This window comes from Rhizobium sp. BK316 (assembly GCF_014193695.1).
In the GTDB taxonomy this organism is placed as follows: domain Bacteria; phylum Pseudomonadota; class Alphaproteobacteria; order Rhizobiales; family Rhizobiaceae; genus Rhizobium.
The window spans coordinates 620262-677205 of sequence record NZ_JACHZR010000003.1 but is presented as its reverse complement, the minus strand read 5'-3'; the positions used below and the strand labels follow the sequence as shown (position 1 = coordinate 677205).

Sequence of the window (56944 nt, the reverse complement as noted above, 5' to 3'; positions counted from 1 at the left end):
GCTTCCGACGCCAAGGCCGATGGTGCATACTCGCTCGTCGAACGCAAGGATGGAAAGAAGCAGTGGGCCAAGGACGGCATGCCGCTCTATTATTGGGTGAAGGACATGAAGTCCGGCGACATCACCGGCGACGGCGTCGGCGGTGTCTGGGACCTCGCAAAGCCCTGATGAGGCAAGTGTGAAGACGCCCCCACCCGACACGTTCGAGGGCCAGATCCTGGCCCTCCTCCCCTCCCTTCGCCGCTATTCCCGCAGCCTCACCCGCTCGGATGCCGAAGGCGAGGATCTGCTTCAGGATTGCGTGGAAAAGGTTCTGGCCCGGCGCGGCCAGTGGCGCGGCATCAACCTGCGCGGCTGGGTTCTGACGACGATGACCAACCTCTATCGCAACACCCGCCGCGCAGGCCCCCGCGACCGGCTGGTCGATCTCGATGCTGCTGAGGAAATGGCCAATCCCGAAGCTCAGGCCGATCCGCTGGAGCGCCTGCGGCTGGAACAGGCCCTCGACAGCCTGTCGGAGGAATACCGCGCCGTGCTGATGCTCGTCGTCATCGAGGGCTACAGCTACAGCGAAGTGGCAACCATGCTGGACATCCCGATCGGCACCGTCATGTCGCGCCTGTCGCGCGCACGCCAGCGCATGGGCGAGCATATGAAAGCCGACAACGTGATTACGCTTCGGAGACCGAAATGAACGAGACCAATCCCACCGTGACCGAAGCGGACCTGCACGCTTACGCCGATGGGCAATTGCCGGAGGCAGCCCGTGCCCGCGTGGAAGCCTATCTCGCCGAAAACCCCGATGAAGCCGCCATGGTCGCCGGCTGGCGGACGCAGAATGCCGGCATCAAATCCCTGTTTGCAGGCTACGATAAGAGCCGCGACACCGATCTCCAGCTGGTGACACCGGCAGAGCCCGCCTCCCCCTGGAAGATGCGCTCCGCACTCGCGGCTGCCGCCGTCGCGCTCTTTGCGCTCGGCGCGCTCAGCGACCGCTTCATCCCGCCGCTCTTCGAACGCCCGCCGCTACAGCTTGCCGAATCCGAAACCCTGCCGAAACAGGCCGAAACCGCCTTCCTCGTCTATGCGAGCGAAGTGCGCCACCCGGTCGAAGTCTTTGCCAATGAGGAGGCGCATCTGGCGACCTGGCTCGGCAAACGGCTGGCGATCCCCGACCTCAAGGTGCCAGACCTCAAATCCCTCGGCTTCCACCTCGTCGGCGGCCGCCTGCTGCCGGTCGATGGAAGACCGGGCGCCATGTTCATGTATGAGGATCAGGGCGGCGAACGCCTGACCGTCATCGTCGGCCGCAACAAGGAAAACAGGACGACGAGCTTCCGCTTCGCCTCCGCAAAAGATGTCGAGACCTTCTACTGGATCGACGGCGAACTCGGCTATGCGGTCACCGGCGAAATCTCCCGCGACATGCTGCGCAAGGTCGCCGAGGAATGTTACCGGCAGTTTCCATCGTGAAGCGGGAACCGTAATAAAACTCAGCGCAAGGGATCGTTGGCAAGCTCGATCGGCTTGCCGTGCGGCGTCGCCTCCGCCGCGCGCTGCCAGCTCCCCTGCAGGTCGAGGATCGCGTCAGCATCCGCCACGCCACAGCTGACGAGCAGATCGGAAAGTGCCGCCACCCAGCAGTCGAAATAATCGCTGCCATCCTCGGCCCGGCCGTGCCTGTGCAATTCCCGCGACAGGGTCTCGGCCCATTCGCTCCAGGTAAACAGCCCCTTCTCATGCAGATGCACGGTCATGGCGAAGGCTTCCGCCGCCCAGGGCTCGGGAAAGGCAGGATCACCCTGCAGTGACTTCGGCAGGCCGGGCAATTGCGCCAGTTCGGACGGCATCTCACACGTGCTCAAGATAGCTCTCCCATGCATCGATCGACACCGTCAGCGACGGATCGGCACCCTCGCCCCAGATCTCGGCTCCGTCGAAGACGACGGTATAGAGCCACTGCGGATTCTCGCCTTTGCCATGGGCATTGTCATCGGGAAAGACGAAAGAGCCCTGCACCGCCTCGACGACACCCATCTTGGCGCGCGCGTAACGCGGCAGCCGCGTATGGGTCGTGGGATTGAAATTCTTCGTCTTCACTCGCTCGCCGACGACGAAGAGCGGCGCAGTCTCGACTGGCCGGTCGCAGGGAGCGCCTTTGGCGAGCACGCCAACCACCATATCCGCTTTCAGCACCCGCTTCGGCACCGTGCCGTCGTGCTGCTTGTGGCCAGACAGCAGCTCCTCGTGGCTTGCAAAGCCGTGACGCTCCAGCAGCATGTCTACGCCGCGGATCCAGATCTCGTAATAGCTCGCCGCCAGATAATCGGCCGGCGGAATGTTCTCGCGCGCATGACGACTCTCGTCGATCGTCCAGGCGCCGAAAGCGCCGCAGGAAAGCGTGATGCCGAGCGCCCGCTTCTCCCATTCGGCATGGAAATAGGGCTCGTTCACTTCAGGCGCGACAGGCCCGAAGCCCATCTGCCCGCCGAGATCGTGTGGACCGTTCATGGGGTGACCTCCGGCCTGCCAGCTATCGCCGTTCCGATCATCGCATCGCGGCTGACGAGATCGGCAAGCGCCTCCTCGTCCAGACCCTCGGTGCCTTCTGGCCGCTCGGGAATGACGAGGTAGCGCAGCTCCGCCGTCGAATCCCAGACGCGAACCTTCTTGCTCTCAGGCAGCGTCACCCCGAATTCTGCCAGCACGCCGCGCGGATCGATGACGGCACGCGAGCGATAGGCCGGTGCCTTGTACCAAACCGGCGGCAGGCCGAGCACCGACCACGGATAGCACGAGCAGAGCGTGCAGACGATGAGATTGTGCGTGTCAGCCGTATTGAAGACGGCACGCATATGCTCGCCCTGCCGGCCGGTATAACCGAGGCTGGCAATCGCCGCCGTCGCGTCTCGCTTCAGCCATTCGGCAAAGTCCGGATCGCTCCAAGCCTTCGCAACGACACGCGCGCCATTGCGCGGCCCGACCTTCGTCTCATAAGTTTCGACAATCGCATCGATTGCCGCCGGATCGATGAGCCCTTTCTCCGTCAGCAGCGTCTCCAGCGCTTTCACGCGCGCCTGCATATCCGAATAGTGGTTGTCGTGGTGATGATCATGGTGATCGTGGTCATGATCTGCGTGGTCGTCTCTGTGCCGCATGGCGCTCCCCAAGGTAGAGCGCTCGATCTTATGCGCCGATCGGAGGACCGCCAAGCGTATTTCTCGTCAAGAATTGCCGCAATAAATGCCATCGGCAGGGTTGAAGAAGAGGCTAATTAAGCAACTCCTTATTTTTCGCTGTCATCCTAACCAAACGTTAATGGCTTCATCTCACCATTGCACACATGAAAGTTCCGACATTCGGCCGCACGACCAGATCGCCCGTGCCTCCGTCCGCCCCTCCGCGTGAGGAGATGGAGAGCCTTGCGGACGGCTCGGCATCTGCCGATCCGCGCTGGCGTGAGATCGAAGATACCGTGCAGAGCCCGGGGCTGGTTGCAAGCGCACTCCTCAATCACCTGCTTCAGGAAATGGCGACGGACGGCAACGTTCATTCGATCGACCTGTTTGCAGCCCTGGGATCGGTTGGCGGTTTTTCGTGCGTCCTCACCGCCTTTGATATTGCTTCCGCCGGACAGCTCAGTGACGACGCCGATCTCATCGCCATGGAAACGGAGGATGGCTCCCGCTATTATACCGGCAATCTGCCGAACGCCTTCCTTCTGGACAGCCATGATGCCCTGCTCAACCTGACATACGGCGCGGCAAGAAGGTCCGGTGCTGTGATCCCGCAAGAAATGGCGACGGAAACGCTTCGTTACGTGGTTTCAACCATCGGACATGCGCAGTTCGGAATACCGCGATTGATGGATGAGCACCGGCCAGGCGATACGCCCCTTGCCTACGTTCGCCGCCTGTGGCCGAAGTTGGCCGATGCTCTCGATCGAAATCTCGTGCCTATCAGCAGGCGACCTTTCGCGATCGGCCTGGCGTTGGAACTTGCCTTCTTCCACGTCAGGCCGCCGCTCGACCCGTCTCTGGCGGCGCGGATCGTCACCGAATGCGCTATTCCCATGGCGAAACTCGATCCCCGCCTTATCGCGTGAGCTATCGGGCATGAAAGCAAGACCGTTTCTTGCAAGCGATACGCGGGCGTTATATGGCCGCCCCCTGCTCGATATGCCGTTTTTCGGTAGTCTCTCACTATGAACATCCTGATTCTCGGTGCCACAGGCTTCATCGGCTCGGCGATCGCAGCACGGTTGCTTGCGGACGGCTACGCAGTGACTGGGCTTGCCCGCAATCCCGACCGGGCGCGGGTTCGCCAGCCCGCTATCCGCTGGATCCTGGCCGACCTGGAGAAGATGACCAATGTGGCCGACTGGGCCTCCGTGCTGGAAGGCCAGCACGTGGTCGTCAACAGTGCCGGCGCCCTCCAGGACGGTCTTTCAGACAATCTCGCAGCCACCCAGCAACGCGCAATGATCGCGCTTCAGCAAGCGGCGAAACCGGCCGGCGTGACGCTCATCGTCCAGATCTCCGCCCGAACGGATGGCGCCGGCAGCGACCTGCCCTTCCTCGCCACCAAGCGCGCCGCCGATATGGCGCTTGCGGCATCCGGCCTGCCTTACGTCATCGTCCGTCCGTCCCTCGTGCTCGGCCGCAACGCCCATGGCGGCACCGCACTTCTGCGCGCACTCTCATCCTTCCCGCTTGCCCTGCCGCTCATCCATGCCGATAGCCCAGTCGAAACCGTCGCCGCCGAAGATGTCGCCGCCGCAGTCTCAGCCGCAATCTCCGGAACGCTGCCCTCCGGCAGCGATATCGAACTGGCCGCCGAAGAGCGGCACACGCTCGCTGATCTCGTCAGGCTGCACCGCGCTTGGCTCGGCCTGCCGGATGCTCCGGTCCTTTCCGTCCCACCGGCGCTGGCAAGGCCGGTCACATGGCTTGCCGATATCGCCGGCCATCTCGGCTGGCGCTCGCCGCTGCGCTCCACCGCCATGACCGTCATGTCCGAAGGTGTCAGCATGAACCGCCGGACGCCGTCAGGCCTTCCCGCACTCTCGGCCGCCGCAACGCTCGCCGCCAATCCCTCGGGCGTTCAGGACTTGTGGTTCGCTCGCCTCTATCTGCTGAAGGCGCCCATCATTGCCGGCCTGTCGCTCTTTTGGCTTCTCTCTGGCCTGATCCCGCTTCTGGCTCCGAGCCAGGCGAGCGCCCACTTCCTGCCCTTGATGCCCTTGAGTGCCGCGATGGCGTTGACGATGACAACCTGTCTGATCGATATGGCGCTCGGCGCCGCTGTGCTCTTCCGACCCTTTGCTCGCCGCGCCATCATCGGCATGCTCGCCGTCTCGCTCGTCTATCTCCTGGGCGGCACGGTGCTGAAGCCCGCCCTCTGGCTCGATCCGCTCGGCCCGCTCGTCAAGGTGCTGCCGTCCCTGCTGCTGGCGCTGGCAGCCCTTGCCATTCTGGATGAACGCTGATGCTCGCCGAGCTGCTGCTTCTTGCCCATGTGGTCGGCGCAACCGTGCTCTTCGGCACCGGTGCCGGCATCGCCTTCTTCATGGTGATGGCCCACCGCACCCGCGAACCCGCGCTGATCGCACACGTCGCCGGCACTGTCGTCGTCGCCGATACGATCTTTACGGCGACAGCCGCCATCCTCCAGCCGGTGACAGGCTATCTTCTCGCCCGCATCATCGGCTGGGACCTGACGGAAAGCTGGATTGTGCTGTCGCTGTTGCTCTATGTCGTGACCGGCATCTTCTGGCTGCCGGTCGTCTGGATCCAGATCCGGCTGCGCAATCTGGCGCGCACCGCCGCCGCCGCGGGCACGGCCCTGCCGCCGGCCTATTTCAGCCTCTACCGCATCTGGTTCGCCTTCGGCTTCCCGGCCTTCTTCGCGGTAACAGGCATTCTCTTGTTGATGCTGATCAAGCCGACGCTATTTTAGCATCGGCCAGAGGCTGAGCACGAGCAGCACCGCCATCGTGATATTGAACCATTTGAGCCTCGCCGGGTCGGACAGCCACTCACGCAGCGCCGAGCCGAAGCCTGCCCAGGTAGAAACGGAGGGCACGTTGACCGCCGCAAAGGCGAGGCCGACGAGCAGCACGCTGATCATATAGAGCTGCGGGTTGGTGTAGGTCGCCATGGCCGTCACCGCCATGACCCAGGCCTTCGGATTGACCCACTGGAAAGCTGTAGCGCCGAGAAAGGACATGGGCTTCACCCCGCTCTTGCCTTCGCTGAGGGAGCGCGAGGTCGCGATCTTCCAGGCGATCCAGACGAGATAGGCCCCGCCGGCAAATTTCAGCGCGATATAAACCGCCGGCACCGTATGCAGCAGCGCGCCGAGCCCCAACCCCACGCCGAGCAGCAGAGACAGGAAACCCGCCCCGATGCCCAGCATATGCGGGATCGTGCGGCGGAAGCCGAAGTTCACACCCGAGGTGAAGAGCATCATGTTGTTCGGCCCCGGCGTGATCGAGGTCGTAAAGGCAAAAAGCAGCAGTGCCAGAAACGTATCCAGCGGCATGAAACCTCCCCACACCGCGCTTGTCGATGATGCGGCGGTCTATTGGATTTAGGTCAGCATAACTGCCCTAAACCACAGCGGCCATAACATTGTTGTCATGGTGACAGGATTACCTGATAGTCTGCTGAGCACTTGTAGGACCAGAACTGCCATGGACGACCCCATCCCCACCATCACCTTCCCCGACGGCACCGAAGTCCCCGCGCTCGGCCAGGGCACCTGGGGCATGGGCGAGGATGCCGGCCATGCGAAGCAAGAGATCGCAAGCCTCCAGGCCGGCCTCGATCTCGGCATGACGATGATCGATACCGCCGAAATGTACGGCGACGGCGGCGCCGAAGAAATCGTCGGACAGGCAATCAAGGGCCGCCGTGACGAAACCTTCATCGTCAGCAAGGTCTATCCCTGGAATGCCAGTCGCACCGGCACGATCACCGCCTGCGAAGGCAGCCTCGAGCGCCTCGGCACCGACCGCATCGACCTTTATCTCCTGCACTGGCGCGGCAACTATCCGCTCACCGAGACTGTCGAAGCCTTCGAGACGCTGAAAGCCGCCGGCAAGATCCGCGCCTGGGGCGTCTCCAATTTCGATACCGACGACATGCAGGAATTGTTCTCTGTGCCCGGCGGGCAGAATGTCGCCGCCAATCAGGTTCTCTACAATCTCGCCCGCCGCGGCATCGAATACGATCTCCTGCCCTGGTGCCAGGGCCGCAACATCCCGATCATGGCCTATTCGCCGATCGAACAGGGCCGCATCCTGCACCATCCCGACCTGATCCATATCGCCAAGGCCTATCAGGCGACCCCGGCGCAACTGGCGCTCGCTTTCCTGCTGGAACGCGACGGTGTCTTCGTCATCCCCAAGACGTCGAACATCGAGCGCGCCCGCGAAAACCGCGGCTGTGTCTCCCTCGACATTACCGACGAGGACTGGGAAGCCCTCGACGAGGTCTTCCCGCCCCCGGCGAAGAAAACGCCGTTGGAGATGCTCTAGCGCCAGTGGCGGCATGAATTTCGCCATAAAGCTGAAACAAACCAGCGATCGCCCTCAACACTGATTGTGGTCGCCGCGGATGAACATCAACCGAAGTTTCCGGCTCTCCCGTCATTTCCTGGTCGGTATCGCAATGCTGATCAGTTTCGTTCCCGACGTCACCTTCGCCGAAGGCCTGACGCATGAGGCGCTTAGGGTCAGGTACATATTGCTTCCTGAAGGAGGCGCGAAAATCTCTGCGGAAACCAGATGCGAGCGATCTCGGGATTGCGTGATCTATCGCAGCGACAACGACGAAATGCAGATCAAGATACACATTGAGGAGGATGAAGGCTTTTCCAACACAGTCTCAATCGACTGTTCTCCAGCCGAATGTTTTTTTGATAACGGCAAGAGCTACATCCGGTTCGGTGCGGCACCAACATCCTTCGATATTCGCCGTGGGAAGGCGCCCAATGGACTGGAAATGCGAAGCGCATCGCGCTTCGGAAAGCTGACAATCAGCTACCGGTCGACAGCACCAGAATTGTTGAAAATCAATGATCGCAGATAGTGCGGGCGTCTGACAGATCGACGCCCGCATACACAAGAGTGATCACCTGCCCGGGCCATAATCCTTACATACCCGGGATGTCTCTTTACATGCCCTGCGCGCCGCGGTTCATCGCCGCAATGCCGGTGCGGCAGACTTCGATGAGGCCGAGCGGCTTCATGATCGCGATGAACTGGTCGATCTTCGAGGACTTGCCGGTAATCTCCAGAATGAAGTGGTCGACCGTCGCATCCACCACCTTGGCGTGGAAGGCGTCGGCAAGGCGCAGCGTTTCGGCACGCGTCTCGCCATTGCCGATCACCTTGAGCAACGCCACTTCCCGCTCGATCGGCCGGTCCTGGCCGAGTTCGCGGGCACGTACCGTCAGGTCTACTACCCGGTGCACCGGCACGATGCGCTCGAGTTGCGCCTTAATCTGCTCCAGCACCTGCGGCGTGCCGCGGGTGACGACGGTAATGCGCGACAGGTGCGCCGCATGCTCCGTCTCCGAAACCGTGAGGCTTTCGATATTGTAGCCGCGACCGGAAAACAGGCCGATGACGCGGGCGAGCACGCCCGGCTCGTTATCGACGAGCACCGAGAGCGTATGGCTCTCGACGGCTGCCGTTTCCGGCGAGATGAAGTAGGCAGAGCCGGTCGGTTGAAGGTGTGCGTTCATGATCCTGGGTTTCCTACCTGATTGTTATACGAGCTGACGGCCCTTGGCGTCGATCGCATTGGCGACCGCTTCGTCCGTGGCTTCGTCCGGCAGCAACATTTCGTTATGAGCCTTGCCCGAGGGGATCATCGGGAAGCAGTTGGCGAGATTGGCGACGCGGCAATCGAAGATGACGGGCTTCTTGACGTCGATCATCTCCTGGATGGTCGCATCGAGATCGTCAGGCTTTTCACAGCGCAGGCCGACCGCGCCATAGGCTTCGGCGAGCTTCACGAAGTCGGGCATCGCCTCCGTGTAGGAGTTGGACAGCCGGTTCCCGTGCAGGAGCTGCTGCCACTGGCGCACCATGCCCATGTACTGGTTGTTCATGATGAAGATCTTGATCGGCGCATTGTGCTGGATCGCCGCCGACATTTCCTGGATGCACATCTGGATCGAGGCATCGCCGGCAATGTCGATGACGAGGCTTTCCGGATGGGCGATCTGCACGCCGAGCGCTGCCGGCAGGCCGTAACCCATCGTGCCGAGCCCCCCCGAGGTCATCCAGCGGTTCGGCTGTTCGAAGCCGAAGAACTGGGCCGCCCACATCTGGTGCTGGCCGACTTCCGTCGTGATGTAGGTGTCGCGGTCCTTTGTCAGGGCAAAGAGACGCTCCAGCGCATATTGCGGCATGATAACGTCGCTGCTCCTAGTATAGGCGAAGGAATTGCGCGCGCGCCAGCGGGCGATATCGCCCCACCATGCATCGAGACGGTTCTTTTCCGGCTTCTTCGGCAGCGCCCGCCACAGGCGGATCATATCTTCCAGGATATGGCCGACATCGCCGCGGATGCCGAGATCGACGCGAACGTTCTTGTTGATCGAAGACGGGTCGATATCGATATGGATCTTCTTCGAGTTCGGCGAGAAGGCGTTCAGGCGGCCGGTGATCCGGTCGTCGAAGCGGGCGCCGATGCAGACCATGACGTCGCAATCATGCATCGCCATGTTGGCCTCGTAGGAGCCGTGCATGCCGAGCATCTTCAGCCAGTTCTTGCCGGATGCCGGATAGGCGCCGAGACCCATCAGCGTCGAGGTGATCGGGAAATCTGTGAGCTCGACCAGCTCGCGCAGCATGCGGGAGGCTTCCGGACCGGAATTGATGACGCCACCACCGGTATAGAAGATCGGCCGCCGGGCATTCGCCATCATTTCGATTGCTGCATGGATCTGGTTTAGGTCGCCCTGGATCTTCGGCTGGTAGCTCTTCTGGATCGCGTGATCGGCCGGCGGCGTGTAGGTGCCTGTGGCGAACTGAACATCCTTCGGGATATCGACAACGACGGGGCCAGGACGGCCCGACTGCGCAATCCGGAAGGCTTCATGGATGACGGCGGCGAGCTCGTTGACATCCTTGACCAGCCAGTTGTGCTTGGTGCAGGGGCGCGTGATGCCGACGGTATCGCATTCCTGAAAGGCGTCCGAACCGATGAGCGAGGTCGGAACCTGCCCCGTCAGGCAGACGAGCGGAATGGAATCCATCAGCGCATCCTGCAGCGGCGTAACCGCATTGGTGGCACCGGGACCAGAGGTCACCAGCATGACGCCGACCTTGCCGGTCGAGCGGGCATAACCTTCGGCCGCATGGCCGGCCCCCTGCTCATGGCGAACGAGGATGTGCTTGACCTCCTCCTGCTGGAAGATCTCGTCATAGATCGGCAGAACGGCACCGCCGGGATAGCCGAAGATGTGCTCGACGCCATTATCCTTCAGCGCACGCAGAACGATTTCCGCTCCCGTCATCCGATTGCTGTCCGCCTGATTGTCCGTGCTCGCCATGTGTCTGTTCCGTTTGATGCTGAGGATTTGAGTTTGTGGTCGGAAACCCTGATTTCGGGCATAAAAAAAGGCCCCCGAGGAGCCTTCGTCTAGCGCATGGGTGGCTATCGCCGGATGGTTACACCATCCTGCCCATGCGCTTTCCCACCACGATAAGAACGTTCGAAATTGTCATGGGCGGAAGTGATAGACAGAAAATTTCGCAGCGTCAACGCATTCCGCAATAAAAAATCGGAAGCCCGTCAACCGCCCCACCGTCCGATGGGCCGTCCAATTCTGCGGCTGAAGGATTTGTTAAAGGATCGGTTATATCCTGTCCGTTAATGCAGGGAGTAACCCTTTGCTCAACAACGACATGATGACGACAGGCAAAGCAGGCGAGCAGGATCGCCGCGACAGCCTCGCACCGGGAAATCGGTTTCTCGGGCGTGTCGTTGCATGCAGCGGATCGCGCGCCACCATCGCCGCCGTGGCAGAATCTGGCGGCACCGATCTCACGGAATTATGGTCCGTCGGCCGGCTGATTTCGATCAGCGTCGGCAGGAACCGCGTCGTCGCCCTCGTCTATTCCATGAATACCGGCAACCAGGGCTGGGGCGAAGGCCAGGACAATATCTTCCGCATCGAGACGGAACTGCTCGGCGAAGTCCGCGTCGAGGACGATGGCCGCGAGGAATTCTCGACCGGCATCTCGCGCTACCCCTATCTCGGCGCCATCGCCCACCGCATCCGCGCCGCCGACCTCATGCGCATCTATGATGCCGGCAAGGGCGCCACCGCCGTCATCGGCAATCTCACGCAGGATGAAAGCATCGACGCGGCAATCCATGTCCCCTCGATGCTGTCGAAACATTTCGCCGTCGTCGGCTCGACCGGCGTCGGCAAGTCGACCGCCGTCTCGCTGCTGTTGCACAAGGCGATCGAGGCCGATCCGAAGCTGCGCGTGCTCATCCTCGATCCGCACAACGAATTTGCCGCGGCTTTTCCCAAGCACGCCGTCACCATCGATACGGATACGCTCGATCTGCCCTTCTGGCTGATGCGGCTCGAAGAATTCGCCGAGGTCGTCTTCCGCGGTCGCCCGCCGGTGCCGGAAGAGCTCGACATGCTGCGCGACATCCTGCCGGAAGCCAAACGCGCCTTCCGCGGCAGCGACAGTTCGCTGGTGCGCCGCCAGACAGAAAAGAGTTCGATCACGGCCGATACACCGGTGCCCTACCGCATCGCCGATCTGCTCGCCCTTATCGATGAGCGCATCGGCAGGCTGGAAGGCCGCGCTGAAAAGCCGTTCCTGCGCTCGCTGAAGATGCGCATCATCGCCGCGATCAACGATCCGCGCTATCACTTCATGTTCTCCAGCAATACGATCAGCGACACGATCACGGAGACGATCGCGCAGATCTTCCGCATTCCCGGCGACAACAGGCCGATCTGCACCTTCCAGCTCGCCGGCATCCCCTCCGAAGTCGTCAACTCCGTCGCTTCGGTGCTCTGCCGCATGGCCTTCGAAATCGCGCTCTGGAGCGAAGGCGCCATTCATATGCTGGTCGTCTGTGAAGAGGCCCACCGCTATATCCCGTCGGATCCGAACCTCGGCTTCGTTCCGACCCGCCAGGCCATCGCCCGCATTGCCAAGGAAGGCCGCAAATACGGCGTCTCGCTCGGCATCATCACCCAGCGCCCCGGCGAACTCGACCAGACGATCCTGTCGCAGTGTTCGACGCTGTTTGCCATGCGCCTTGCCAACGATCGCGACCAGGAAATCATCCGCTCGGCCATTCCCAACTCCTCGATCTCGACGACGAGCTTCATCTCCTCGATCGGCAACGGAGAAGCAATCGCCTTCGGCGAAGCGATCCGGGTGCCGATGCGCATGCGCTTCCTGCGCGTCGATGAAAACCTGCTGCCGAAGGCCCACAGCGCCACCAGCAAACATGCCGAGGAAGATCCCGATACGGTCGACCTGCGCCGCATCGTTACCCGCATGCGGGCGATCACAGCAGGCCCCGATATCTCCACCTTCCAGCAGAGCTACAGTGCAGCGATGGCAGACAGTTACGAGCCGGAAGACGACTTCGCCGATGAAGCCGCCGATCAACCCTATGCCGCTCCATCGGCAGAGGCGCCGCTCGAACCCTATCGCCCCGCCCTGCTGCCGCAGAGCCGCGCGCCGCATCCTGAGCCCCCGCCGCTCTCGCCGCAGACCTCCATCGACGCGCGCCTGGAAGCACTGCGCCGCGAAATGCGCCGCGACGAGCAGCCAAAGCCGGCCTTCGGCGAACAGACGTCCCCGCCACGCCGCGAGGGCGGCATGTCGCTGCGCGATAGCATCCTGAAGAAGCCGCTGAGCAGCCTCAACAATAAGGACTGAGTGCGCCTTACGAACGCGGCTGGCGCGTCGCCGCTGCGATTTCGGAGAGATGCCGCTCGATCAGGGCCAGAAAGGCGATGGTGCCGCAGATCAGCGCCGCAACCACGATGCCGCCGATGGCGCCCAAAATTGCTCCGACGATGAACATGCCCGATCCGCCCTGCGCCGCAGCAGCGGTCGCACCCGAAAGCGTGGAAAAGGCGAGGATGACGATGGCGATCAAGGCGTTGATCGAAGAAAGCGTCTTTGCGAGAAAATTGTTCATGCCGGCCCATAGCTCCATTGGTCATGATTCGAAGATCATTCTAGCTGTTTGCGGGCGCAAAGCATGAGTCGCTTTGGCGCTAAGGCGAAAGCCGCTCCCAGCTTTCATCCATCTGATTGCGAAACCAGGTCATCTGCCGCTTGGCATATTGCCGCGTGGCCGCCGCCCCGCGCTCGATCACCTCGGCGCGGTTCATCTCGCCGCGCAGCATCGCCGCAATCTGCGACACGCCGATTGCCTTCACAACAGGCATTTCCGGGGGAAGATCAAGCGCGAGTAGCGCCCTCACCTCGTCTTCTGCCCCCTGCTCCAGCATTTTCTCGAAACGTCCGTTGATCCGCTGATGCAGCACGGCGCGATCCGGCAGCACGACGATCTTGCGTGCCGTGTGCGGATCGACGACGACAGGCCCCGCCTGCCCCTGGAATTCCGCGATCGACTGGCCCGTCGCCTCGAAAACCTCAAGCGCCCGCACGATCCTCTGCCCGTCCTGTACGTTCAGGCTCTCGGCCATGGCGGGATCAACCTTCGCAAGTTCCGCATACAGGCCCTCCGATCCCTCCTCCAGAAGCCGGGCGCGCAGCCGCTGCCTTATCTTCTCGGGAATGACGGGCATTTCCGATAACCCGCCCGTCAGCGCCTTGAAATAAAGCCCAGTGCCGCCGACGAAGACCGGCAGCTTTCCCTCTGCACGGATGCTCGGCAAGAGCGCCGCCACATCCCGCAGCCACGCGCCGGTCGAATAAGTCGCCCCCGCCGGCACATGGCCGTAAAGGTGATGCGGTACGCCTCCCATATCCTCCTCGGACGGTCGCGCCGTCAGCACCCGCAGCGTGTCATAGACCTGCATGCTGTCGGCATTGATCACCACGCCGCCATGCTGTTTGGCCAGTTCCACGGCCAGTGCGGACTTGCCGCTGGCAGTCGGCCCGGTTATCAGGATCGCGTTCACAGAGCTCAGAAGGTTTTCCATCATGGCCCTCGTTGCCACGCTTGTTGCCAATCCGTCAAACCCCGTTCTTTCGCCTGCCATAGCCGAACGTGCGGCCGAGGCCGTCAAGGCATCCGGGCTCTACTGGCTGGCCGACGGTATTGCCTGCGATATCGTGCTCGCCGACGGTGCGGACGGCGAAGCGGCCAAGGCCAATCTGCTCGCCGTCATCGCCAGCGCCCCGATCGATCTCGTCATCCAGGAACAGGAAACCCGCCGCAAGAAGCTGCTGATCGCCGATATGGATTCGACCATGATTGGCCAGGAATGCATCGACGAACTCGCCGCCGAAGTCGGCCTCAAGGAAAAGGTTGCCGCCATCACCGCCCGCGCCATGAACGGCGAGATCGCCTTCGAGCCGGCGCTGCGGGAACGCGTCGCCCTCCTGAAAGGTCTGCCGATCTCGGTCGTCGACGACGTGATCGCCAAGCGGATCACCCTGACACCCGGCGGCCCCGAACTCATCGCCACCATGAAGTCGAAAGGCTACTATACCGCCCTCGTCTCCGGCGGCTTCACGGTCTTCACGAGCCGCATCGCTGCCGTCATCGGCTTCGACGAAAACCGCGCCAATATCCTGCTTGAGGAAGGCGGCCTCCTCTCCGGTCACGTCGCTGAACCCATTCTCGGCAAGCAGGCCAAGGTCGACGCCCTCAACGACATCGCCGCCCGCCTCGGCATTTCCCCCGAAGACGCCATCGCCGTCGGCGACGGCGCCAACGACCTCGGCATGCTGCACCTCGCCGGCTCCGGCGTCGCCCTGCACGCCAAACCCGCGGTCGCTGCCGAAGCCGACATCCAGATCAACCACGGCGACCTGACGGCGCTGCTTTATGTCCAGGGCTACCGGAAGACTGATTTCGTGACGGTGTGAGCCATGAGGCACTGTTGAAACGAAAAAGGAGCGGCCACCACTCCTTTTATTTTTCTGGCCTGTGCAGGCCGACAGCCCTCACTCCATCGGCACTGCAACAAACCGCAGATCACCATTCGCCGCAGCGACCATCATCTGCGCATTGCGTCGGCCTTCCTGCTTCAGCGTCTGCACCTTGGTGGCAACTGCATCCGGCGACTTCATGAATTCCTGTGCCACCTCGACGATAACATCGCCGGGCTTCAAACCCTTCTCCGCAGCGGCCGAACCGGGTGCAACCTCGGTCACGACGACACCATCGACGCTTTCGGCAATGCCGAAGGCCTTGCGGGTTTCGGGGCTGAGCAGCGAGAGCGAAAGACCGAGCACATGCTCTGGGGTAGCCTGGCCGGGTGTTGCCTGATCCTGCCCCTTTTGATCCGGGCTCTTTTGGTCTTGCCCTTGATCCTGCTGGTGCGGATCCTGGCCGTCAGGTGCGGTCTGCCCCTGATCGCCATCCTGATCCGGTTCATCCATGTCGTTGTTCTCGCCGGGATCGGGATTGATGACACCGTCATCACTCGAATTGTCGCCGGCGGCAGCCGCTTGGTCGCTGTCTTCGAGACGGCCGAGCGTCACCTTGACGGTCTGCTCCTTGCCGTCGCGCAGCACGAGGACATCGACCTCTTTGCCGACAGGGCTTTCGGCCACCACGCGCGGCAGGTCGCGCATCTCGGCGACAGCCTTGCCGTCGAATTTCAGGATGACGTCACCGGCCTTGATCGAACCGTCATCGACAGGTCCGCCTTTGATGATGCCGGCGACCAGCGCGCCTCTGGCGCTATCGAGGCCGAGGCTGTCGGCCACTTCGTCGGTGACCGGCTGGATGCGCACACCGAGCCAGCCGCGGCGCGTCTCACCATACTCGCGAAGCTGCTCGACCACGCCCGATGCAAGCTCCGACGGCACGGAGAAACCGATACCGATCGAGCCGCCCGAGGGAGAAATGATCGCGGTGTTGATGCCAATCACTTCACCCTTCATGTTGAAGAGCGGGCCGCCGGAATTGCCCTTGTTGATCGCCGCATCCGTCTGGATGAAATTGTCGTAGGGGCCGGCATTGATGTTGCGGCCGCGGCCCGAAATGATGCCGACCGTCACCGATCCGCCGAAGCCGAACGGGTTGCCGATCGCCATGACCCAATCGCCGATACGCATCGTGCTGGAATCACCGAACTTGACGAATTTCAGCGGCTGCTTCGGCTCGACCTTGAGCACCGAAAGGTCAGTCTTGGTATCGGTGCCGATCAGCTTGGCCTTGAGCTTGGAGCCGTTGGCGAAATTGACCTCGATGTCGTCGGCCCCCTCGATCACGTGGTTGTTCGTGACGATATAGCCGGTGGGATCGATGACGAAGCCGGAACCGAGCGAGCTGACATTGTGGTTGGGGCCGCGGTTGCCCTGCTGCTTGTTGAAGAAGTCGTTGAAGAATTCCTGGAAGGGCGAGCCGTCAGGCGCACGCGGTGCGGGACCGGCACCCTCGTCACCCTTCACATTCTGCGAGGTCGAGATATTGACTACGGCATCGAGCAACCCTTCGGCGAGATCCGCGACGGAAGCCGGACCATTGCCCGGAGCCGTCATCTGCATGGGCGGAGCGGCGGGTGCGACTGCAGCCGGTGAGACGGGTGACGATGCGGGCCGAGGTGCCGCAGGTGCTGCCTGTTCAGGTGCAACGGGCGCCGGGGCGGTTTGCGCATGCGCAACACCGCCAGCACCGACATTTGCCAGAAGGGCAGTGCCGGCCAAAAGCGCGAGCGTTCGTCTGAAGGGCGAGCGATTCGTGGGGGCCATCAAGCTTCCTCGTCTGGGATAAAGGCGCACATACATCACCAGCATAAGGCGGAATGATGGAGGGCGAAATCACCTTTTCGAGAAATCCCCGTGCGAATGTGATCTAGCCTCGTAAAAGCCAGACGGAGGCTACCCCAAGTGCCACAGCCACAAGTCCAAACACCCTCAGTTGGCGCTCCGGAACGGTGGGCAGAAGCTTCGCCATCTCGATAAGAAAACGAGGGGCCAGTGCGTAGACCAGCCCCTCGATGATAAGGAAGAATGCAAGTCCGGTGAGGAAGTCCTGCATTCAGCCTGTCGTCAGTTCGCCGGCTGTGCCGGAGCGGTCGGCTGCGCGGCCGCAGGCGGCACGAGGCCACCGGTCTGGCCCGGGGCCGGATTGCCGTCCGCATTCTCGAAGTAGCGGAAGAACTGCGACGTCGGCGAAAGCACCAATGTCGTATCCTGCGAGGAAAGTGCCGCGGAATAGGCGGCCATCGAGCGGTAGAACTCGAAGAAGGCCGGATCCTTGCCGAAGGAGTCGGCAAAGATACGGTTGCGCTCCGCATCACCCTGACCGCGCAGGATTTCCGAATCGCGCTGCGCGTCGGCGGTGATTTCGACGACCTGACGATCGGCGACGGCCCGGCGACGCTGGCCCTCTTCGTTACCCTCGGCGCGGATGCGCTCGGCCTCGGCCAGACGCTCGGAGCGCATGGCGTTGTAGGTGTTCGGAGCCACTTCCGGCGAAAGATCCGTCCGGCGGATGCGGACGTCATCGATATGCAGGCCGAGATTTTCGGCATCGGTGCGAAGATCGTCGCGGATTTCGAGCATCATTGCCACGCGCTCTTCCGAAAGCGCTGCGTTGTAGTCACGCAAACCGTAGACCCGACGAAGCGAGGAATCGAGCTGCGCACGCAGCCGCGCCTCGGCAGCGTCGCGGTCGCCCGAGACCGTTTCGCGGAAGCGGCGTACATCCGAGATATTGTAGATCACGAAGGCGTCGACATCGAAGGTCTGGCCGTCCTGAACTTGAACGCGGATATTATCGAGGTCGAGCCTGAGCGCCCGCTTTTCCACGAACTGCACGCGGTCGGCATCCATGAAGCCGAACGGCAGCTTGAAATAGATGCCGGGCTCTGTCTTCACCGATTGAATCTGGCCGAAGCGGACGACGATCGCCTGCTCGCGCGCATTGACCACGAAGATCGACGAATAAAGAATGACGAGAAGGACCGCGAGCGCGATCAGGATAAAGGGAAGTCTGTTCGATACCATGGTTCAACCTCCCCGTTGTGCCGGTGCTGCCGCCGGTCGATTGATCTCGTTGAGCGGCAGGTAGGGTACGACGCCCTGCTTCTCGTCGATCACGACCTTCTTGGAGTTCTTCAGGACCTGTTCCATCGTTTCCAGGAACAGGCGCTTGCGCGTCACGTCGGGAGCCTTCGAATATTCGTCATTGATGGCTGTAAAGCGCTGGGCTTCACCTTCCGCTTCCTTGACGACGCGATCCTTGTAGGCGGCTGCGTCTTCACGGATACGGGCAGCATCGCCTCGTGCCTGACCGAGCTTCTGGTTCGTATAGCGGTTAGCGTCCTCGATTGTGCTGTCGCGGTCGCGGCCGGCACGCTGCACTTCTTCGAAGGAGTCGGCGACTTCGCGTGGCGGCGCCACGTTCTGGATTGTCACGCCGGTCACGGTAATGCCCGCACCGTACCGGTTCATCGTATCCTGAACGATGTTGAGAACCTGCGTCTCGATCGGCTGGCGGTTGCTGCGGAATGCGTCCAGTGCCGGACGCCGGCCGACGACTTCGCGCATGGCGCTGTCGGAAACCTGCTGCAGCGTTTCGGCCGGATTTTCGACACCGAAAAGATAGGCCTTGGGATCACTGATCGTATAGAAGACCGCGAACTGCACGTTGATGACACTCTTGTCGCTCGACAGCATCAGCCCGCTCGAAGAGCCTGCCGTGGTCGCGCCGATGTTCAACTGCTGCACCGTCACCTTGACCGTCTCGACGGTTTCAACCGGCCAGAAATGGAAATGCAGGCCCGGCAGGGAAATCTCCTGCTTGGGCTCGCCGAAGCGCAGCTCAACGCCGCGTTCGTCCGGCTGGACGACGTAAATGCATTGGAAAAGCCAGAAGATCGCAACGATCGCTGCGATGATCGCAACGACACCGCCGTTGAAACCACCTGGAATGAAGCCGCGCAGCCGGTCCTGCCCGCGCCGGATAATATCTTCCAGATCGGGCGGACCGCCCTTGCCGCCGCCACCGCCGCGTGGACGGTTCGGCCCCTGCCCCCATGGTCCCTGATTGTTACCGCCGCCGCCGCCCCAAGGGCCGCCGCCGCCATTCTGATTGCTCCAGGGCATCAAAACCTCATTGTTCGTTACGTCATACACATCCGACCGCCGTGGGGGCTGCCGGCGGATGCGATCCGACCGTTATAGGTATCGCCGCACCGGCTTTCAACGCGGTGTCAGGAACTTGGTCAATATAATTGGAAAATAGTTCCTTTTAGGACCGTTAGCCATGTGCAATTGCCCGGACAACTCACCAGTCGGCTTACTCAAAAAAATCCAGCTGATTGGTATCGTCTAGCTCCAGCTTGGCCTCATATCGCTCAAGCAGGACAGCAAAATCAGGCTCCCGCCCCATAAGCTCCTCTTTCACACGATATCGGTGGAAAGGCTTACGGCGAACGTAATGGGTTATCCGAAATGGATACTGGTCGAATTCTGTCTTTGGAAAATCGTCTTCCGATCTAACAATCCATTCGGTTTTTGCGCCGTCATCTCTCTCACCGAAATCAAGTTCAAACTTGGCATCACCGTTTATATTTCCACAAAATACGTCTGTAACAAATATACTGTTAATAAATTTCTCAAATACCCTGTAAATCTGATCTCCGCCAATAACAAAAAACTTCATATTGCCAGAAATTATCGACTCGATATCAGCCAAAAGCAACGCAGTCTCAGGGTCTCTCGCCCATTTTAGACTAGGAAACTCACGGAGAAACGTCGGCTCCGTGCGAGATAAGATTATATTGGTTCGCTTAGGCAGGGGTTTGCCGATAGAGTCAAAGGTTTTACGCCCCATAATCACAGCATGACCTTGGGTGCGCTGCTTAAACAGCTGCAGGTCCGTGCGCAGATGCCACGGGAGTGTATTTTCGATACCAATTATCTTGTCGGGATAACTGCGCGCAACGATAGATGCGGCGGAAGGCATCCGCACCCTCTTCTCGTTTTTTTTCATTAACTTAGACCGCACAATCTACCCGTCGACTACGAACCAAACGTCCATAGTCCCCGGACGCATGCACTGCAAGTTAAAATCAGAAGGTTTAAACGGCGATCGGCGCCTTGATATTGGCATCGGCATCGTAACCGACGAGTTCGAAATCCTCATAGACGAAATCGAAGATATCCTTCACGTCGCGCTTGATCAGCATGCGCGGCAGCGGCTTCGGCTGGCGCGCCAGCTGCAGCTTCGCCTGTTCGAAATGATTGTGGTAGAGATGCGTATCACCGAGCGTATGGACGAACTCGCCATATTTCAGCCCGGTCACCTGCGCCACCATCATCGTCAGCAGCGCATAGGAAGCGATATTGAAGGGGACGCCGAGGAAAATATCCGCCGAGCGCTGATAGAGCTGACAGGAAAGCCTGCCGTCGGCCACGTAGAACTGGAACAGGCAATGACAGGGCGGCAGCGCCATGTCATCGACTTCTGCCGGGTTCCAGGCCGAAACGATGTGGCGGCGGGAATTCGGGTTTTTGACGAGGCCCTTCACGAGATTGTCGATCTGGTCGATATGCCCGCCGTCCGGTGCCGGCCAGGAGCGCCACTGAGCGCCGTAGACCGGGCCGAGATCGCCGTTCTCGTCGGCCCATTCGTCCCAGATGCTGACGCCGTTTTCATGCAGGTAGCCGATATTGGTCTCGCCCTTGAGGAACCACAGCAGCTCATAGATGATCGAGCGCAAATGCAGCTTCTTCGTCGTCAGCACCGGAAAACCGGCATCGAGATCAAAGCGCATCTGATAGCCGAAGACCGAACGCGTGCCGGTTCCCGTGCGGTCGCCGCGGTCGGTGCCGTTTTCCATCACATGGCTCAAGAGGTCGAGATATTGCTTCATGGTCGCCACTGATTCCTTTTGCACCTAATTTAAGGGCAAAGCGGCCGCAAACCAATGCGTCTTGCTGATTATCCAAGCTAAATCGCTGGAGAGCACGACGCTTTTGTGACGTATCCCCTTCCCTTGCGATCACAAAAACACTATATCACCCATGCTGGCTTTCGGGCCGGCTATGGCGATAAACGGGCGGTGGAATAAACCTATTGGACCCGGGGGCGGTACCCGGCGCCTCCACCAAAAGCAGGCGGATATCCTTTTGGAGAATGGCCTGCTTTTGATGGGGGCGAAATAGGATCGACAAGGGTGTAAAGATCGACTTTTCGCTCGGCATGATACCGCCGTTATCGGGTCACAAGTGTAGTTGCAAACGACAACAACGCTAAGGAATACGCTCTCGCTGCCTAACGGCGGTGCGGGAATTCCGCTCTAAGCCCTTACGGTTAGCCCCGTAAGGCGGGGTCCGAAGGCACCTGGCAACAGAAGCCTTCACCTTCTCCCCTTTTTCGACGAAATCATGTATGCTTGATGAAAGTATGAATCGGCTTGCGCCTTTCCCAAAGCGCCTGTTCGTGCCATACAAGTTCGTGAAAAGACTTCGAAACCGACGAAAGACAGGAAAAGCATGGGGCAGGATCACATCCGCTACGACATTCTGGCACAGGACGCGTTGCGCGGCGTCATCCGCAAAGTCTTGACTGAAGTCGCAACGACGGGCCGGCTGCCCGGCGACCATCATTTCTTCATCACGTTTCTGACCGGCGCCCCCGGCGTGCGCATCTCGCAGCATCTGAAGTCCAAATATCCCGAGCAGATGACGATCGTCATCCAGCACCAGTTCTGGGAACTGAAAATCACCGAATCCCATTTCGAAATTGGCCTGTCGTTTTCCGACGTGCCGGAAAAGCTCGTCATCCCCTTCAACGCCATCAGAGGCTTCTACGATCCCTCGGTCAATTTCGAGCTGGAATTCGACGTGCCACTGAGTGACGGCGAGGAGTTGCCGGCAGCCGAAATTACCGCCTATCCCGTTGACGCGGCCAAGACTGAGGATGCGGCCGCAAAGCCCGCCGACGGCGAAGAAAAAAAACCAGGCTCCGTCGTTTCACTCGACTCTTTCCGCAAGAAGCAGTGATGTCAAAGGGAGGCCGAAAGCCTCCCTTTTTTCATGGAGAGAACCGAATGAGCGCCGAAATCGTCAATCTGCGCCAGTTCCGCAAGAAGCAGGCCCGTTCCGAAAAGGAAATACGGGCTGAGCAGAACCGTGTGTCCCATGGGCGCACCAAGGCCGAGAAGCAATTGACCAAGGCCCTCAACGAGAAAGCCGAAAAGGCGCTCGATCAGGGCAGGCTCGAAAAAGACAAGACTTGATCGTGCCGACATAAAAGCATGCGTGATCAAGCAGTTGCGGTTCCCAAGTGAATCGCTTTCTCAATAAGACATGGTGAGCCCGATGATCCGTAAACATTCGGCGACACTGCATGGGCATCGCACAAGCTTCTCGTTGGAAGATGAATTCTGGATGGAGCTGAAGACAATCGCAGCAAGTCGTTCCATGCCGCTTGCAGCGTTGATATCGGAAATAGACGATAACAGGCCGGCTGAGAGCAATCTCTCCTCGGCACTGCGCCTTCATGTCCTGTGCTGGTTGAAAAACGGCGCCGCAGGAGCTTGAACAGCCCTGTTAGGCCGACCTTTTTGCTGGCCGGAATTATTGTGCCTGGATGCCCGGCACCTGGTCGAAATTGAGTTGCCCGGGCTGCGGCACAGAACGGCGTGCGGCCTCGGCCTCTGCAGCAGCCCTCGCCTGTGCCTCCGCTTCCGCTTTGGCCTTCGCTTCGGCGGCAGCCTTGGCCTCGGCTTCGGCCTTGCGCTCGGCAGCCTGCTGTGCGAGCGCCCGCAGCCGCTCTTCCTCGGCCTTTCGCTGCCGCTCGATTTCAGCAGCCGCAACGCGCTGGGCATCATTGAAGCGATAGAGCGCCACTTCGCGCCGCAGTCGCTGCTTTTCCAGGACATTGGCCTGCAGCCGCTCGACACGCCGCCGCTCGCGTTCGAAGGCGCGCAGCGAGAGAAAGCTGGTGATATCGGTCACATCCATCGTCTTGCCGGGTGAAGCGAGCAGGCCGGAGAAGTTCAGCCGGATGCCCGGCTCCCCGCCCGACAGTGCCTCCGCGCCCGGATTGAGGTTGATACCAAGCGTCGCGCTGATACGCTCCTGCGGCAGCTCGATCTGCGCATCGGCTGTCAGACGCGCGAGATCGTTGGCGACGCTGACATTCTGGACCCGCAGCGTGCCGTCCGTAACGTTGAAGGGAATGCCGAGCGGCGGCAGCTTCGCCTCGCCATTATTCAGCAGCGTCTCGACGATCGGATGTATCTTGCCGGCATTGATCTGATCCTGCATCGGATCGGTGGCGGCCAAGAGCGGCGCCAGGATCGCGAGGTTCAGCCCGCGAACGCTCGTCTCGCCGAGCCGGATTTCGCCCGAGCCGTTCAGCGAGCTCGCAATTTCCGCAACCGTCTTGCCCGAAGCTTCGAGCGACAGCGACATGCCGAACTTGCCGTTGGCGACAGGCGCACCGTCGCGCGACCAGACGACACCGGCGAGATCGGAATCGGCAAGCGCCAGCCGCGTCTGCAGGAAACCCGTGCCGTTGGCATTGGTAAAGAGCATATTGCCCGAAAGCGCGCCGCCGTCCCAATTGCCGGCCATGTTGTTGAGCTGCAGTTCGTCGCCCTTGTAGGCGACATCGGAGGTGAAATCATTGACAGCCGTACTGAAAAGCCCCGGCCAGAACTGCTTGGCGGTGAGCTTCAGATTGACGTCGAGATCGCGGAAAAGCGGCTGGCCGAGTGCTGCCGTCGTTAGCTGGCCGTTGGATGGATCGTTGATCTGGCCGAATACAGCCTCGCCAAGCCAGCCGAGATCGGCCTTGGAAAGCGCAAGCGTGCCGCTCGCCGCCGTCTTTGCCGCCTTGCGGTCGAAGGTCAGAGCGCCGGCGAACTCATTGTCAGCCGCGTGCCCGTTGAGATCGGCCAGCACCACCTTGTCGGCATCGATGGTCGCATTGGTCTGAAGCTTGAAGGGCAGTCCGGTGCCGAGATCGGGCAGCGCAATACCGATCATGACGAGATACGGGTCGAGATCCGCACTTTCGAGCGAGACGGCGACATTGCCGTTCATGAAGCTGTCGGGCCGCACATCGACCTTGCCGTTCGCCGTGAACGAGGTCCGGTCTGTGGCGAAGGTCAGCGCGGCATCGGCCGGATCATTGCCCGCTGCCGTTACCTTCAGCGTCATGCGGCCGTTGGCGCCGGCATCGACCGGCAGCGGATCGAGACCCGCCTGGCCGAAGAGGATCGACGGGACGGCGTTGTCGAGCGTCGCCTCCAGCGTCGTCGTACCGTTGCCGGTCAGCGCCAGAAGGTCGGACATGCGGTAATCGAGATTGACGCGGCTGCCGTTCGAAACGCCAGCCAGCGTCACCGCCAGCGCATTGTCGTCATCGCCGCCCAGCGTCACCGCGCCACGCAGCGCCGTGTTGCCATACCAGCCGGCATTGCGCACCAGCCGATCCATCACAGGGTGATGCGGCAGGTGCTCGCGCAGCATGGCGAAGAAGGGGCCGGGATCGGCGGCCTTGAAGGTGATCTCGCCGGTGCCCTTGTAGTCAAGCAGCGATCCCTCCGCCTTGCCCGTCGCCGTCAGTTCGGCACCCGCAAGGTTCTTGATCGACAAATGGTCGACGGAAAGCGCCCCGTCGGCAAGCGTAAAGGTCGTTTCGACATTATCGGCCTGCACGCCGAAGGCCGTGAACTTGTCCGCCGTGAGCTGTGCAGCAATCTTGTGGTCGAGCACGTTGTCGCCGACATCCTGCCCGGTAAAAAGGCCGGTCAGGGCGCGCAGCGCATCGAGATCGAGCGCATCGCCATTCAGTGCGACGGAAAGCGACGGTGTCTGGCCCTCGATCGCCTGCCGCTCCAGCCGTCCCTTCAGCGTCGCAGCACCGATTGCGATCTCCAGGTTCTCGAAACGCTGCAGATCATGCGTCAGGCTGACATTGGCGGAGAAACCGGCCTGCCTGAGCTGGCGGATCGCCGGATCGACCGATCCGGACAGCCAGGAGGCAAGTCCGGTCGGCTGGTTGGAGGCGACGACCATCTGGCCGTTGAAGGACGGATCGCCAATGAGCGTCAGCTTGCCCTTGCCTTCCACCTGCGTGCGGCCGGGCAGCGTGCCGACGGCATTGTCGATCATCCAGCCATTGCCGGCGGGCCGCAGTTCCAATGCCACGTCGCGGATCGTCGTATCGCCGGCAACGATGGCAGGCAGGCGCACGGTCGCCTTGCCGGGCACCTGCGGGATCGGCACCTGGCCGATGATTTCGATCAGCGAATTCAGCCTCTGGCGCGCCGAAACCGCCGGATCGCGATTGGTCTTGCCAGCCGCCCCCTGGTTGCCGATACGGTTGACGTCGATCTGCTGGCCATCGGCGGTCAGCAGGAATTCCGGCGCCGTACCGGTGTCCAGCGTCGCTTCGCCCGTGATCACATAGGGGTCGTCGGTCGAGCCGACTTCCATGCGATATTCGGGAATGCGGATGCGGTCGTTGGTGAGCTCGAAACGGCCCTTGAGGCGCGGCGGCGGTGCCTCTCCCTTTTCAGTCTTGCCCTCGCGGTTTTCAATCGCCGCAGACAGCGTGCCCTGATAGTTCGGCCGGCTGTCGACCAGCTTCAGCTCGCCGTCGAGATCGATGGTAACCGGATGTTTGTCAGGCGCGAGCCGGGTGCGTGCGCGCAGCACGCCGTTTTCGTCCGGCTGATTGCTGGAGATCGAAAAGCTGCCATGCTCGCCGTCGAGCGCGCCGTCGCCCTCGATGCGCCATGGACCGGCGAGCGACTTCGCCGACATCTCGGCATTGAGCCCCGTCACATGCCGCGAACGGCCGGACTGGTCGTCGACGAATTCGATCTCGCCGCCGCTGACATGCACATTTTCCAGAACGACGGTCTTGGCCGGAATTTCCGGCTGGCTGCCGCGCATCCAGTCCAGCGAGCCGTCCTTCAGAAGCCGCAGCCGCACCTTGGGGTTGACGACGCGCATGTCGAAGATCAGCGCCTCGCCGGAAAGGAAAGGCGCAAGCTCGGCATCCATGGAGAATTGCTCGACCTGCACGACCGGCTTGCCGTCCTCCTCCTGGCCGACGCGCACGTCATGCAGCGTCACGGACGGAAACGGCAGAAGCCGTGCGTCGACCGTGCCGTGCACCGTCACCTTCTTGCCGATGATGCGGCTTGCCTGATCCTCGAAATTCATCCGGAAATCCGTCCAGTCGATGAACAGCGGTGCCAGCAGCGCCACGAAGAGCACTACGACGATCACTCCTCCTAGAAAGACGAGGAACCGGCCTACCAAGTCAGGGATTCTCCATTCGGGATTCTGTTGCCGACACTAGCGCTATTCATGCAGGGGGCAAGGGCCAAGATCATGAGATTGTTCCATTTTCAGCCCAGATGAAAAATCTTGCCGGGATTGAAGATATTGTCGGGATCGAGCGAGCGTTTGATCTGGCGCATCAGATCCACCGTACCGCCGAGCTCCTGCTCCAGAAATGCCATCTTCCCCTGTCCTATCCCATGTTCGCCGGTGCATGTCCCGTCCATTGCCAGCGCCCGCGCGTTCAGCCGGGCGACAAAATCCTCAGCCGTGGCGATTCCCGCGGCACTCTTGTCGTCGAACAATAGCTGCACATGGAAGTTCCCGTCGCCCGCATGACCGACGATCGGCGCCAGCAAACCATTTGCTTCGATATCCGCCTGCGTTTCGGCAACACAATCCGCAAGCCGCGATATCGGAACACAAACATCGGTCGAAAGTACGGCAAGGCCGGGTGCGAGCGCGCGCACCGACCAATAGGCATCATGGCGCGCCTTCCAGAGCTTGGTGCGCTCCTCCGGGCTTGCCGTCCACTTGAATTCGCCGCCGCCGCATTCGGCCGCGATCTCGGCGAAGGCGGCCGATTGCAGCGCCACCGTTTCATCCGTGCCATGGAATTCGAGGAAAAGCGCCGGGCTCTCCTTATAGGGAAGGCCGGCATAGGCAATGCTGGCGCGCATCTGCAGCGCATCGACGAGCTCGATGCGTGCCACCGGAATGCCCATCTGGATCGTCATGATGACGGCATCGCAGGCCGCCTTCACGCTCGGGAAAGCACACACACCTCCGGCGATCTTCTGCGGAATGCCGTGCAGGCGCAGCGTCACCGAGGTCAGGATGCCGAGCGTTCCCTCAGCGCCCACGAAAAGCCGTGTCAGATCGTAGCCGGCCGAAGATTTGCGGGCGCGGCGCGCCGTGCGGATTTCCTCGCCTGATGCGGTGACGGCAGTCACCGCAAGCACATTGTCCTTCATCGTGCCGTAACGCACGGCATTGGTGCCGGAAGCCCGCGTCGAGGTCATACCGCCGATCGAGGCATTGGCGCCGGGATCGATCGGGAAGAACAGGCCGGTATCGCGCAGATGGATGTTCAATGCCTCGCGGGTGATGCCGGGCTCGACCGTGCAGTCGAGATCGTCAGGATTGACCTCGAGCACCCGGTTCATCCGGCTGAAATCGATGGAAATGCCTCCATTCGGCGCGTTGACTTGGCCCTCAAGCGAAGAGCCGGTACCGAAGCCGATGACCGGCACTTTGTGATCGGCACAGACCCGCACAGCGGCCTTCACATCGTCAGCCGTCTCGGCAAAGAGCACCCCGTCGGGCAACTGAGCGGGAATATAGGTGGTCGTATGTGCATGCTGGGCGCGAAAAGCCTGGCCGGTCTGGAAGCGCTCTCCGAAGCGCTGTTTCAGGATACCGGTGACGGCTTCGATGCCCACCTCGTTTCGCACCCCGGCCTTTGCGTCGCGCAGCGCCATGCCCTTGATCTCCCTACATTCCACAGCCTGCTACAGCATCTGTAGCAGGCCGGGTATGAGGCAAGTCAAAGCGGCTGTCCAGCCAAGATTAGGGAAGATTTCATCCCATCTTTGTTGCAGGGACAGCAGGCGGGTTGAGCCGGGCAAAACCCTCCTGCCGATAGTAAGGAAAATAGGGATAAGGCGGCGTCACGGCACTGACCGTATCCAGCCGTCTGATCTGCTCCGCCGTCAGACTCCAGCCGACGGATCCGAGATTTTGCCTGAGCTGATCCTCGTTGCGCGCGCCGATGATGACGCTTGAGACCGTCGGCCGGCCGATCAGCCAGTTGATGGCGATCTGCGGGACGGTCTTGCCGGTCTCCTCGGCAATCTCGTCCAGCACATCGACAATATCGAAGAGCTTCTCGTCATCTACGGGCGGGCCATATTCAGCCGTCTGGTGCAGGCGGCTCCCCTCCGGCAGGGCCACGCCACGGCGGATCTTGCCTGTCAGCCGGCCCCAGGCAAGCGGGCTCCAGACCAGCGCCCCTACCTGCTGGTCGGCGGCAAGCGGCATCAGCTCCCATTCGTAATCCCGCCCGGCGAGCGAATAATAGACCTGGTGCGCGACATAACGCGGGTAGCCGTAACGCTCGGAAATACCGAGCGCTTTCATCAGTTGCCAGCCGGAGAAATTGGAAACGCCGACATAACGAACCTTGCCTGACGCAACGAGCGCGTCGAACGCCGAAAGCACTTCCTCCACCGGCGTCGAGGCATCGAAGGCGTGAAGCTGCAAGAGGTCGATATAGTCGGTGCCGAGCCGCTGCAGCGCATCCTCGGTCGCGCGGATCAGCCGTGCCCGCGAGGTGCCCCAGTCATCAGGCCCCTCGCCCATCGGCAGAGCCGTCTTGGTCGAGATCAGCACCGCATCGCGCCGGCCGGAAATCGCCTGCCCCAGCACCTCCTCTGACGCGCCAGCCGAATAAACGTCCGCCGTATCGAACAGCCTCACGCCTGCCTCCAGGCAAATATCCACCATCCGGCGCGCTTCCTCGGCATTGGTCGTACCCCAGGCGCCGAAGAGCGGCCCGCTGCCACCAAAAGTGCCGGCCCCAAAGCTCAGCACCGGCACCCTGAGCCCCGATGCGCCGAGATTTCTGTATTCCATGATCCAATCTCCTGTTTTCTGAAGAGATAGACCCGGCCAGCGCTGTGATATAGATTGCCTCAGAGCATATCATCTGTGATTTGAATTCATCATGAGCCGTCAAGACATCAATCGATCCGGCGAAATGGAAGTCTTCGTCAGCGTCGTCGAGCGCGGCGGCTTCTCTGCTGCTGCATTGGCGCGCCGCATGACGCCATCCGCCGTCAGCAAACTGGTCGCACGGCTGGAAACAAGGCTCGGCGCCCGCCTCGTCAACCGCTCGACGCGCAAGCTGCAGCTCACGCCTGAAGGCTGCGCCTTCTATGAGCGCAGTGTGGCAATCCTCGCCAACATATCGGAGGCCGAACGCTTTGCCTCGGCCGGCGAACAGGCGGCCGGCCGCATCAGCATCAACACCAGCGGCTCCTTCGGCAATCATGTTCTGGCGCCACTGGTCCCCGCTTTCATGGCCGAGCATCCGGATGTCACCCTCGATATCACCCATACCGACAGGGTGGTCGACCTTCTGGAAGAGCGTGCCGATGTCGCAATCCGCGCCGGCCCGCTGAAGACATCGAGCCTGATTGCCCGCAAGCTGGGTGCTGCCAGAAAGACCATCGTCGCCTCGCCCGACTATCTGAAACAACGCGGCGAACCACACTCAGCCACCGATCTGCACGATCATTGCCGCATTGGCTTTTCCTATGCCCGCGCGCTGGAGGGCTGGCCGATCCTCGATGGCGGTGAGACGATCTCCCTTCCGCTCACATCAGGCCTGCAGGTCGGCGATGGTGAGGCCATGCGTTATCTCGCGCTCTCGGGCGCCGGCCTTGCGCGTATGACCGAGTTCACCGTGCGCGCCGATATCGCCGCCGGCCGCCTCGTTCCTGTGCTGGAAAAGCGCAATCCCGGTGATGTCGAAGAGTTCTACGCCGTCTATATCGGCCAGGGCGGGCCACTGCCGGCACGCGTTCGTGCCCTGCTGGATTTCCTGGCAAGACACGTCAGGCTTTAAAGCCAGAAAGGCCAGATTCCGCAATTGACCCCTTGGGCGCCCCGCGCCTATACCGGGCTTGCGCTTGCCGGCCCTCGCAGCCGGCCTCTTCAGATTGCCGGGGCCTCCTCCCACCTCCGCCTTCGGGTCTGCTCCGGTCGAAAAGTTCGGGGATCACAGTTTTGGACGCAAGCAGCTTCCATCAGAAAGCGAGCCTGCCCAAATGGGCATTGCTGCTTGTTTTGTCGGCCATATCAGTCCTTTTCCTCGAACTCTTCGCCCTGCCCGCCTCGCTGCTGATTGGCCCGATGGTCGCGGCGATCGGGCTGGCGCTCACCGTCGGCAAGGGGCAGTTACGCATCCCCTACTGGCCGCTGCAGTTCGGCCAGGTGCTGGTCGGCCTCTTGATGGCGCGCAACATCACGCCCGATATCATCGGCACCATGGCGAAGGACGCGCCGCTCTTCTTCGTCTTCATCGTCTCGGTCATCGCCATCGCCGCCGGCCTCGGCTGGCTTTTGACGCGCTGGCAGGTTCTGCCCGGCACGACGGCTGTCTGGGGCTCGACGCCCGGTGGCGCCTCGGCCATGGTCATCATGTCGGAAGCCTACGGCGCCGATGCCCGCCTTGTCGCCTTCATGCAATATCTGCGCGTCGTCTTCGTCGCCGTCGGCGCCTCCGTCATCTCCCGCCTCTGGGTCGCCGCCGATGGTGAGGCGCCGCCGCCGGTGATCTTCTTCCCGCCGGTCGACTGGCCGGCCTTCGTCATGACCATCGCCTTCGCCGCCCTCTGCTGCTACGCCGTCTTCCGCTTCCGCATCCAGGGCGGCAACATCGTGGTGCCGCTGTTTGCCGGCGCGGTGCTGCAAGGCTTCGGCCTCTTGACGATCGAGCTGCCGACCTGGATCCTGGCGCTCAGCTACGCACTGATCGGCTGGAGCATCGGCCTGCGCTTCACCCGCTCGATCCTCAAACATGCCGCCCGCGCCCTGCCACGCGTTTCCGCCTCCATCATCATCCTGATGGCGCTCTGCGGCTGCATGGCGTTCGCCCTTCACACATTCGCCGGCATCGACCCGCTGACCGCCTATCTCGCAACCAGCCCGGGCGGCGCCGATTCCGTCGCCATCATCGCCGCGTCGAGCGATGTCGACGTACCCTTCGTCATGGCCATGCAGACCGGCCGCTTCCTGATCATTTTGCTGATCGGGCCGGCGCTCGCCCGCTTTATCGCCCGCCGCTCCGGCCTTACGGAGAACGCGGCTTGAGTCTGGAAACCTTCAGCCGGTGTTTTTGGTCGCAGCAACGGGCCGCAGGCGATCTGCGGCCGCGCCCCCGGTCCCCGGCCGGGCGCTTCGGGACTATGCCGCAGGCAATCGCGAATGTGCTGCTATGTGTTCGACAAGGCGAGCCGGTTCGTCTGCGACCGCCAATATGATGCCCGACTTGCGCGTGGAGGCGAAATCCAATCCGGCGAAGTAGAGACCCGGCAGGGCGGCCACGCCATCGGCGTGAACGGGCTGTCCCGCGCTGTCGAGTGCGCCGGGAAGCCTCATCCAGCTGAAATCGCCCCTGAAGCCTGCGCACCACACCACGCTTGTTATGCCGGACAGAGATAGATCGAGCGAGCCGATCGCCGGGTTCGTCTGACGCATTGCGACGGTCTCCGCCGGATCGGGCTCGGCAGCGGGTGCATCGATGCCGGCGCGGCTGATATAGTCGTCAATATAACGTTTGACGTTTTCAGAGGATTCGTCCGCGAAGCGCGCATTCGCCTCGAGGTCGCCGGCGAAAGAGAGACGGCCGTCATCCTCTACGCCGGTGAACCGCCCGAGCAGCACTACACCCAGGGCGCTGAGCGCCTGAAGGCTGATCGTCCGCAGCGACCCGAGCACGCCACGCGGCGGGATACGTCCCGCAAGCCGAATGACCTCCTCTCGCCGCACATCGAGAAACCCGCTTTCAAGCAGCCACACCATGATATCGCGGCCCCGGTAGCGCCGCGGCAACCGTCCGACGCGGCTGGTAGCGAGGAAGACCGTTCTGCCCGCCTCCGCCAGTTCTTCGGCGATCTGCGCGCCCGATTGGCCGCTCCCGACCACCAGCACAGCCCCCTCGGGCAGATCCTGAGCGTTGCGATAACCGGAAGCGTCGATCTGGCGGAGTGCGGGCGGCAACGCGGTTGCCCAAGCCGGACGCACCGGACAATTCAGGCTGCCGCTCGCGACGATCACGTTGCGCGCCCGAAACGTGCCGCGAGAGCTGGCTAGCCGATAGGCGCCGTGCTCGTGCATGAGTTCGCTGACGTCGGTGTCCGGTTCGATCGGCAGCACGTTACGCCCTACGAAATCCTCAAGGAGAGCGACAAACTCGTCGCGGGTCATGGCACCTTCGGGATCCGGGCCGTCATAGCGGTCGCCGGGCATGACGGTCTGCACATTGGGCGTATTCATCCGAAAGGTATCCCACCGCTGCGTGCGTCACGTCTCCCCTATGCGGCCGCGCTCCAACACCCTGTGGCGCAAGCCCCGTCTTGCCAGCCAGTAGCTGACGCCGAGGCCGGCCCAGCCGGCCCCGATGACGACAGCATCAAGAACATCGACACTATCATCCATCTGCTGCGGTGATTTCATGATCGCCCCTCTGCAATCCCGCCTTCCCCGCACAGCATTAAGCCTTGTCCGCTGCGATGAGTCCAGCCGGATTGGAGGGCGAACCCGCCCGATACGACACAAATCGCTGCACCGTATTCCAGGGCTTCGGCCTCCTGCGGATCGAGCTGTCGACCTGGGTCCGGCGCCGAGCCATGCCCTGATCGGCCGGAGCACAGGCTTGCGCAAAACCTGGCATGGGGCCTGCGCGAAAATGCGTCGAGCAAGCGGAGATGAAGCACCGGCGCTTCAGCGCGCCGGTGCTTCGGCTCACGCCACCAGACCCTTGGTCAGTTCGAGCGCCTGCCGCTCGAACAGCCGGCGATAGATGCCGTTGTTGAGCCGGATGAGCGCTTGATGGTCGCCCTCTTCGACGATCATCCCCCTGTCGAACACCAGCAGTCGATCCAGCGCCCGCACCGTCGAAAGGCGGTGGGCGATGACAAGCGTCGTGCGGCCGTCCATCAGGCGCTCCATGGCCTGCTGGATCTGCACTTCGCTCTCGCTGTCGAGACTCGAGGTCGCCTCGTCCAGGATCAGCACCGGCGCATCGGCGAGAAATGCGCGCGCGATGGCGACACGCTGACGCTCGCCGCCCGAGAGCTTCACGCCGCGCTCGCCCACCATCGTCTCATAGCCCTTCGGCAGGTCCATGATGAACCGATGGGCGCTCGCCTGCTTTGCCGCGTTCTCGATCTCGCGCCTGGATGCGTTCGGCCGGCCATAGGCGATGTTTTCGGCGAGCGTGCGGTGAAACAGGATAGGCTCCTGCTGCACGATGGCGATCTGGCCACGCAGGCTCGATTGCGTGACCTCGGCAATATCCTGTCCGTCAATCCGGATCGCCCCCGAGTTCACGTCATAGAGGCGCTGGATGAGCTTGACGAAAGTGGTCTTGCCCGAGCCGGAATGCCCCACCAATCCGACCCGCTCCCCCGGCTTGATGATAACAGAGAAATCCTCATAGAGCGGCGTCGGATGCGCGCCATACTGGAAGGTGACGCGATCGAACACGATCTCACCTTCGCCAATCGCGATCGCCTTCGCGTTCGGCTTGTCCTCGATGCCGAGCGGCGTCTTGTCGAGCAGGACAAGCTCCTCCATGTCATTAACGGCGCGCTGCAGGTTTCTGATATCTTGCCCGACCGAGCGCAGATAACCCTGCAGGACGAAGAACATCGCCAGCACGAAGGTGATGTCGCCTGCTGTCGCCAGCCCCTGCTGCCACATGACAAGACCGGTGCCGAGAATGCCGGCCTGCATGGTGACCATCATGAAGCCCTGGATCGTGCCGTTCAGCGTCCCTCGCCTCCACGTCCGCCGCGTGCGGTTGTCCCATTTGGCGAGCACATGGCGCAGGCGCTCCTCTTCGCGCCTTTCGGCACCGAAGGCCTTCACCACCGAGTTGCAGCTGATGGCATCCGCCAAAGCGCCACCGAGTTTGGTGTCCCAGGCATTGGCAAGCTTTGCCGCCGGCGACACGAAACCCATGGAAAGCGCGACGGTCACACCGATATAAACAAGCGACCCAAAAGCCACGATCAGGCCCATGATCGGCCAATAGGTGCCGAGCACGATACTGGCGCCGACCAGCATGACGATCGACGGCAGCAGAGCGATCAGCAGCAGGTCGTTGAGGGCGTCGAGCGCCCACATGCCGCGGGTGATCTTGCGGACGGTAGAACCGGCGAAACTATTGGCATGCCAGTCCGTCGAGAACCGCTGCACCTTGTGGAAGCCGTTATTGGCGACATCAGCCATAATGCGCAGCGTCAGCCGGATGATCCCGTCGAAGATGAACCAGCGCAATGCAACGCTGGTCAGGCCAAGGGTCACAACCACGGCGAAAGCGCGGATAGCACCGCCAGCCGCATTGCCGCTGGCAATCGTGTCGACGATCTCACCGGAAAACACCGGCACGAGGACTTCGGCCAGCGTGCTGGCAATAACCAGCAGGACAATAGTGCCCACCAATGCGGGGCGATGAGTCCATTGACGAAAAACAAAACCGAGGACGTTGCGATACGCATCGGCACGGAAATCGAGCTTTTTGCGAGCCATTTTAACCAGTCCGACGCCGTTTTCGGCGGCCGGCCCCAAAATTGAGAGTTGAAGAGCACAGTCGGAGCGGGAGACAAACTGGTCCCGGCAGATCGGTCGAGCTGTGAACGAAATTAAAGCCGCATGTCGCGTTTCCCTGGCGGGCCGCGAATTGGAATGCCCTAGTGTCGGATCATTCCGGACGGGAGGACTTCGATGAATGTTGATGCCATGCAACGCCTCCTTTGTTTGATCTGCAGCGGTGGAGTTTATGTATCGGACAAATTTGATTTTGCCAACCGGATCTTTTCTACTTTATGGAGAATGATGCGAGAATGACACAACATCACGGCGTCCAAAAGAACCACGTCCCTCACCTGCATTGCATGGGTCCGCTCCTGAAATCAGGCGTGTAACGGCATGTTTTTATTGGCCTTGGCCGCGTAAGGCCGCTGAAGGCCCCGCCAGGCTTGGCAAAAAATTCCACCTAAGTCGGACAATCATCCACATGCGCGATCACCGGAAGAGTTTCCGCCGTTCCGGCCATGCTTGGCTAGCCGCGAACTCGGTTATCCCTTACATTGATCTAATGAACGTCATTGTACTGAAAAATGGATAATACAGGGCTGTCTCTCGACAGAATGCGCACTTTTGTTCGCGTTGCCGAACGAGGCAACCTGTCTACGGTGGCAAGGGAACTCGGCGTCGGTCAATCGACCGTGACACGGCACCTCAACGAACTCGAGGGCGCAGTCGGTGTGCCTCTCCTCAGCCGAACCACGCGTCGCGTGACCCTTACCGACGAAGGCAGCCGCTATTATGCGAACTGCCTTCAGGTATTACGCCTGGTCGAGCAGGCTACCGAGGAAGCCAGAAATGCCCGTCGGGCGGCCTCGGGCGCTGTCAGGCTTTCGTGCACTGCAGCGCTTGGCGTGATGCACATCACCCGCCTCATCTTCGAGTTTCAGGACCAGCATCCAGACATCAGCGTCGATCTCAACTTGACCGACGAGCGCATCGACCTGGTTCGTGAAGGCGTTGACGTGGCACTCCGGCTTGGACCTCTCACCGACAGCTCCATGAAGCTTCATGCGCTCGGAAAAAGCCATCGGCTGCTGGTTGGCGCTCCCGCTTATTTCTCCATCCATGGGCGGCCGGAGCGCCCGGACGATCTCTCGCGACATGAAACGATCATAATGTCAAATATAGCCGGGAGCGATCAGATCGCTCTCTCCTCCCGCCATGGCGCGAATTTGACGGTTCCGGTCAACGGGAAGCTGCGTGTCGATCACGGGCTTGCGGCGCGCGAAGCTTTGGCCGCAGGACGCGGCATTGGTCCCGCCCACCTTTGGCTGGTCCACGACCTCTTGGAAAACGGTCGGCTCGAAGTCGTGCTCGAAGACCATCATCCGTCGCCGGTCCCGCTAAGCCTGCTCATCGTGCCCGAGCGTTCCGCCATTGCCCGCGTTCGCCTCCTCACCGACTTTCTTGTCGCCGAGATTTCCAAACTGCCGGGAATCCGGCCATCGTGACTTAGAGCCCGAAAGATCGCTTGTCGCCGCGCCAGCCCGTAGTCCGAAGATACTGCTCCCAGTCGAGAGTATCGGGATTCAGGCGACGGCTCCATTCCAGATCACGCTCCCTACCGAAATAACCATATTCTACAGCGTACTCGACCATCCCCAGAAGTTCTTGCACGAAAAGCTCGTTGGCGGCGAACTCCGGAAAATACTGCAGCAGGCCACCCTTGGTGAAAGCATTTCGATATTCTGCCCTGAGGCCGGTTACCTCTCGGAAAATTTCGACCATCTCGCGCGGAGAGATGATATCGCCGACGATGGGCAGCGTTTTCCCGTTGTAGCGTTCGGGATTTGAGAAAATTTCGAGAACGACCGGCCCGGTCGCCGTGAGCGGATCGACAAAGGGCGCTCGAAAATCTTCAGGAAGATAGATCGGCATCACGAGCGTGTCACCTTCCATGCGTGGCGGATAATATTCGAGAAGGTTGGTGTAGAAGAACGCCAGCATGACGAAGGAATGAGAGATCGGCAGACCGCGAATATGGTCCGCAACGCGCGCCTTGTCGGTGAAGTGCGGAGCATACTTCGTCCCGCCGGAGATGGCGTCGACATTCTCGAGCGTGCTGAAAACAATATGGCCGACGCCTGCCTCGACCGCTGCATCCGCCAGTTGGCGGCCGATCGGAGCCTCTGTTGTCTCCGGCGGCATGACGGGCGGCGTCATCAGAAATGCCCCATCCGCGCCCTCGAAGGCAGCAACGCGATCCTTCTGGAAGCCAAGCTGGAGAGGGACGGTGACAATCTCAGCTCCAAGTTTCTCCAGACTTAAAGCCTCAGGCGAATCTTTTTTACGGGTTAAGGCGCGTACGCGGAAACGTTCGCTGCGAAGCAACGTCGCTGCAACGCTGCGGCCCTGTTTACTGGTTGCGCCGACAATTGCGATAAGTGGCTTATCATTTGCTGACATAGTTGTGCCTTGAACCTTTTTCCTGTCATTGACCGCCGGCTGCGTAGCCATTCGGCCGATGCCTGAGAGCAGGTTATCCCATCAAACTTAATTGCTGTAGGCATGGGAAATGCATATGATAATGCCATTTTATGGATAAATGCCATGACGGCCGCGCCTTTACGCGCCGCTGAGCGCGGACGGAATCGAAATCCACGTAGGAAATGAGATCACGTCGGACCACGGATTGGGCTTCTGTTTAAGTCCGCTCTCTGAACGAGGACTGTGATATCCCACCATCGCTGGCCTCCACCGCATTAAATCGCTGAAGCCCCACCCAGCGACCAGGCGTCACGCCATAGGCCTTCTTGAAATGCCGGATGAAATGCGCCTGATCGGCAAAGCCCGTCGCGGCTGCCACGTCGGCAAAGCTTTCGCCCTCGCCCATCAGCGCCTTGGCCTGCTGCAGCCGCCGCATCAGCATGTAGCGGTGCGGGCTGGTGGCAAAGGCCGTGCGGAAATGCCGTGACAGGGTGAAACGATCGAGGCCGGTAATGCCCTCTAGTTCGCCCGAGCGCACCGGCCTCAGCGCATGCGCTTCCAGATAATCGCGCGCCACCCTCACCTGTTTCCAGGCAACAGCGCCCAAGGTCCGTCGGCGCACCTGCGAATGCCGTGACAGGCTACCCGCCACGCGGCTCACGAAATCATCGACGAAGAGTTCGTCCAGCTCCCGGTCGAGTTCGCCGAGTGCGGCAAGCAGCACCTGCGCTAGCGCACCATCGGCGATCACAGGCTGGTCGACGAAGGGAAGCCCGATCTTTTCCGCCTCCAGGCATTCCATCAGCAGCGCCGGCTCCATGTAGAGCATGCGGTAGTGCAGTCCGTCTGCGGTTCCCGCCCCGCCGTCGTGCTCTTCGTCCGGATGCAAGACGATCACCTGCCCCGGCAGACTGAAGCGCCGTTCGCCGCGATAGGTGAAGGTCTGCACGCCGTGCAGGGTGACACCGAGTGCATAGGTATCGTGTCGATGTGGCTCGAACATATTGCCGGAGAACTGCGCCTCGATACGCTCGATACCCGGAAAAGCCGGCGCAGTCAGGATGCCGCTACCGGAGGGCGCGGCCAGCATGCCGCTGCCCCCAGGCGCGGACAGCATGCCGCTGCCGACCTGCGGCTCGCACAAACGTTCAAGACCCTCGAAGACTTGCGGCGTTAGATCTTGGCTCAACGCGTTTGCGATACCCTGATGAAAGACACTGGAATGTTTGATACCAAAATTGCGATCGTCCTGCGAAACAATCTTGCCGGCTGGCAGAAGCTGAATGTCACAGCCTTCCTTTCGACGGGCATCGCCGGGCAATATCCCGAAATCATCGGCGAGCCCTACAAGGACCGCGCCGGCAACCTCTATAACCCGCTATCGATCCAGCCGATCATCGTCTTGTCGGCCGACGAAACGACGATATCGACCATCCACCGCCGCGCGCTGGAGCGCGAGGTGACCTCATCCGTCTTTATCGAGGAAATGTTTGCAACCGGCCACGATGCGGCCAACCGCGCCGTCTTCGCCGAATACGCCCCCGATGATGCCAAGGTCGTCGGCATTGCGCTCAGGGCTGACAAGAAGATCGTCGACAAGATCACCAAGGGTGCGACGATGCAGCATTGAGATAGGCGAACGAAAAAGAAAAGGCCGGGTGAATGACCTGGCCTCTTCTTGCTTGGAAAGCTTCCGGTCAGCCCTGGGTGATCGGTGCGATCTGGATTTCGACACGGCGGTTCTGGGCGCGGCCGGCTTCGGTCGCATTGGAAGCGACCGGCTGCGACGGACCGAAGCCGACTGCCGAAACGCGGCGGCCATCGATGCCCTGGCCCTGCAGGTAGCTCGCAACCGAGTAGGCGCGGCGCTCCGACAGATCCTGGTTATGCTGGAGGCTGCCGGTGGAATCCGTATGGCCGTTAATGTCGATGAGCGTGCGGTTGAACTTGCGCAGCACGATCGCCACCGAATTCAGCGTCGGGTAGAAGCCCGGCTTCACCGCATCCTGGTCGATATCGAAGGTGATGTTCGACGGCATGTTGAGGATGATGTTGTCGCCCTGGCGGGTGACGGAAATGCCGGTGCCTTCGAGCTGGGCACGAAGCTCGGCTTCCTGCTGGTCCATGTAGTTGCCGATTGCGCCGCCGGCGAGAGCGCCGATGCCGGCGCCGATCAGCGCGGCATTGCGCTTGCCGTGGCCACCGCCGCCGACGGCGACACCGACGAGAGCACCGCCGAGCGCGCCGAGAGCGGCACCGCCGGCGGTATTGGATACCTTCTGCTCACCAGTATAGGGATCGGTCGTCGTGCAAGCCGAGAGGTAACTCGCCGCAACGGCCAGAAGGATGAATTTCTTGATCATGGACAGGAGGTTCTCCGTTCGAAGCTGGTGCGAGCAGATATTAGGGAATGCGGCAACAAGATGAAGATATCAGTCTGATAAGCCAAATTGCCCATGGGAAACATGGCCCTGTTGCAGCCGCGCACCGATATCACCAGCTTTATTGGCAAACCGCAGAGCTTGCCTCAATCGAGCCTGCGGCGTTTGGCATAGGCCGCCCGCGCCTCGTCCATGCGTGCGGAGTTTGCGACGACCCACTCGGCAAGCCCCCGAACCGGATCCAGGAACTCGCGGCCGAGATCCGTCAGCGCATATTCGACCTGCGGCGGCGTTGTAGGCGTGACGGTCCGGGAAACGAAACCGTTCTCCTCCAGCTCCCTGAGCGTCGATGCCAGAACCTTCTGGCTGATTTCGCCGACTTCACGGCGCAGAGCGTTGAAGCGGAGCGGACCGTGACCCAGCACGCGCACCACCAGTAGGCTCCACTTGTCGCTGATGCGCGCCAGCATGCGGCTGATGTGATCGCAGGCGCGGACCTGTCCGCAGCCGTCGACGGCTTCACAGGGAGCGGTTTCCTCGTGGTTATCTGGTTTCAATAAAGTGCCTCCTTGTGCGCCGCCGCAAACCATTCGTAATCTGGTTACCGTAGGAAACCAGCATACAGGAGGTTACTTTGAATTCTAAGCCCCGTATCGCCGTTATTATCGGCTCCACCCGCCCCACCCGTTTCGCCGATGCGCCGGCACAATGGATTTTGAAACAGGCTCAGGCGCGTGACGACCTCGATGTCGAGCTGATCGATCTGCGCGACCACCCGCTCCCCTTCTTCGAGGAAATGGCGTCGAACTTCTGGATGCCAAGCCAGAATCCGGAAGCGGTCCGCTGGCAGGAAACGATCGGGCGCTTCGACGGCTACATCTTCGTCGTCGCCGAATATAACCATTCGATCACCGGCGTGCTCAAGAACGCGCTCGACCAGGCCTACAAGGAATGGATGCGCAAGCCGTTCACCGCGATCGGCTATGGCGGCACGGGCGCCACGCGCGCGGTCGAACATCTGCGTGGGATCGGCGTCGAGCTTCATATGGTCTCCACCCGCAGTGCCGTGCATATCGGCGGCGGCGACTTCATGGCGATCCATCCGGCCTTCGGCAACAAGCCGATCGAAGAGATCGAGGCGAACCTGCTGCCGACAGCAAAGGCGGCACTCGACGAACTGGTCTGGTGGGCCAAAGCGACGATGGCTGCCAAGGCCGCCTGAAACCTGCGCTTTGCCAAAAAGAAAACCGCGCGGCGAGCATGGCTTGCCGCGCGGTCATGTTCTTGAATTCAGCCTTAGAAGTTCTGGAAGAGCTGACGAATCTTGTCGTAGGAGGCGTTGGCAATATTCAGTGACTGCAGGCCGAGCTGCTGCTGGGTCTGCAATGCCCTGAGCTTGCTCGATTCCGCCTCCATATCGGCATCGACGAGGCGGCCGATGCCCGAGGTGAGGTTGTCGGACAGGTTCTTGGCGAATTCGTCCTGCAGGCTGATGCGCTTTTCCAGTGCGCCGAAGGCAGACCCGACGGTCGTCAGCTGTCCGAGCGCGGCATCGACGACGCTGATCATGTCGCTCAGGTCTTTTTTGCTCGTAGTGGCCGTCAGGCCGATTTCCACCTGGCCGGCCGTATTGCCGTTCTTGCTCTTCGTCAGCACCCAGGTCTGCGTCGTGCCGAGTTCGGTGGCGAAGTAGGCGGACGTCAGCACACCATATTCGCCGGTACCGCCTGCCCGGTCGTCGATCACATAGCGCGCATCCTTGGAGGAAGTCGCGCCGCTCGGCGGGATGTCGATATGGTAGCTCAGCATGCCGACGGATACCGTGCCATCCGAATTACGGATGAAAGAGGCCGGGATCTGGCGCGGCTGCGTCGGCGTGGTGGTGTTGTCGAGAATGATCCAGTTGTCGTTGTTGAAGCCCGCGCCTTCGGAAACGCTGCGTAGCTGCGCTTTCAACTGCTCCAGCTCTTCGCCGACCTTGGTCTTGTCGACGCCCTGCTCCGTAGCGGCGACGAGCTTTGCCTTGATCTCGGTGACGACATCGATGACGCTGTCGACGCCGGCAGATGCCGTTCCCATCGTGGCAGCCGCCATGCCGAGGGCATCCTGAACGGCAGACAGGGCCTTGTTGTCGGAACGCGCTGTCGTTGCGACCGACCAGTAAGCAGCATTGTCCTGGGCTTTTTCGACGCGCAGACCCGTCGTAATGTGGTTCTGCGTCACCGTCATATTCCGATTAATATCGCGCAGCACGTAAAGCGCCGCATCCACGGAGGTGCGCTGATAAATACTCACGGTACGAACTCCAAAACACAACAGGACGCAACTAAACAGGATGTACCGAAATCACACGGACGTTCATGTCCGCCGTCGCTGGAAAATCAGCGCAATGGCCTTCGGAAAAACTGGGGAAGACCGACCGGTTACTGATCGCAATCATTGCCGGTCATGCTTAAAAAACGGCTAAAGTTCAGAAGTAATTTATCTTATTTCACAAGCTTTCATACACCATAGAAACGCCCGCTGGAGAGGTCCGGCGGGCGCTTCCGAAAGTATTGAAAAAGGCTTGTTCGCCCTCTTACTCCGCAGCCTGAAGCTGTTCTTCCGGATCCGGCTTCGGACGCGTCGCATGCGTCATTTCCTCGTGCAGGCGCGCTTCCTCATGGGCATGCGGCTTGGCGAAGCGGGCAATCAGCAGATAGGCGACGGGCGTGATGAACAACGTCACCAGCGTTGCGAAGCCGAGGCCGCCGACGATGACCCAGCCGAGCGCCACACGCGCTTCCGCACCCGCACCGTGGGCAAAGACCAGGGGAACGCCACCAAGAATGGTCGCGATCATCGTCATCATGACTGGACGCAGGCGAAGCGCGCAGGCCTTTTCGATCGACGAGCGCACATCCTCGCCGCGATCGCGCAGCTGATTGGCAAATTCCACGATGAGAATGCCGTTCTTCGCCATCACGCCGACAAGCAGCACGAGGCCGATCTGGCTGTAGATGTTGAGGCTGGAGCCGGTGATGATGAGCGCAAAGACGGCGCAGGCAAGGCCGAGCGGCACCGTCGACATGATGATCAGCGACGACAGGACGCTCTCGAACTGGGCCGCCAGCACCAGGAAGATGATGACGATCGCAAAGCCGAAGGTCAGCGCCATGCCGCTGGAATTCTCTTCGAGCGTTGCGGCTTCTGCAAGCGGCAGCAGGCGGGCGCCGGGCGGTAAGAGCGGCGCTGCCATCTGCGTGACGTTCTTCACCGCATCGCCGAGCGACATGCCGTCCTTGAGACCGGCGGTGATCGCCACGGACGCGAGCTGCTGTTCGCGGTTGAGCTGCGGGGCGACCGAGCCTTCCTTCAGCGAAGCGATGACCGACATCGGCACGATCTTGCCGTCGCCCGTCTTCAGGAAGACGTTTTCAAGATCGGTCGGATCGTCGATCGGCCGCATCGTCGAAGTCAGAAGCACCGGATAGGATTCACCATTGACGAAGACATCGACCACCGATCGTCCCTCGAGCAGTGACTGGATGGCGGTCGAAAGCCCGGTGATATCGATACCGAGATCGGAGGCCCGTTCGCGGTCGACAGCGACGGAGACTTGCGCCTGCGACGGTTCGTTGGTCAGGCGCGGCGTATCGTACTGGCCGCTGGCGTCGAGCTGCTGCACCAGCTTGGCGGCAGCCGCCGTCAGCGCCTCGTGGTCGTTGCCGATCAGCGCCATCTGAAGACCGCTGCCGGCGCCGCGGATGCGCAGGCTGTTCGACGAGATCGCATTGCCGCGCAGCGCCGGCACCTTTGACGCAGCCTGGTTGATGTCGCGCACGATCTCGGCCTGCGTGCGGTGGCGCTCGCCCCAGGGGGCCAGCGTCAGCACCATGAAACCGCTGTTGGAAGCGCCGCCCTGGCCGGAGATCGAGAAGACGTTCCTGATATCGCCGCTGTCGACGAGCGGCTGAAGGTATTCCTCCACCAGCTGCAGCTTGTCGCGCGTATATTCGAGGCTGGAGCCCTGCGGCGTCGTCAGCCGCATCATCACCATGGCGCGGTCTTCCTCCGGCGTCAGCTCGCTCTTGACCGTGCCGAAAGCGACAACGGCTGCAGCGCCGAAAATGAGCGAGAAGACGATGACGACAACAGGCGCGCCCAGGCAGGCATGCAGCGCCCATTTATAAATGCTGGCGAAGGCCTCGCCGAAGCGGCCGAGCAGCCCGTGATCCTCGATCATCGGCTTGGTCAGCAATCGCGAGGCGAGCATCGGACACAGCGTCAGCGCCACGATCGACGACAGGCCGACCGAGAAGGCCAGCACGAAGCCGAACTCGCGGAACAGGCCGCCCACCTGCCCCGGCAGGAAGGACAGCGGAATGAAGACGGCAGCGAGCGTGGCCGTCGTCGCGATGACAGCGAAGAACACTTCGCGCGTGCCGAGCACGGCCGCCGCGCGCGGCCCCATGCCCTCGGAACGGCGGCGCACGATGTTTTCGAGCACCACGATGGCGTCGTCGACCACGAGACCGGTCGCCAGCACGATCGCAAGCAGCGTCAGGATGTTGATCGAGAAGCCGACCATATAGATCGCCGCGAGTGTCCCGATCAGCGCCACCGGCATCGAGACGGACGGGATCAGCGTCGCGCGCCAGTCGCGCAGGAAGAGATAGATGACGACGGTGACGATGACCGCCGACAAAAGCAGCGCCAGCACGACTTCGTGGATCGCACCCTCGATGAACACGGCGTCATCGCTGGTGATCGCGATCGTCGTGCCCTTCGGCAGCGTCTTGGAAAGCTGGTCGACGGCCGCGTGAATGCCGGTGGAAATATTCAGCGTATTCGACTGTGCCTGACGAATGATGCCGAGACCGATGCCCGGCTTGCCGTTGGAGCGTAGCGCCGTCTCTCCGTCGCGCGGTCCGAGTGTGACGGTCGCAACGTCGCCGAGGCGCACATTGTGTTGCAGGATGACATTCTGGAAGTCTTCGGGCGTCTGCAGGCTGGCGGTAGCGCGCACCACGATATCCTGCATCGGGCTCTTCAGCGAACCGGCCGGCACATCGAGCGCGGCATTGTCGAGCGCCTTGGTGAGATCGCCGATGGTCAGCCCGCGGCTTGCAAGCGCGCCCTGATCGACGTCGACGCGGAAGACCTTTTCCTGATCGCCGTATTCCTCGACATCGGCAACGCCATCGACAGAGGCCAGGCGATCGACCACCTCGTTCTCGACGAGCAATGTCAGATCGTCCATGTTGAGCGTATCCGACGTCACCGCAAGGCGCATGATCGCCGAGGAATCCGAGTCAGCCTTGACGATCTGCGGCGGATCCGCCTCATCGGGCAGGTTCTGGGCGATGCGTCCGATCGCGTCGCGCACGTCGTTGGCGGCAACGGCCAGATCGATGGAATCGGAAAATTCCAGCGTCACACGGCTCTGGCCGAACTGGGAACTGGAAGAGATGGATTTGAGACCGCTGACACGCGCAACCGCGCCTTCGATGACCTTGGTCAGCTCCTGGTCGATCGTCTGCGGCGAAGCGCCGTCGAAGGTCGTGCGCACGGTTACCACCGGCCGGTCGACATCGGGCAACTCGCGCACTTCGACGCCGACATAGGCCGCAAGACCGGCCACCACCATCAGCGTGTTGAAGACCAGCGCCAGGATCGGGCGGCGCACGAAGAGCGCAGTGAAGGTCGCCTTGCCGGATTCCGGTCTGTCGTGAGGGATTTCGGTCACGGTCATTGGGAGGCGACCTTGCCATTGGCGGCGATATCGGTCGCCACACGCACAGCACCGTTCTCGCGCACGCGCTGCAGGCCCTGCGTGACGATCTGGTCGCCATCATCAAGGTCAGCCTTGACCAGCACATAATCCGGATTGCGCTGCACGACCGTGACCCGTACCTTGTGCGACTTGTCGTCGGTCACCCGCCAGACGAAGGAGCCCTGAGCATCCCACTGCACGGAGAGCGGGTTGACGGCCGGGTATTTATCGCCGGCAAATTTCATGCTGACCGAAAAGGACATGCCGGCGCGCAGCTCGTCAGAGCTGTTGTCGATCCGTCCCCGCAGACGCAGCGTGCGGCTTGCCGCGTCGATGCGGTTGTCGACCGCTTCCAGCACTCCTGAAAAGATCTTGCCCGGCCGCGCCACGGACGTTGCCTCGACCGCCTGGCCGACAGAAACCGTATTGGCGAAACGCTCCGGCACCCAGTAGTCGACGAGGATTTCCGTGCGGTCGTCGAGCGTCACGATCGGCGTCGAGGTCGTGACGTTGTCGCCGATATTGACCGGCACGATGCCGACGATACCGTCGATGGGCGCGACGATGTTGCGGCGCGTGAGATTGAGCTCGGCGGCCTGCAGCTGCAGCCGCGCATTCTGCTCGGCGATCTCGGAATCGAAGACGTCCATGCGCGACACGCTGGACTTGATATTGTGGTAGAGGCTGGATTTCTCGAGCGCGCTGTTCAGCGCCACCTGCGCCTGCCCCTGGGCAATGACCTGCTCCTCGCTGTCGAGCTTGGCGAGAACCTGACCCTGCTTGACCATATCGCCCGACTTGATGAGGATTTCGCGGATCGTGCCGGTGGCCTGCGGCGTGACCGCGACGGAGCGGATCGCGTCGCCCGTGCCGATCGCGTTCAGCCGGTCGTTGACGACGCCCTGTACCACGGCCTGGGTGACGACGAGAACGGAAGCATTGCGTCCACCACCGCCTTCGCCGCCGTTACGACGACCCTGCCCTTGCCCCTGGCCGCCCTGACCTTGGCCGCCGCCGCCCTGCGCCTGCCGCACACCGGGATCGGCCGTTTCATTGGCCTTGGGGGTGATCATGGAGACGAGATTGTCGGGAATTCCGGCATTGCGCATCGTATCGCCCGCGCCGGGCACAAAGTATACCCACGCGGCAAAGCCGGCGATAATCACGACAACGCAAAGTAAAAACTGCTTCCAAAAGGGCATCCACGTCTCCGGAGGGACTCGAGGTTAGACCAGGGTCGGTCGAAAGAGGCGTTGCGGGACAACCAGTCCCGTCAGGTGCGACAATATCGCACCTTTCCCCGGCCGGCAGCAAGCGTAACCACCCGTCATTACAGAATTGTAATATCAGCAAAGATTGAAAATAACCCGCCCGCTCACTTTTACTTGAGCGGTGCCGGGAGAGCAGTTCCAGCGGAAGTGCGCAGCGATTTTGCGTCCGGAACTGCGCAAGAAAAGAGATAGTCCCCTAGATACGCCTCTCCCGCCGCCACGTGCCGGGCGACACCCCATGCAGCGCCGTGAAGACCCGTGTCAGATGGCTCTGGTCGGCAAAGCCGCAGGCGACCGCAATCTCGGCGATGGAGGCCGTGCCGAGCAGCATCTGCCGCGCCTTCTCCGCCCGGTATTCCATGAGCCAGCGATGCGGCGTGCGGCCGGTGGATTTCTTGAAGGCGCGGATGAAATAGCTGGTCGACAACCCGCATTGCGCCGCGACATCAGATATCGTCGCCTCCCGCGCCGTCAGCGAGGCGAGGAACCCCGTCGCCATGTTGAGCTGGCGTGCTGAAAGCCCGCTGCTGCGTTCGACCGGCAGATTGATCTTGCCGTAGCGCGTCACCAGATGCGCCTGCAGCGCCAGCAGGACATGATCGATGAAAAGAGCGCTTGCATGCGCCGGCTGGCTGAGCGCCGGCAGGAGTGCCATTGCGAGCCCCTGCACGACCGGATCGAGCTGCCCCTGCCCGCAATCGAGCCCGTTAAAGCCGGAACGCCCCGCCTCGTAGCTGAAATCGGAAAGCCCCTGCCGGGTTATATTGAAACGCATGTTGTCGAAGGAGGAGCGATGATGGCAGCGCCACTCCTCCCCGAGATCGGTGATCGCCAGCGCACCTGCCGGATGGCCGCCGTCATGAACGAGCTTGCCGCGGCGCCAGAGGCGATGATTGTCGAAGGGCTTCAGCTGGGCGATGACGCTGAAAGCCTCCGCCTGGGGAATCGGCCCGCTCTCATCATGATCGGAGCTGTTGCTGCGCACACGCACGATCGACACCGCACCGGCCTGAAGCAATGAAATCTGTGGCCGAGACGCCAATTCAATCACCCCGTTTTCAATTGCCTCCCGCTGTCACAATTACATCACTCCCCCTCAAAATCCACTGACAGAATTGAACGGCAGCCCCGTCTCCGAAGCTGCCGTCCACTCTGGTCACGCCGCCTCGCAGGTTCAGGCTGCTTCCTGGAACGCCTTTTCCAGTGTTGCGATATCGAGCTTGACCATCTGCAGCATCGCCTCGGTCATTTTTTTGGCATTGCCTTTGCGCGCGCCGCTCATCATCTCGGCCAGCGCCTTGGGCACAATCTGCCAGGAAAGACCCCAGCGATCCCTGAGCCAGCCGCAATGTTCGGTCGTCCCGCCATTGGCAAGAAAACCATCCCAGATGCGGTCGAGCTCCGCCTGATCTTCGCAGATAACCTGTATCGAGTAGGCATGATTGAACGGTTCGAACGGTCCGGCCCGCATGGCGACGAAGCTTTGCCCGCCGAGCGTGAACTGGATGATCTCCACGCTGCCGGGAGGGCCGCTTGGCGTTTCCGCCGGCACGATGGTGATCTCACCGATCGAGGAATTGGGAACGAGCGAGACATAGAATTCGACCGCCTCGCGGGCGCCTTCGGCAAACCAGAGATGCGAGATGACCTTGACCATGAAACATCCTCCTTTTGGTCGTCGTTCACTGCTCTAGGACGCGTGAACTCTGCCCATGCCGACAAGGCACCACAATATTTTTTGGGCTCCCTTTCCGGTCTCTCAGGGGCTTCCCGCATATCTCCGCAACCGAGAGCAATTTTCGACAAAAGAGGGTCAGAACCAACAATCTGATTTGGCTTTTGCCAAGTAGGTTCGCCGTCAATTCGCGCCCCTGCACTTGCGGGAAAGCGATGCTGGCCGATGCCCGCAAGCTCCGATAGCGGGCGCTCGGCGGTCCAATTCCTGCCTTCAAGGCCTCATGACCAGGGAGAACGATAGTGTCCAAATATCTTGAAGTCCTCACACCCCAGAACAGCCAGCTGATCTTCATCGACCAGCAGCCGCAGATGGCCTTCGGCGTGCAGTCCATCGACCGCCAGACTTTGAAGAATAATGTCGTCGGCCTCGCCAAGGCCGCCAAGACCTTCAAGGTGCCGACATCAATCACCACGGTCGAAACCGAGGCCTTCTCCGGCAACACTTATCCGGAATTGCTCGCCGTCTTCCCCGAAAACACGATTCTCGAACGCTCCTCGATGAACTCCTGGGATGACCAGAACGTCCGTGACGCCCTGGCGAAGAATGCCGCCAACGGCCGCAAGAAGGTCGTCGTCTCAGGCCTCTGGACCGAAGTCTGCAACACCACCTTCGCGCTCTCCTGCATGCACGACACCGATTACGAGATCTACATGGTCGCCGATGCCTCGGGCGGCACGTCTGCCGATGCGCACAAATACGCCATGGACCGCATGGTCCAAGCCGGCTGCGTTCCCGTCACCTGGCAGCAAGTGCTCTTGGAATGGCAGCGCGACTGGGCACGCCGCCAAACCTACGACGCCGTCACTGCTATCGTGAAGGAACATTCCGGTGCCTACGGCATGGGCGTCGATTACGCCTACACCCATGTCCACAAGGCGCCCGAGCGCGTCAAGCATGGCGAGCGCATCGGCCCGAACCCTGCCAAGTGAGCTTGATCGGCGGGAGCGGCGCGCCCGCTTCCGCCCACCACTGCATGCCGAAATGAATCGAGGACACCATGAAAATCTATCTCCTCTCCCTCGGAGCCGGCCTTCTCGTCGGCATCGTCTACAGCCTGCTCAACGTCCGCTCGCCGGCCCCGCCGGTCATAGCGCTCGTCGGCCTGCTCGGCATCCTCGTCGGCGAGCAGGTCATCCCGTTCGCCAAGACGCTGATCAACAAGGAGCCGGCGGCTGTCTCGTGGCTGAACCAGATCAAGCCGCACATGTTCGGCCACCTGCCGAAGGGCGGCCAGCTCTCAGACATCAAGGCCGCCGCCATCAAGCCTTCCGACAAGGTCTGATACCCGCTCCCGCTCGAGGACGAAGATTATGGAAAACACGACCGCCGACCTCATCCTGCACCATGGTCTGATCACCACGCTCGACCGCTCCAATCCGGCCGCGAGCGCCGTCGCCGTCAAGGACGGCAGGTTCCTCGCCGTCGGCCACGACGCCGAGATCATGGCGCTCAAGGGACCGAATACGAAGGTCGTCGATCTCAAGGGCAAGCGCGTCCTTCCCGGCCTGATCGACAACCACACCCACGTCATCAGAGGCGGTTTGAACTTCAACATGGAACTGCGCTGGGATGGCGTGCGTTCGCTCGCCGATGCCATGGACATGCTGAAGCGCCAGGTGGCGATCACCCCGCCGCCGCAATGGGTCCGCGTCGTCGGCGGCTTCACCGAACATCAGTTTGCCGAAAAGCGCCTGCCGACGATCGAAGAGATCAACGCAATTGCACCGGATACCCCTGTCTTCATCCTGCATCTCTACGATCGCGCACTGCTGAATGGCGCGGCCCTGCGCGCCGTCGGCTATACCAGGGACACGCCGAACCCGCCCGGTGGCGAGATTACCCGAGATGCAAACGGCAATCCGACCGGCCTGCTGCTCGCCAAGCCCAATGCCGGCATTCTCTATTCGACGCTATCAAAGGGTCCGAAACTGCCCTTCGATTATCAGGTCAATTCCACCCGCCACTTCATGCGCGAGTTGAACCGCCTCGGTGTAACAGGCGTCATTGATGCCGGCGGCGGCTTCCAGAACTATCCCGATGATTATGCTGTCATCCAGAAACTTGCCGATGACGGCCAGATGACCGTCCGTCTCGCCTATAATCTCTTCACCCAGAAGCCGAAGGCGGAGAAGGAAGATTTCCTGAACTGGACCGCTTCGGTGAAATACAAGCAGGGTACCGACTATTTCCGCCACAACGGCGCGGGCGAAATGCTGATCTTCTCCGCTGCCGATTTCGAGGATTTCCGACAGCCGCGCCCGGACATGCCGCCGGAAATGGAAGGCGAGCTGGAAGAGGTCGTGCGGGTGCTTGCGCAAAACCGCTGGCCCTGGCGCCTGCACGCCACCTATGACGAGACGATCAGACGCGCGCTCAATGTCTTCGAAAAGGTCAATCAGGATATCCCGCTCGAAGGCCTCAACTGGTTCTTCGATCATGCCGAGACGATTTCCGAACAGTCGATCGACCGCATTGCAGCCCTTGGCGGCGGCATCGCCGTGCAGCACCGCATGGCCTATCAGGGCGAATATTTCGTCGAGCGTTATGGCGTCGGTGCGACCGAAGCCACCCCGCCCGTGGCCCGTATGCTGGAAAAGGGTGTGAAGGTTTCCGCCGGCACCGATGCCACCCGCGTTGCCTCCTATAATCCCTGGGTCTCGCTCTCCTGGATGATCACGGGCCGCACCGTCGGCGGCATGGCGATCTATCCGCGCCGCAACTGCCTCGACCGCGAGACGGCGCTGCGCATGTGGACGGAAAACGTCACCTGGTTCTCCAACGAGGAAGGCAAGAAGGGGCGCATCGAGAAGGGCCAGTTCGCCGATCTCATCGTGCCGGACAAGGATTTCTTCGCCTGCGCCGAAGAGGAGATCTCCTTCCTCACGTCGGAGCTGACCATGGTTGGCGGCAAGATCGTCTATGGATCAGGCACTTTCGCGAGCCTCGATGAAAACCCGGTTCCACCGGCCATGCCGGACTGGTCGCCGGTGCGCAGCTTCAAAGGCTATGCCGCCTGGGGCGAACCCGAGGGTGCCGGCAAGAACTCGCTGCATCGCCGCCTGATTTCGTCCTGCGGCTGCGCCAATGATTGCAACGTCCACGGCCATGCGCACGCCAATGCCTGGGGCTCGAAGGCACCAGCCTCCGATCTGAAGAGTTTCTGGGGCGCACTCGGCTGCGCCTGCTGGGCCGTCTGAGGATCGATCCGATGCATGCCCTTGAAATCCGACTTGCATCCCTCGCCCGTCCTCTTTTCGGCGCGCCGTGGATGCGCTTCATTGCCTATCTCGGCCTCTGTGCAGCCTATCTGCAAGGCGGCCTCAACAAGCTCACAGATTTTCCGAGTGCGATCGGCGAGATGACCCATTTCGGCCTGTCGCCCGCACCGGTCTTTGCGGTGATCGTCATTGCCCTGGAGCTTGCTGCCTCGCTCATGATTCTCACCGGCTTTTTTCGATGGCTGGGCGCGCTCGCCCTCGGCTCCTTCACGCTGATGGCCACCTTCCTGGCCCTGCGTTTCTGGGAATTGCCTCAGGGAATGGAGCGCTTCATGGCAGCCAACTCCTTCTTTGAACATCTGGGCCTCGTCGGCGGCTTCCTGCTCGCCGCCTGGCTCGATCTCAGGGAAAAAGCATAGGGCAACCTGCACCAAAGCATCGCTTCCGCTGACCCCTGCAAACATGTTTTCTGACCGTGTCAGTACCACGCTGCAACCCATCCGCCTCAGGGCACAGATCCTCCCAACCCCAGCATAGGACAAATTCAATGCCGACGATCACCACCAAGGACGGAACGACGATTTATTACCAGGATTGGGGCAACGGCCAGCCGATCCTCTTCTCCCACGGTTGGCCTCTGTCGGGCGATGCCTGGGAAGTCCAGATGCTCTACTTTGCCCAGCAGGGCTACCGCGTCATCGCCCATGACCGCCGCGGACACGGCAAGTCCTCCCAACCGTGGAACGGCAACAATATGGATCGGTATGCCGATGACCTCGCCGAGCTCATCGAGAAGCTCGACCTCAAGAACCTGATCATGATCGGCCATTCCACCGGCGGCGGCGAAGTCGCCCATTATATCGGCCGCCATGGCACGAACCGCGTCGCCAAGGTCGTGCTCGTCGGCGCCGTACCCCCGCTGATGCTGAAGACGCCTGAAAATCCCGAGGGCACGCCGATCGAGGTCTTCGACGGCATCCGCAAGGGCACGGCCGGCGACCGCTCGCAATTCTACCGCGACCTCACCATCCCCTTCTACGGCTTCAACCGCGACGGCGCCAAGGTCAACGAAGGCCTGCGCGAAACCTTCTGGCTGATGGGCATGGCCGGCGGCATCAAGGGCCATTACGATTGCATCCATGAATTCTCCGAGGTCGATTACAGCGAAGACCTCAGGAAGATCGACGTTCCGGCCCTGCTCATCCACGGCGATGACGACCAGATCGTGCCGATCAAGGCCGCTGCCGAAAAGGGCATCAAGCTTCTGAAAAACGGCACGCTGAAGGTCTATCCGGGCGCCCCGCACGGCCTCGCCCAGACCGAAGCCGACAAGTTCAACGCCGACGTCCTCGCCTTCATCAAGGCCTAAGCATCCGACGCGCCAAGAGCGGCGAGAGCTGCCCGCCGCTCTTGGCGCCTCCTGCGACACCATCCAGGTCCGAGCCGCTTCAAGCAACGCGGACATTGCCATAGGGGAATTCCGCGGCAGCCATATTGCCGACATCCGCGCCGTCGCGGCGGAATGAACCGAGCGGCTTACAAAGGGAAAAAACGATGCGCCCAGCCCTGCCCGTACTCCTGAGCCTTACCGGCGGTTATGTCGATACCGCCGGTTTCCTGGCGCTCGGCGGCCTCTTCCCCGCCCATGTCACCGGCAACTTCGTGACATTGGGTGCAGCGCTGACTCACGGCACGACGGGCATCATCGCCAAGCTTCTGGCGCTGCCGGTCTTCTGCCTGACGATCCTCCTGCTGCGCTACCTCACGCACAATGTGCCGCCCGGCGACGAGAAGGGCCTGCGCATCCTGCTCGTCATAAAGCTTCTCTTTCTGATTGCCGGCGGCGCCTGCGCCATCTGGCTTTCCCCCTTCGCCAATCCCGATGGACTGCCGCTGGTCGCAACCGGCATGCTGCTCGTCATCGCCATGGCGATCCAGAACGCCGCCCACCGCATCCATCTCGGCGCCTCACCGCCGAGCACGCTGATGACCGGCACCACGACACAGATCATGATCGACCTCGCCGACCTCGCCCATGGCAGCGCCGGCGATCAGGCAAAGCCTGTAAAGGGCCGCCTGTCGCACATGGTGGTCGCCGTTTTCGCCTTCGCGCTCGGCTGCGGCCTTGCCGCCCTGCTGTATGCCACGGTCGGCACCTGGTGTTTTGCTCTGCCGCCGCTCCTTGCGCTGGTTTCGGTTTGCCTCGCCTTCGCCGGTCCGAAAACTGCCTGAAGTATCCCGCGCATAACGATGCAGCGGTTTTGCTATGACGACGTGTGTAAAACAAGGACTTGAGGATAGCTGAGCCGCTGGGAATGAAAGCAGAACAACTTTCTGGTCTTTCCCTCCCGAATCACTACATTACGCGGCATGACCAATAGTTTCGACGATATGCCCTTCTTCGATGAGGAACCGGGCGATGCGCCGCGCAAGCAGCAAGCACCTGCAGCACCTGCCCCAAGGGCGCCGGCTGCCGGCGGCGGCATTGCCGCCCGCGCCATGGCGGCTCGTGATGGCGGTCGCCCCGATTATCTCGCCGGCCTCAACCCGGAACAGCGCGAAGCGGTCGAGACGCTGGAAGGCCCCGTTCTCGTGCTTGCCGGCGCTGGCACCGGCAAGACCCGCGTTCTGACCACCCGTATCGCCCATATTCTTTCGACCGGGCGCGCCTTCCCCTCGCAGATCCTCGCCGTGACCTTCACCAACAAGGCCGCTCGCGAAATGAAGGAGCGCATCGCGCTTCTCGTCGGCGGCGCCGTCGAGGGCATGCCGTGGCTCGGCACCTTCCACTCGATCGGTGTCAAGTTACTCCGCCGCCACGCCGAACTCGTCGGCCTGCGCTCCGATTTCACCATCCTCGATACCGACGATGTGATCCGCCTCATCAAGCAACTGATCCAGGCCGAAGGCCTCGACGACAAGCGCTGGCCGGCCAAGCAGTTCGCCGGCATGATCGATACCTGGAAAAACAAGGGCCTCGGCCCTGCCGATATTCCTGAGGGAGACGCGCGCGCTTTTGCCAATGGCCGCGGCCGCGATCTCTATTTCGCGTACCAGAACCGCCTGTCGACGCTGAACGCCTGCGATTTCGGCGATCTGCTGATGCATCCGATCGCGATCTTCCGCAAGCAGCCGGATCTGCTCAAGGAATATCACCAGAAATTCCGCTATATCCTCGTCGACGAGTATCAGGATACCAACACCGCCCAGTACATGTGGCTGCGGCTTCTCGCCCAGCGTGCCAAGGGCGAGCCGCAGAATGTCTGCTGCGTCGGTGACGACGACCAGTCGATCTATGGCTGGCGCGGCGCGGAAGTGGACAATATTCTGCGCTTCGAAAAGGATTTTCCTGGCGCCAAGGTCATCAAGCTGGAGCGTAACTACCGCTCGACGGCCCACATCTTGGGTGCGGCCGCCCATCTCATCACCCATAATGAAGGCCGCCTCGGCAAGACGCTCTTCACGGATCGCTCCGATCCTGACGACGTCAAGGTGCAGGTCCATGCCTCATGGGATTCCGAGGAAGAAGCGCGTGCCATCGGCGAGGAAATCGAGCGCCTGCAGCGTGGCGATGCCGACGGCAAGAAGCATCTGCTGAACGACATGGCGATCCTGGTGCGCGCCTCCTTCCAGATGCGCGAATTCGAAGACCGCTTCGTCACGCTCGGCCTGAACTACCGCGTCATCGGCGGCCCGCGCTTCTACGAGCGCCTCGAAATCCGCGATGCCATGGCCTATTTCCGCCTCGTCGCCCAGCCGGCAGACGACCTCGCCTTCGAACGCATCATCAACACCCCCAAGCGCGGCCTCGGCGATACGACGGTGCGCGCGCTCCACGATTACGCCCGCGCGCGCGACATCCCGATGCTGGCAGCCGCCGCCGACATGATCGAGACGGACGAGCTGAAACCGAAGGCTCGCAAGGCCCTCTTCGACGTGATTCAATCTTTCCGCCGATGGCAGGAACTGCTTGAAAACACACCACATACCGAACTTGCCGAGCAGATCCTCGAAGAGTCCGGCTATACCGACATGTGGAAGAACGACAAGACGGCGGAAGCGCCGGGTCGCCTTGAAAACCTCAAGGAGCTCATCCGCTCCATGGAAAGCTTCGAATCCATGCGCGGCTTCCTGGAGCACGTCTCGCTCGTCATGGATACTGAGACCAACGAAAATCTCGACGCCGTCTCCATCATGACGCTGCACTCGGCCAAGGGCCTGGAATTCGACACGGTCTTCCTGCCCGGCTGGGAGGAAGGCCTCTTCCCGCACCAGCGTTCGCTCGATGAATCCGGCCGCGCCGGCCTGGAGGAAGAACGCCGCCTCGCCTATGTCGGCATCACCCGCGCCAAGCACCGCTGCCATATCTGGTTCGTCTCCAACCGCCGCATCCACGGCCTGTGGCAATCGACCATTCCCTCGCGCTTTCTCGACGAACTGCCGGAAACCCATGTGGAGGTGGCCGAGATGGAGCAGAATTACGGCGGCTATGGTCGTGGCGGCGGTTACGGCCAATCGCGCTTCGACAAGGCCGACCCCTTCGCCAATTCCTATTCCACCCCCGGCTGGAAGCGCGCCCAGCAGAACAAGACCGACGCCACCCGCGACAACTGGGGCACCCGCTCCGGCCATGCGGTGGAGCGCATCGGATATGGTGAAAGCGGCCCGCGCGGCCGCACCATCGAGGGCGAACTGGTGGCGAAATCCACCGCCACCGAGCCCTCGCGCTTCGCCCTCGGCGACCGCGTCTTCCACATCAAATTCGGCAACGGCTCCATCTCCGGCATCGAAGGCAACAAACTGACGATCGACTTCGACCGCGCCGGCCAGAAGCGGGTGCTCGATGGGTTTGTGGAGCGAGTCTGATCGCTCCACTGTCTTGGCCGGCTGTCAGGAATCGCAGGCCCAGCAGCCCGCAGTTCTCCAGATGACAAAACGCCGCTTTGACCCGACTCGCAAACAGGCATAGCCCGGTCACTGCCCGCCCATGAAAGGCAGGCTTCACAAGACCTTCAGAGGAGGTTCAAGTGACCAATGTTTCAGCTCTGGGCAGCACGCTGACCCAGTATAAAGCCCCCCTCAATCCCCTCGATACGAATGGCGACGGCGTCGTCTCTGCAGATGAACTCGCCGTCGCTTCCCAATCCTCGACCGCCAGTACCTCGTCCAACGGCGATGACTCCTCCTCCGGTACCGATGTCGTCCGGAAGATCACAGCCGATATTCTGGCGCTCATGCTCTCGCTCCAGAAAAGCGATGACAGCGACAGCCGGTCCGGCACCGATGACAATGGCGACAAGTCCAA

Annotated in this window: 55 protein-coding genes and 1 other RNA gene (2 of these 56 only partly in view); 27 read left to right on the top strand and 29 right to left on the bottom strand. The window is 61.5% G+C overall.

What is annotated here, in order from left to right; translation table 11 throughout:
- The 3 genes in view from FHT87_RS17410 to FHT87_RS17400 are tightly spaced (at most 10 nt apart) and all read left to right on the top strand, a layout consistent with a single transcriptional unit that may run on beyond the window.
- A protein-coding gene (locus tag FHT87_RS17410) for a hypothetical protein (RefSeq protein WP_183736033.1) crosses the window boundary here: on the top strand, window positions 1-168 show its end. The gene continues 213 nt to the left of window position 1, outside the view; only the last 168 of its 381 coding nucleotides appear in the window; the start codon falls outside the window, past its left edge; it ends in the stop codon at window positions 166-168.
- Window positions 169-178: 10 nt separating this feature from the next.
- Entirely contained in the window at window positions 179-694 is a 516-nt protein-coding gene (locus tag FHT87_RS17405) for an RNA polymerase sigma factor (protein WP_183736032.1), read from the top strand.
- Window positions 691-1473: an anti-sigma factor gene (locus tag FHT87_RS17400; protein ID WP_183736031.1), complete on the top strand. Its 783-nt coding sequence runs from the start codon at window positions 691-693 to the stop codon at window positions 1471-1473. The genes FHT87_RS17405 and FHT87_RS17400 overlap by 4 nt, the downstream gene beginning before the upstream one ends.
- 20 nt (window positions 1474-1493) lie before the next feature.
- Here FHT87_RS17400 and FHT87_RS17395 read toward each other — a convergent pair whose 3' ends face one another.
- The 3 genes from FHT87_RS17395 to nthA are packed head-to-tail and all read right to left on the bottom strand — an operon-like array spanning window position 1494 to window position 3158.
- Entirely contained in the window at window positions 1494-1865 is a 372-nt protein-coding gene (locus FHT87_RS17395; protein WP_183736030.1) for a nitrile hydratase accessory protein, read from the bottom strand.
- Window positions 1852-2511 carry a nitrile hydratase subunit beta gene (gene nthB / locus FHT87_RS17390; RefSeq protein WP_183736029.1) on the bottom strand — a complete coding sequence of 220 codons (660 nt, stop codon included), beginning with the start codon at window positions 2509-2511 and terminating at the stop codon, window positions 1852-1854. The genes FHT87_RS17395 and nthB overlap by 14 nt, the downstream gene beginning before the upstream one ends.
- Complete coding sequence (gene nthA, locus FHT87_RS17385) at window positions 2508-3158, bottom strand: nitrile hydratase subunit alpha (protein WP_183736028.1); 651 nt, start codon at window positions 3156-3158, stop codon at window positions 2508-2510. The genes nthB and nthA overlap by 4 nt, the downstream gene beginning before the upstream one ends.
- Before the next feature lie 185 nt (window positions 3159-3343).
- Between nthA and FHT87_RS17380 the strand changes: the two genes are divergently transcribed.
- The 3 genes from FHT87_RS17380 to FHT87_RS17370 all read left to right on the top strand — a co-directional run bounded on the left by FHT87_RS17380 (window position 3344) and on the right by FHT87_RS17370 (window position 5958).
- Complete coding sequence (locus tag FHT87_RS17380; protein ID WP_246698248.1) at window positions 3344-4105, top strand: hypothetical protein; 762 nt, start codon at window positions 3344-3346, stop codon at window positions 4103-4105.
- A 99-nt stretch (window positions 4106-4204) separates the two neighbouring features.
- Entirely contained in the window at window positions 4205-5488 is a 1284-nt protein-coding gene (locus tag FHT87_RS17375) for an SDR family oxidoreductase (RefSeq protein ID WP_183803517.1), read from the top strand.
- Entirely contained in the window at window positions 5488-5958 is a 471-nt protein-coding gene (locus FHT87_RS17370) for a DUF2269 domain-containing protein (RefSeq protein ID WP_183736026.1), read from the top strand. Before FHT87_RS17375 ends, FHT87_RS17370 begins: the two co-directional genes overlap by 1 nt.
- Here the strand turns inward: FHT87_RS17370 and FHT87_RS17365 are convergent.
- Entirely contained in the window at window positions 5950-6543 is a 594-nt protein-coding gene (locus FHT87_RS17365; RefSeq protein WP_183736025.1) for a LysE family translocator, read from the bottom strand. The two genes, FHT87_RS17370 and FHT87_RS17365, sit on opposite strands and share 9 nt — an antisense overlap.
- A 151-nt stretch (window positions 6544-6694) precedes the next feature.
- On the opposite strand from FHT87_RS17365, the gene FHT87_RS17360 reads away from it, so the two are divergent.
- Both FHT87_RS17360 and FHT87_RS17355 read left to right on the top strand, forming a co-directional pair.
- Complete coding sequence (locus FHT87_RS17360) at window positions 6695-7540, top strand: aldo/keto reductase (protein WP_183736024.1); 846 nt, start codon at window positions 6695-6697, stop codon at window positions 7538-7540.
- A 79-nt stretch (window positions 7541-7619) separates the two neighbouring features.
- Complete coding sequence (locus FHT87_RS17355; RefSeq protein WP_183736023.1) at window positions 7620-8093, top strand: hypothetical protein; 474 nt, start codon at window positions 7620-7622, stop codon at window positions 8091-8093.
- Window positions 8094-8178: 85 nt separating this feature from the next.
- Here the strand turns inward: FHT87_RS17355 and ilvN are convergent, their stop codons facing one another.
- Both ilvN and FHT87_RS17345 read right to left on the bottom strand, forming a co-directional pair.
- Window positions 8179-8751 (bottom strand): acetolactate synthase small subunit, encoded by a 573-nt coding sequence (ilvN, locus tag FHT87_RS17350; protein ID WP_183736022.1) that lies wholly within the window; start codon window positions 8749-8751, stop codon window positions 8179-8181.
- A gap of 24 nt (window positions 8752-8775) precedes the next feature.
- A complete protein-coding gene (locus tag FHT87_RS17345) occupies window positions 8776-10569 on the bottom strand; it encodes an acetolactate synthase 3 large subunit (RefSeq protein ID WP_183736021.1) in 1794 nt (597 codons plus the stop codon).
- 340 nt (window positions 10570-10909) lie between these two features.
- Here FHT87_RS17345 and FHT87_RS17340 point away from each other — a divergent pair, with 340 nt between their 5' ends.
- Entirely contained in the window at window positions 10910-12940 is a 2031-nt protein-coding gene (locus FHT87_RS17340) for an ATP-binding protein (RefSeq protein ID WP_183736020.1), read from the top strand.
- Window positions 12941-12947: 7 nt separating this feature from the next.
- Here FHT87_RS17340 and FHT87_RS17335 read toward each other — a convergent pair whose 3' ends face one another.
- Together FHT87_RS17335 and miaA are read right to left on the bottom strand one after the other, a co-directional pair.
- Complete coding sequence (locus FHT87_RS17335) at window positions 12948-13205, bottom strand: hypothetical protein (protein ID WP_007817811.1); 258 nt, start codon at window positions 13203-13205, stop codon at window positions 12948-12950.
- Between the two features lie 79 nt (window positions 13206-13284).
- Entirely contained in the window at window positions 13285-14181 is an 897-nt protein-coding gene (gene miaA, locus FHT87_RS17330) for a tRNA (adenosine(37)-N6)-dimethylallyltransferase MiaA (RefSeq protein WP_183736019.1), read from the bottom strand.
- On the opposite strand from miaA, the gene serB reads away from it, so the two are divergent.
- Window positions 14180-15070, top strand: coding sequence for a phosphoserine phosphatase SerB (gene serB, locus FHT87_RS17325; RefSeq protein ID WP_183736018.1), 891 nt, complete (start codon window positions 14180-14182; stop codon window positions 15068-15070). The two genes, miaA and serB, sit on opposite strands and share 2 nt — an antisense overlap.
- A 78-nt stretch (window positions 15071-15148) precedes the next feature.
- On the opposite strand, the gene FHT87_RS17320 is transcribed toward serB, so the two are convergent.
- The 6 genes from FHT87_RS17320 to FHT87_RS17295 form a co-directional block, all read right to left on the bottom strand.
- Entirely contained in the window at window positions 15149-16903 is a 1755-nt protein-coding gene (locus FHT87_RS17320) for a Do family serine endopeptidase (protein ID WP_183736017.1), read from the bottom strand.
- 103 nt (window positions 16904-17006) lie between these two features.
- Complete coding sequence (locus FHT87_RS17315) at window positions 17007-17192, bottom strand: DUF2065 domain-containing protein (protein WP_183736016.1); 186 nt, start codon at window positions 17190-17192, stop codon at window positions 17007-17009.
- An 11-nt stretch (window positions 17193-17203) separates the two neighbouring features.
- The gene (locus tag FHT87_RS17310; protein WP_183736015.1) at window positions 17204-18163 is read right to left on the bottom strand and encodes a protease modulator HflC; all 960 of its coding nucleotides are present in this window, start codon (window positions 18161-18163) and stop codon (window positions 17204-17206) included.
- A 3-nt stretch (window positions 18164-18166) separates the two neighbouring features.
- Window positions 18167-19264: an FtsH protease activity modulator HflK gene (gene hflK, locus FHT87_RS17305; protein ID WP_183736014.1), complete on the bottom strand. Its 1098-nt coding sequence runs from the start codon at window positions 19262-19264 to the stop codon at window positions 18167-18169.
- A 193-nt stretch (window positions 19265-19457) separates the two neighbouring features.
- Window positions 19458-20126: a dihydrofolate reductase gene (locus tag FHT87_RS17300; RefSeq protein ID WP_183736013.1), complete on the bottom strand. Its 669-nt coding sequence runs from the start codon at window positions 20124-20126 to the stop codon at window positions 19458-19460.
- Window positions 20127-20241: 115 nt separating this feature from the next.
- Entirely contained in the window at window positions 20242-21036 is a 795-nt protein-coding gene (locus FHT87_RS17295) for a thymidylate synthase (RefSeq protein WP_183736012.1), read from the bottom strand.
- 114 nt (window positions 21037-21150) lie between these two features.
- Between FHT87_RS17295 and ssrA the strand changes: the two genes are divergently transcribed.
- The 4 genes from ssrA (at window position 21151) to FHT87_RS17275 (ending at window position 22708) form a co-directional block, all read left to right on the top strand.
- Window positions 21151-21527, top strand: a transfer-messenger RNA (tmRNA) gene (gene ssrA, locus FHT87_RS17290).
- 131 nt (window positions 21528-21658) lie between these two features.
- Window positions 21659-22168, top strand: coding sequence for an SspB family protein (locus FHT87_RS17285; RefSeq protein ID WP_183736011.1), 510 nt, complete (start codon window positions 21659-21661; stop codon window positions 22166-22168).
- A gap of 47 nt (window positions 22169-22215) precedes the next feature.
- Window positions 22216-22404 (top strand): DUF4169 family protein, encoded by a 189-nt coding sequence (locus tag FHT87_RS17280; RefSeq protein ID WP_183736010.1) that lies wholly within the window; start codon window positions 22216-22218, stop codon window positions 22402-22404.
- Between the two features lie 82 nt (window positions 22405-22486).
- Window positions 22487-22708 carry a ribbon-helix-helix domain-containing protein gene (locus FHT87_RS17275; protein ID WP_183736009.1) on the top strand — a complete coding sequence of 74 codons (222 nt, stop codon included), beginning with the start codon at window positions 22487-22489 and terminating at the stop codon, window positions 22706-22708.
- A 36-nt stretch (window positions 22709-22744) separates the two neighbouring features.
- Here FHT87_RS17275 and FHT87_RS17270 read toward each other — a convergent pair whose 3' ends face one another.
- The 3 genes from FHT87_RS17270 to FHT87_RS17260 all read right to left on the bottom strand — a co-directional run bounded on the left by FHT87_RS17270 (window position 22745) and on the right by FHT87_RS17260 (window position 29104).
- The gene (locus FHT87_RS17270) at window positions 22745-26449 is read right to left on the bottom strand and encodes an AsmA family protein (protein ID WP_183803514.1); all 3705 of its coding nucleotides are present in this window, start codon (window positions 26447-26449) and stop codon (window positions 22745-22747) included.
- Window positions 26450-26538: 89 nt separating this feature from the next.
- Window positions 26539-27951 (bottom strand): FAD-linked oxidase C-terminal domain-containing protein, encoded by a 1413-nt coding sequence (locus tag FHT87_RS17265; RefSeq protein WP_183803511.1) that lies wholly within the window; start codon window positions 27949-27951, stop codon window positions 26539-26541.
- 100 nt (window positions 27952-28051) lie between these two features.
- Entirely contained in the window at window positions 28052-29104 is a 1053-nt protein-coding gene (locus FHT87_RS17260) for an aldo/keto reductase (RefSeq protein ID WP_183736006.1), read from the bottom strand.
- A 91-nt stretch (window positions 29105-29195) separates the two neighbouring features.
- On the opposite strand from FHT87_RS17260, the gene FHT87_RS17255 reads away from it, so the two are divergent.
- Together FHT87_RS17255 and FHT87_RS17250 are read left to right on the top strand one after the other, a co-directional pair.
- Entirely contained in the window at window positions 29196-30098 is a 903-nt protein-coding gene (locus FHT87_RS17255) for a LysR family transcriptional regulator (protein ID WP_183736005.1), read from the top strand.
- 152 nt (window positions 30099-30250) lie between these two features.
- Complete coding sequence (locus FHT87_RS17250; RefSeq protein WP_183804018.1) at window positions 30251-31345, top strand: AbrB family transcriptional regulator; 1095 nt, start codon at window positions 30251-30253, stop codon at window positions 31343-31345.
- A gap of 93 nt (window positions 31346-31438) precedes the next feature.
- Here the strand turns inward: FHT87_RS17250 and FHT87_RS17245 are convergent, their stop codons facing one another.
- From FHT87_RS17245 to FHT87_RS17240, 3 genes are all read right to left on the bottom strand, one after another.
- Window positions 31439-32530: an NAD(P)-binding domain-containing protein gene (locus tag FHT87_RS17245; protein WP_348649375.1), complete on the bottom strand. Its 1092-nt coding sequence runs from the start codon at window positions 32528-32530 to the stop codon at window positions 31439-31441.
- A gap of 27 nt (window positions 32531-32557) precedes the next feature.
- Window positions 32558-32710, bottom strand: coding sequence for an FAD-dependent oxidoreductase (locus FHT87_RS31545; RefSeq protein WP_348649374.1), 153 nt, complete (start codon window positions 32708-32710; stop codon window positions 32558-32560).
- Window positions 32711-32998: 288 nt separating this feature from the next.
- The gene (locus FHT87_RS17240; RefSeq protein WP_183803508.1) at window positions 32999-34789 is read right to left on the bottom strand and encodes an ABC transporter ATP-binding protein; all 1791 of its coding nucleotides are present in this window, start codon (window positions 34787-34789) and stop codon (window positions 32999-33001) included.
- Window positions 34790-35379: 590 nt separating this feature from the next.
- Between FHT87_RS17240 and FHT87_RS17235 the strand changes: the two genes are divergently transcribed.
- On the top strand, window positions 35380-36300 hold the full coding sequence (locus FHT87_RS17235) for a LysR family transcriptional regulator (protein ID WP_183803505.1): 921 nt from the start codon (window positions 35380-35382) through the stop codon (window positions 36298-36300).
- 1 nt (window position 36301) lies between these two features.
- On the opposite strand, the gene FHT87_RS17230 is transcribed toward FHT87_RS17235, so the two are convergent.
- A complete protein-coding gene (locus FHT87_RS17230) occupies window positions 36302-37255 on the bottom strand; it encodes an NmrA/HSCARG family protein (RefSeq protein WP_183804015.1) in 954 nt (317 codons plus the stop codon).
- Window positions 37256-37493: 238 nt separating this feature from the next.
- A complete protein-coding gene (locus FHT87_RS17225; protein ID WP_183803502.1) occupies window positions 37494-38465 on the bottom strand; it encodes an AraC family transcriptional regulator in 972 nt (323 codons plus the stop codon).
- A 33-nt stretch (window positions 38466-38498) separates the two neighbouring features.
- Between FHT87_RS17225 and FHT87_RS17220 the strand changes: the two genes are divergently transcribed.
- Window positions 38499-38906: a DUF2000 family protein gene (locus tag FHT87_RS17220; protein ID WP_183736000.1), complete on the top strand. Its 408-nt coding sequence runs from the start codon at window positions 38499-38501 to the stop codon at window positions 38904-38906.
- Between the two features lie 67 nt (window positions 38907-38973).
- Here the strand turns inward: FHT87_RS17220 and FHT87_RS17215 are convergent, their stop codons facing one another.
- Together FHT87_RS17215 and FHT87_RS17210 are read right to left on the bottom strand one after the other, a co-directional pair.
- A complete protein-coding gene (locus FHT87_RS17215; RefSeq protein WP_183735999.1) occupies window positions 38974-39639 on the bottom strand; it encodes an OmpA family protein in 666 nt (221 codons plus the stop codon).
- Window positions 39640-39803: 164 nt separating this feature from the next.
- The gene (locus FHT87_RS17210; protein ID WP_183803499.1) at window positions 39804-40214 is read right to left on the bottom strand and encodes a helix-turn-helix domain-containing protein; all 411 of its coding nucleotides are present in this window, start codon (window positions 40212-40214) and stop codon (window positions 39804-39806) included.
- A gap of 77 nt (window positions 40215-40291) precedes the next feature.
- Between FHT87_RS17210 and FHT87_RS17205 the strand changes: the two genes are divergently transcribed.
- The gene (locus FHT87_RS17205; protein ID WP_183735997.1) at window positions 40292-40879 is read left to right on the top strand and encodes an NAD(P)H-dependent oxidoreductase; all 588 of its coding nucleotides are present in this window, start codon (window positions 40292-40294) and stop codon (window positions 40877-40879) included.
- Window positions 40880-40953: 74 nt separating this feature from the next.
- On the opposite strand, the gene FHT87_RS17200 is transcribed toward FHT87_RS17205, so the two are convergent.
- The 5 genes from FHT87_RS17200 to FHT87_RS17180 form a co-directional block, all read right to left on the bottom strand.
- Complete coding sequence (locus FHT87_RS17200; protein WP_183803496.1) at window positions 40954-41952, bottom strand: flagellin; 999 nt, start codon at window positions 41950-41952, stop codon at window positions 40954-40956.
- A gap of 283 nt (window positions 41953-42235) precedes the next feature.
- Window positions 42236-45391, bottom strand: a complete 3156-nt coding sequence (locus FHT87_RS17195; RefSeq protein ID WP_183803492.1) for an efflux RND transporter permease subunit — start codon at window positions 45389-45391, stop codon at window positions 42236-42238.
- Window positions 45388-46614 (bottom strand): efflux RND transporter periplasmic adaptor subunit, encoded by a 1227-nt coding sequence (locus tag FHT87_RS17190; protein ID WP_183803489.1) that lies wholly within the window; start codon window positions 46612-46614, stop codon window positions 45388-45390. The genes FHT87_RS17195 and FHT87_RS17190 overlap by 4 nt, the downstream gene beginning before the upstream one ends.
- Before the next feature lie 265 nt (window positions 46615-46879).
- Window positions 46880-47683: an AraC family transcriptional regulator gene (locus FHT87_RS17185; RefSeq protein WP_348647670.1), complete on the bottom strand. Its 804-nt coding sequence runs from the start codon at window positions 47681-47683 to the stop codon at window positions 46880-46882.
- A gap of 174 nt (window positions 47684-47857) precedes the next feature.
- A complete protein-coding gene (locus FHT87_RS17180) occupies window positions 47858-48340 on the bottom strand; it encodes a VOC family protein (RefSeq protein WP_183735992.1) in 483 nt (160 codons plus the stop codon).
- A 320-nt stretch (window positions 48341-48660) separates the two neighbouring features.
- On the opposite strand from FHT87_RS17180, the gene FHT87_RS17175 reads away from it, so the two are divergent.
- The 8 genes from FHT87_RS17175 to FHT87_RS17140 all read left to right on the top strand — a co-directional run.
- Window positions 48661-49350 carry a hydrolase gene (locus tag FHT87_RS17175; RefSeq protein ID WP_183803486.1) on the top strand — a complete coding sequence of 230 codons (690 nt, stop codon included), beginning with the start codon at window positions 48661-48663 and terminating at the stop codon, window positions 49348-49350.
- A 68-nt stretch (window positions 49351-49418) separates the two neighbouring features.
- Window positions 49419-49703 carry a XapX domain-containing protein gene (locus tag FHT87_RS17170; protein WP_183803483.1) on the top strand — a complete coding sequence of 95 codons (285 nt, stop codon included), beginning with the start codon at window positions 49419-49421 and terminating at the stop codon, window positions 49701-49703.
- Between the two features lie 28 nt (window positions 49704-49731).
- Window positions 49732-51618 (top strand): amidohydrolase, encoded by a 1887-nt coding sequence (locus FHT87_RS17165; protein ID WP_183803480.1) that lies wholly within the window; start codon window positions 49732-49734, stop codon window positions 51616-51618.
- A gap of 11 nt (window positions 51619-51629) precedes the next feature.
- Complete coding sequence (locus FHT87_RS17160; protein ID WP_183803477.1) at window positions 51630-52058, top strand: DoxX family protein; 429 nt, start codon at window positions 51630-51632, stop codon at window positions 52056-52058.
- A gap of 128 nt (window positions 52059-52186) precedes the next feature.
- Window positions 52187-53008 carry an alpha/beta hydrolase gene (locus FHT87_RS17155; protein ID WP_183803474.1) on the top strand — a complete coding sequence of 274 codons (822 nt, stop codon included), beginning with the start codon at window positions 52187-52189 and terminating at the stop codon, window positions 53006-53008.
- Window positions 53009-53193: 185 nt separating this feature from the next.
- The gene (locus tag FHT87_RS17150; RefSeq protein ID WP_183735986.1) at window positions 53194-53871 is read left to right on the top strand and encodes a YoaK family protein; all 678 of its coding nucleotides are present in this window, start codon (window positions 53194-53196) and stop codon (window positions 53869-53871) included.
- Between the two features lie 138 nt (window positions 53872-54009).
- A complete protein-coding gene (locus FHT87_RS17145; protein ID WP_183803471.1) occupies window positions 54010-56505 on the top strand; it encodes a UvrD-helicase domain-containing protein in 2496 nt (831 codons plus the stop codon).
- A 161-nt stretch (window positions 56506-56666) separates the two neighbouring features.
- On the top strand, window positions 56667-56944 hold the 5' portion of the coding sequence (locus tag FHT87_RS17140) for a hypothetical protein (protein WP_183803468.1). Its footprint extends 220 nt past the window's final position; only the first 278 of its 498 coding nucleotides appear in the window; the start codon lies at window positions 56667-56669; its stop codon lies beyond the right edge, outside the window.

Excerpts from the sequence above, each read along its gene's own strand:
- FHT87_RS17275 (WP_183736009.1), top strand. The coding sequence starts at position 22,487 with ATGATCCGTAAACATTCGGCGACACTGCATGGGCATCGCACAAGCTTC.
- FHT87_RS17295 (WP_183736012.1), bottom strand. The coding sequence starts at position 21,036 with ATGAAGCAATATCTCGACCTCTTGAGCCATGTGATGGAAAACGGCACC.
- FHT87_RS17165 (WP_183803480.1), top strand. The coding sequence starts at position 49,732 with ATGGAAAACACGACCGCCGACCTCATCCTGCACCATGGTCTGATCACC.
- FHT87_RS17280 (WP_183736010.1), top strand. The coding sequence starts at position 22,216 with ATGAGCGCCGAAATCGTCAATCTGCGCCAGTTCCGCAAGAAGCAGGCC.
- nthB (WP_183736029.1), bottom strand. The coding sequence starts at position 2,511 with ATGAACGGTCCACACGATCTCGGCGGGCAGATGGGCTTCGGGCCTGTC.
- ilvN (WP_183736022.1), bottom strand. The coding sequence starts at position 8,751 with ATGAACGCACACCTTCAACCGACCGGCTCTGCCTACTTCATCTCGCCG.
- FHT87_RS17360 (WP_183736024.1), top strand. The coding sequence starts at position 6,695 with ATGGACGACCCCATCCCCACCATCACCTTCCCCGACGGCACCGAAGTC.
- miaA (WP_183736019.1), bottom strand. The coding sequence starts at position 14,181 with ATGATGGAAAACCTTCTGAGCTCTGTGAACGCGATCCTGATAACCGGG.
- FHT87_RS17320 (WP_183736017.1), bottom strand. The coding sequence starts at position 16,903 with ATGGCCCCCACGAATCGCTCGCCCTTCAGACGAACGCTCGCGCTTTTG.
- nthA (WP_183736028.1), bottom strand. The coding sequence starts at position 3,158 with ATGCGGCACAGAGACGACCACGCAGATCATGACCACGATCACCATGAT.
- FHT87_RS17380 (WP_246698248.1), top strand. The coding sequence starts at position 3,344 with ATGAAAGTTCCGACATTCGGCCGCACGACCAGATCGCCCGTGCCTCCG.
- FHT87_RS17145 (WP_183803471.1), top strand. The coding sequence starts at position 54,010 with ATGACCAATAGTTTCGACGATATGCCCTTCTTCGATGAGGAACCGGGC.
- FHT87_RS17245 (WP_348649375.1), bottom strand. The coding sequence starts at position 32,530 with ATGAATACGCCCAATGTGCAGACCGTCATGCCCGGCGACCGCTATGAC.
- FHT87_RS17215 (WP_183735999.1), bottom strand. The coding sequence starts at position 39,639 with ATGATCAAGAAATTCATCCTTCTGGCCGTTGCGGCGAGTTACCTCTCG.
- FHT87_RS17355 (WP_183736023.1), top strand. The coding sequence starts at position 7,620 with ATGAACATCAACCGAAGTTTCCGGCTCTCCCGTCATTTCCTGGTCGGT.
- FHT87_RS17170 (WP_183803483.1), top strand. The coding sequence starts at position 49,419 with ATGAAAATCTATCTCCTCTCCCTCGGAGCCGGCCTTCTCGTCGGCATC.
- FHT87_RS17335 (WP_007817811.1), bottom strand. The coding sequence starts at position 13,205 with ATGAACAATTTTCTCGCAAAGACGCTTTCTTCGATCAACGCCTTGATC.
- FHT87_RS17195 (WP_183803492.1), bottom strand. The coding sequence starts at position 45,391 with ATGACCGTGACCGAAATCCCTCACGACAGACCGGAATCCGGCAAGGCG.
- FHT87_RS17255 (WP_183736005.1), top strand. The coding sequence starts at position 29,196 with ATGAGCCGTCAAGACATCAATCGATCCGGCGAAATGGAAGTCTTCGTC.
- FHT87_RS17375 (WP_183803517.1), top strand. The coding sequence starts at position 4,205 with ATGAACATCCTGATTCTCGGTGCCACAGGCTTCATCGGCTCGGCGATC.
- FHT87_RS17310 (WP_183736015.1), bottom strand. The coding sequence starts at position 18,163 with ATGGTATCGAACAGACTTCCCTTTATCCTGATCGCGCTCGCGGTCCTT.
- FHT87_RS17235 (WP_183803505.1), top strand. The coding sequence starts at position 35,380 with ATGGATAATACAGGGCTGTCTCTCGACAGAATGCGCACTTTTGTTCGC.
- FHT87_RS17315 (WP_183736016.1), bottom strand. The coding sequence starts at position 17,192 with ATGCAGGACTTCCTCACCGGACTTGCATTCTTCCTTATCATCGAGGGG.
- FHT87_RS17190 (WP_183803489.1), bottom strand. The coding sequence starts at position 46,614 with ATGCCCTTTTGGAAGCAGTTTTTACTTTGCGTTGTCGTGATTATCGCC.
- hflK (WP_183736014.1), bottom strand. The coding sequence starts at position 19,264 with ATGCCCTGGAGCAATCAGAATGGCGGCGGCGGCCCTTGGGGCGGCGGC.
- FHT87_RS17220 (WP_183736000.1), top strand. The coding sequence starts at position 38,499 with ATGTTTGATACCAAAATTGCGATCGTCCTGCGAAACAATCTTGCCGGC.
- FHT87_RS17260 (WP_183736006.1), bottom strand. The coding sequence starts at position 29,104 with ATGGAATACAGAAATCTCGGCGCATCGGGGCTCAGGGTGCCGGTGCTG.
- FHT87_RS17285 (WP_183736011.1), top strand. The coding sequence starts at position 21,659 with ATGGGGCAGGATCACATCCGCTACGACATTCTGGCACAGGACGCGTTG.
- FHT87_RS17300 (WP_183736013.1), bottom strand. The coding sequence starts at position 20,126 with ATGCCTTCCGCCGCATCTATCGTTGCGCGCAGTTATCCCGACAAGATA.
- FHT87_RS17155 (WP_183803474.1), top strand. The coding sequence starts at position 52,187 with ATGCCGACGATCACCACCAAGGACGGAACGACGATTTATTACCAGGAT.
- FHT87_RS17345 (WP_183736021.1), bottom strand. The coding sequence starts at position 10,569 with ATGGCGAGCACGGACAATCAGGCGGACAGCAATCGGATGACGGGAGCG.
- FHT87_RS17265 (WP_183803511.1), bottom strand. The coding sequence starts at position 27,951 with ATGGCGCTGCGCGACGCAAAGGCCGGGGTGCGAAACGAGGTGGGCATC.
- FHT87_RS17240 (WP_183803508.1), bottom strand. The coding sequence starts at position 34,789 with ATGGCTCGCAAAAAGCTCGATTTCCGTGCCGATGCGTATCGCAACGTC.
- FHT87_RS17160 (WP_183803477.1), top strand. The coding sequence starts at position 51,630 with ATGCATGCCCTTGAAATCCGACTTGCATCCCTCGCCCGTCCTCTTTTC.
- FHT87_RS17400 (WP_183736031.1), top strand. The coding sequence starts at position 691 with ATGAACGAGACCAATCCCACCGTGACCGAAGCGGACCTGCACGCTTAC.
- FHT87_RS17230 (WP_183804015.1), bottom strand. The coding sequence starts at position 37,255 with ATGTCAGCAAATGATAAGCCACTTATCGCAATTGTCGGCGCAACCAGT.
- FHT87_RS17370 (WP_183736026.1), top strand. The coding sequence starts at position 5,488 with ATGCTCGCCGAGCTGCTGCTTCTTGCCCATGTGGTCGGCGCAACCGTG.
- serB (WP_183736018.1), top strand. The coding sequence starts at position 14,180 with ATGGCCCTCGTTGCCACGCTTGTTGCCAATCCGTCAAACCCCGTTCTT.
- FHT87_RS17150 (WP_183735986.1), top strand. The coding sequence starts at position 53,194 with ATGCGCCCAGCCCTGCCCGTACTCCTGAGCCTTACCGGCGGTTATGTC.
- FHT87_RS17180 (WP_183735992.1), bottom strand. The coding sequence starts at position 48,340 with ATGGTCAAGGTCATCTCGCATCTCTGGTTTGCCGAAGGCGCCCGCGAG.
- FHT87_RS31545 (WP_348649374.1), bottom strand. The coding sequence starts at position 32,710 with ATGAAATCACCGCAGCAGATGGATGATAGTGTCGATGTTCTTGATGCT.
- FHT87_RS17365 (WP_183736025.1), bottom strand. The coding sequence starts at position 6,543 with ATGCCGCTGGATACGTTTCTGGCACTGCTGCTTTTTGCCTTTACGACC.